This is a genomic window from Pedobacter sp. KBS0701, assembly GCF_005938645.2.
In the GTDB taxonomy this organism is placed as follows: domain Bacteria; phylum Bacteroidota; class Bacteroidia; order Sphingobacteriales; family Sphingobacteriaceae; genus Pedobacter.
Genome location: NZ_CP042171.1, coordinates 1,153,427 through 1,211,097, shown reverse-complemented (window position 1 = coordinate 1,211,097; position 57,671 = coordinate 1,153,427). Strand labels below are relative to the sequence as shown.

Annotated in this window: 45 protein-coding genes and 1 pseudogene (2 of these 46 running past the window's edge); 12 read left to right on the top strand and 34 right to left on the bottom strand. The window is 40.8% G+C overall.

All coding sequences use genetic code 11. From position 1 onward, the window contains the following. A protein-coding gene (locus tag FFJ24_RS04755) for a hypothetical protein (protein ID WP_138823038.1) crosses the window boundary here: on the top strand, positions 1–1,124 show its 3' portion. Its footprint begins 454 nt before the window's first position; only the last 1,124 of its 1,578 coding nucleotides appear in the window; its start codon lies off the left edge, out of view; its stop codon occupies positions 1,122–1,124. Continuing rightward, positions 1,124–1,642 carry a hypothetical protein gene (locus FFJ24_RS04750; protein WP_138823036.1) on the top strand — a complete coding sequence of 173 codons (519 nt, stop codon included), beginning with the start codon at positions 1,124–1,126 and terminating at the stop codon, positions 1,640–1,642. The genes FFJ24_RS04755 and FFJ24_RS04750 overlap by 1 nt, the downstream gene beginning before the upstream one ends. Before the next feature lie 278 nt (positions 1,643–1,920). Here FFJ24_RS04750 and FFJ24_RS04745 read toward each other — a convergent pair whose 3' ends face one another. The 4 genes from FFJ24_RS04745 to FFJ24_RS04730 form a co-directional block, all read right to left on the bottom strand. Beyond that, entirely contained in the window at positions 1,921–4,326 is a 2,406-nt protein-coding gene (locus FFJ24_RS04745; RefSeq protein WP_138823034.1) for a sugar-binding domain-containing protein, read from the bottom strand. A 602-nt stretch (positions 4,327–4,928) separates the two neighbouring features. Beyond that, positions 4,929–6,587: an SWIM zinc finger family protein gene (locus FFJ24_RS04740; RefSeq protein WP_138823032.1), complete on the bottom strand. Its 1,659-nt coding sequence runs from the start codon at positions 6,585–6,587 to the stop codon at positions 4,929–4,931. Beyond that, positions 6,571–9,915: a hypothetical protein gene (locus FFJ24_RS04735; protein WP_138823030.1), complete on the bottom strand. Its 3,345-nt coding sequence runs from the start codon at positions 9,913–9,915 to the stop codon at positions 6,571–6,573. Before FFJ24_RS04735 ends, FFJ24_RS04740 begins: the two co-directional genes overlap by 17 nt. Positions 9,916–9,926: 11 nt before the next feature. Beyond that, the gene (locus tag FFJ24_RS04730) at positions 9,927–11,456 is read right to left on the bottom strand and encodes a retron St85 family RNA-directed DNA polymerase (RefSeq protein ID WP_138823028.1); all 1,530 of its coding nucleotides are present in this window, start codon (positions 11,454–11,456) and stop codon (positions 9,927–9,929) included. 792 nt (positions 11,457–12,248) lie between these two features. Between FFJ24_RS04730 and FFJ24_RS04725 the strand changes: the two genes are divergently transcribed. Together FFJ24_RS04725 and FFJ24_RS26725 are read left to right on the top strand one after the other, a co-directional pair. After that, positions 12,249–12,887: a hypothetical protein gene (locus FFJ24_RS04725; protein ID WP_138823026.1), complete on the top strand. Its 639-nt coding sequence runs from the start codon at positions 12,249–12,251 to the stop codon at positions 12,885–12,887. A 265-nt stretch (positions 12,888–13,152) separates the two neighbouring features. Then, a pseudogene (locus FFJ24_RS26725) lies at positions 13,153–14,783 on the top strand (zinc-dependent metalloprotease). 627 nt (positions 14,784–15,410) lie between these two features. Here FFJ24_RS26725 and FFJ24_RS04715 read toward each other — a convergent pair. From FFJ24_RS04715 to fumC, 10 genes are all read right to left on the bottom strand, one after another. Next, positions 15,411–16,130, bottom strand: a complete 720-nt coding sequence (locus FFJ24_RS04715; RefSeq protein WP_138823024.1) for a hypothetical protein — start codon at positions 16,128–16,130, stop codon at positions 15,411–15,413. Positions 16,131–16,383: 253 nt separating this feature from the next. Continuing rightward, positions 16,384–17,772 (bottom strand): DUF6055 domain-containing protein, encoded by a 1,389-nt coding sequence (locus tag FFJ24_RS04710; RefSeq protein WP_138823023.1) that lies wholly within the window; start codon positions 17,770–17,772, stop codon positions 16,384–16,386. A gap of 430 nt (positions 17,773–18,202) precedes the next feature. Further along, positions 18,203–18,430 (bottom strand): hypothetical protein, encoded by a 228-nt coding sequence (locus FFJ24_RS04705; RefSeq protein WP_138823021.1) that lies wholly within the window; start codon positions 18,428–18,430, stop codon positions 18,203–18,205. A gap of 19 nt (positions 18,431–18,449) precedes the next feature. Continuing rightward, positions 18,450–19,196, bottom strand: a complete 747-nt coding sequence (locus FFJ24_RS04700) for a succinate dehydrogenase/fumarate reductase iron-sulfur subunit (protein ID WP_138823019.1) — start codon at positions 19,194–19,196, stop codon at positions 18,450–18,452. Positions 19,197–19,217: 21 nt separating this feature from the next. Next, a complete protein-coding gene (locus FFJ24_RS04695; RefSeq protein WP_210419461.1) occupies positions 19,218–21,128 on the bottom strand; it encodes a fumarate reductase/succinate dehydrogenase flavoprotein subunit in 1,911 nt (636 codons plus the stop codon). Continuing rightward, complete coding sequence (locus FFJ24_RS04690; protein WP_210419460.1) at positions 21,128–21,793, bottom strand: succinate dehydrogenase cytochrome b subunit; 666 nt, start codon at positions 21,791–21,793, stop codon at positions 21,128–21,130. The genes FFJ24_RS04695 and FFJ24_RS04690 overlap by 1 nt, the downstream gene beginning before the upstream one ends. Positions 21,794–21,827: 34 nt before the next feature. Next, the gene (locus FFJ24_RS04685) at positions 21,828–23,258 is read right to left on the bottom strand and encodes an anion permease (RefSeq protein WP_138823015.1); all 1,431 of its coding nucleotides are present in this window, start codon (positions 23,256–23,258) and stop codon (positions 21,828–21,830) included. Between the two features lie 10 nt (positions 23,259–23,268). Further along, the gene (locus FFJ24_RS04680) at positions 23,269–23,763 is read right to left on the bottom strand and encodes a hypothetical protein (protein WP_138823013.1); all 495 of its coding nucleotides are present in this window, start codon (positions 23,761–23,763) and stop codon (positions 23,269–23,271) included. Beyond that, complete coding sequence (locus tag FFJ24_RS04675) at positions 23,757–24,413, bottom strand: porin (protein WP_138823011.1); 657 nt, start codon at positions 24,411–24,413, stop codon at positions 23,757–23,759. The genes FFJ24_RS04680 and FFJ24_RS04675 overlap by 7 nt, the downstream gene beginning before the upstream one ends. A gap of 37 nt (positions 24,414–24,450) precedes the next feature. Further along, on the bottom strand, positions 24,451–25,878 hold the full coding sequence (fumC, locus tag FFJ24_RS04670) for a class II fumarate hydratase (protein WP_138823009.1): 1,428 nt from the start codon (positions 25,876–25,878) through the stop codon (positions 24,451–24,453). 461 nt (positions 25,879–26,339) lie between these two features. On the opposite strand from fumC, the gene FFJ24_RS04665 reads away from it, so the two are divergent. The 5 genes from FFJ24_RS04665 (at position 26,340) to FFJ24_RS04650 (ending at position 29,621) form a co-directional block, all read left to right on the top strand. Further along, positions 26,340–27,392, top strand: a complete 1,053-nt coding sequence (locus FFJ24_RS04665) for a response regulator (RefSeq protein WP_138823007.1) — start codon at positions 26,340–26,342, stop codon at positions 27,390–27,392. 354 nt (positions 27,393–27,746) lie between these two features. Then, positions 27,747–28,034 carry a DUF3667 domain-containing protein gene (locus FFJ24_RS26720; RefSeq protein WP_210419459.1) on the top strand — a complete coding sequence of 96 codons (288 nt, stop codon included), beginning with the start codon at positions 27,747–27,749 and terminating at the stop codon, positions 28,032–28,034. 36 nt (positions 28,035–28,070) lie between these two features. Beyond that, the gene (locus tag FFJ24_RS26280) at positions 28,071–28,436 is read left to right on the top strand and encodes a hypothetical protein (protein ID WP_210419458.1); all 366 of its coding nucleotides are present in this window, start codon (positions 28,071–28,073) and stop codon (positions 28,434–28,436) included. A 379-nt stretch (positions 28,437–28,815) separates the two neighbouring features. Next, positions 28,816–29,277, top strand: a complete 462-nt coding sequence (locus tag FFJ24_RS04655) for a helix-turn-helix transcriptional regulator (protein WP_138823005.1) — start codon at positions 28,816–28,818, stop codon at positions 29,275–29,277. A 116-nt stretch (positions 29,278–29,393) separates the two neighbouring features. Next, entirely contained in the window at positions 29,394–29,621 is a 228-nt protein-coding gene (locus tag FFJ24_RS04650) for a hypothetical protein (RefSeq protein ID WP_138823003.1), read from the top strand. 691 nt (positions 29,622–30,312) lie between these two features. Here FFJ24_RS04650 and FFJ24_RS04645 read toward each other — a convergent pair. From FFJ24_RS04645 to FFJ24_RS04565, 16 genes are all read right to left on the bottom strand, one after another. Then, complete coding sequence (locus tag FFJ24_RS04645) at positions 30,313–31,431, bottom strand: TlpA disulfide reductase family protein (protein ID WP_138823001.1); 1,119 nt, start codon at positions 31,429–31,431, stop codon at positions 30,313–30,315. 36 nt (positions 31,432–31,467) lie between these two features. Next, a complete protein-coding gene (locus tag FFJ24_RS04640; RefSeq protein ID WP_138822999.1) occupies positions 31,468–32,166 on the bottom strand; it encodes a DUF4369 domain-containing protein in 699 nt (232 codons plus the stop codon). 24 nt (positions 32,167–32,190) lie between these two features. Then, positions 32,191–32,730 carry a TlpA disulfide reductase family protein gene (locus FFJ24_RS04635; RefSeq protein WP_138822997.1) on the bottom strand — a complete coding sequence of 180 codons (540 nt, stop codon included), beginning with the start codon at positions 32,728–32,730 and terminating at the stop codon, positions 32,191–32,193. Positions 32,731–32,762: 32 nt separating this feature from the next. Then, a complete protein-coding gene (locus FFJ24_RS04630; protein ID WP_138822995.1) occupies positions 32,763–33,212 on the bottom strand; it encodes a protein-disulfide reductase DsbD domain-containing protein in 450 nt (149 codons plus the stop codon). Positions 33,213–33,352: 140 nt separating this feature from the next. After that, positions 33,353–34,807 (bottom strand): RagB/SusD family nutrient uptake outer membrane protein, encoded by a 1,455-nt coding sequence (locus FFJ24_RS04625; RefSeq protein ID WP_138822993.1) that lies wholly within the window; start codon positions 34,805–34,807, stop codon positions 33,353–33,355. Between the two features lie 19 nt (positions 34,808–34,826). Beyond that, the gene (locus FFJ24_RS04620) at positions 34,827–38,429 is read right to left on the bottom strand and encodes a SusC/RagA family TonB-linked outer membrane protein (protein WP_138822991.1); all 3,603 of its coding nucleotides are present in this window, start codon (positions 38,427–38,429) and stop codon (positions 34,827–34,829) included. A gap of 194 nt (positions 38,430–38,623) precedes the next feature. Further along, entirely contained in the window at positions 38,624–38,917 is a 294-nt protein-coding gene (locus FFJ24_RS04615; protein ID WP_138822989.1) for a hypothetical protein, read from the bottom strand. Positions 38,918–38,933: 16 nt separating this feature from the next. Beyond that, entirely contained in the window at positions 38,934–40,097 is a 1,164-nt protein-coding gene (locus FFJ24_RS04610; protein ID WP_138822987.1) for a FecR family protein, read from the bottom strand. Between the two features lie 198 nt (positions 40,098–40,295). Next, positions 40,296–40,889, bottom strand: coding sequence for an RNA polymerase sigma factor (locus FFJ24_RS04605; protein ID WP_138822985.1), 594 nt, complete (start codon positions 40,887–40,889; stop codon positions 40,296–40,298). A gap of 513 nt (positions 40,890–41,402) precedes the next feature. After that, positions 41,403–41,975, bottom strand: a complete 573-nt coding sequence (locus FFJ24_RS04600) for a Crp/Fnr family transcriptional regulator (protein WP_138822983.1) — start codon at positions 41,973–41,975, stop codon at positions 41,403–41,405. A gap of 95 nt (positions 41,976–42,070) precedes the next feature. Then, the gene (locus tag FFJ24_RS04595; protein WP_138822981.1) at positions 42,071–45,244 is read right to left on the bottom strand and encodes a bifunctional cytochrome P450/NADPH--P450 reductase; all 3,174 of its coding nucleotides are present in this window, start codon (positions 45,242–45,244) and stop codon (positions 42,071–42,073) included. A gap of 143 nt (positions 45,245–45,387) precedes the next feature. Further along, positions 45,388–45,549, bottom strand: a complete 162-nt coding sequence (locus FFJ24_RS04585) for a hypothetical protein (protein WP_246862737.1) — start codon at positions 45,547–45,549, stop codon at positions 45,388–45,390. A gap of 135 nt (positions 45,550–45,684) precedes the next feature. Next, positions 45,685–46,281: a TetR/AcrR family transcriptional regulator gene (locus FFJ24_RS04580; protein ID WP_138822979.1), complete on the bottom strand. Its 597-nt coding sequence runs from the start codon at positions 46,279–46,281 to the stop codon at positions 45,685–45,687. A gap of 59 nt (positions 46,282–46,340) precedes the next feature. Then, complete coding sequence (locus FFJ24_RS04575) at positions 46,341–47,633, bottom strand: TolC family protein (RefSeq protein WP_138822977.1); 1,293 nt, start codon at positions 47,631–47,633, stop codon at positions 46,341–46,343. A 9-nt stretch (positions 47,634–47,642) separates the two neighbouring features. Continuing rightward, a complete protein-coding gene (locus FFJ24_RS04570; protein WP_138822975.1) occupies positions 47,643–50,750 on the bottom strand; it encodes an efflux RND transporter permease subunit in 3,108 nt (1,035 codons plus the stop codon). An 8-nt stretch (positions 50,751–50,758) separates the two neighbouring features. Beyond that, positions 50,759–51,820, bottom strand: a complete 1,062-nt coding sequence (locus FFJ24_RS04565; protein ID WP_138822973.1) for an efflux RND transporter periplasmic adaptor subunit — start codon at positions 51,818–51,820, stop codon at positions 50,759–50,761. A gap of 246 nt (positions 51,821–52,066) precedes the next feature. Here FFJ24_RS04565 and FFJ24_RS04560 point away from each other — a divergent pair, with 246 nt between their 5' ends. Further along, positions 52,067–52,657, top strand: a complete 591-nt coding sequence (locus tag FFJ24_RS04560; protein WP_138822971.1) for a TetR/AcrR family transcriptional regulator — start codon at positions 52,067–52,069, stop codon at positions 52,655–52,657. A 633-nt stretch (positions 52,658–53,290) separates the two neighbouring features. On the opposite strand, the gene FFJ24_RS04555 is transcribed toward FFJ24_RS04560, so the two are convergent. Beyond that, positions 53,291–54,247, bottom strand: a complete 957-nt coding sequence (locus FFJ24_RS04555; protein WP_138822969.1) for an AraC family transcriptional regulator — start codon at positions 54,245–54,247, stop codon at positions 53,291–53,293. Between the two features lie 165 nt (positions 54,248–54,412). On the opposite strand from FFJ24_RS04555, the gene FFJ24_RS04550 reads away from it, so the two are divergent. Next, the gene (locus tag FFJ24_RS04550; RefSeq protein ID WP_210419457.1) at positions 54,413–55,207 is read left to right on the top strand and encodes an SDR family oxidoreductase; all 795 of its coding nucleotides are present in this window, start codon (positions 54,413–54,415) and stop codon (positions 55,205–55,207) included. A gap of 18 nt (positions 55,208–55,225) precedes the next feature. After that, entirely contained in the window at positions 55,226–55,549 is a 324-nt protein-coding gene (locus tag FFJ24_RS04545) for a nuclear transport factor 2 family protein (protein WP_138822967.1), read from the top strand. 1,190 nt (positions 55,550–56,739) lie between these two features. Here FFJ24_RS04545 and FFJ24_RS04540 read toward each other — a convergent pair. The 3 genes in view from FFJ24_RS04540 to FFJ24_RS04530 are tightly spaced (at most 44 nt apart) and all read right to left on the bottom strand, a layout consistent with a single transcriptional unit that may run on beyond the window. Continuing rightward, positions 56,740–57,060, bottom strand: coding sequence for a MazG-like protein (locus tag FFJ24_RS04540; protein ID WP_138822966.1), 321 nt, complete (start codon positions 57,058–57,060; stop codon positions 56,740–56,742). Positions 57,061–57,073: 13 nt separating this feature from the next. Then, complete coding sequence (locus tag FFJ24_RS04535) at positions 57,074–57,412, bottom strand: nuclear transport factor 2 family protein (protein WP_138822964.1); 339 nt, start codon at positions 57,410–57,412, stop codon at positions 57,074–57,076. A 44-nt stretch (positions 57,413–57,456) separates the two neighbouring features. Next, positions 57,457–57,671 carry the 3' end of an AraC family transcriptional regulator gene (locus FFJ24_RS04530; RefSeq protein ID WP_138822962.1) on the bottom strand. It continues 697 nt past the right edge of the window, so 215 of the gene's 912 nt are visible here — the last part of the coding sequence; the start codon falls outside the window, past its right edge; its stop codon occupies positions 57,457–57,459.

Here is a 57,671-nt window from a genome sequence, read left to right as displayed (position 1 = left end):
GCGGTAAGATCGTCTTTTTTGAAATGAACGGTACCCTGGCAAACGGCTGGGAATACAGTAAAGGATCTGCCACACAAAGAATAAGCGGTATAGAGCCAGGGTTCAGTAAGGATATCAAACTGATGTCACTGCCCGGTTTCAGGACAACTATACCGGATATAAATAATCATAAAGTAATGGTACCGCCCCCATTGGCCTGTCCAATATATTCACCTGTCTATGGCAGTACGTGCGTAGGTGTTGACGGCTATATGGAATGTACCCCCTATATCGCCTATTACGTCTGTGCAGATCCCGATAACCCTGTAGTTGGAGAATATGATGGATACGGTGCCACACATGGAGGGGGGTATGCCGGAGGAGGAGGTTCTACCAATTATTTAGCTCCAAGGATCATAGTGGATCCTCAGACAAGGACTTGTATTGCGACCATTGTAAACAATATAGTTTCGCAGGCAAAGCTCACCGGAGCGATGACTGCAGTGATCGGTGCGGCCAACTACGGCGACCCGAACAAAACACAGTCGGCTATCAGTTTCCTCGCCGGACTGAATACCCAGGATATTCGTATCAAAGAGGATGAAATACCGGATAAGGAAATAACCGATGCATCAGGTCAGGTTTTTACTACCAGAACCAATGGTAGTACATCACCCAGTAGATTGGAAATTACACTTAATACATTGATGCTAAATGAGGCTACAGATCTTGCGGTAGCGGCTACAACCATCCATGAACTAATGCATGCTTATCTCACCTACGGAATAAGTAGGGTGACAGATGAAGAGCAGAAGATTATTTTTCAGGATCTTAACCAACTCATATACGATAGAGATGGATCTGCTATAACCGATCTTGACAGACTGGAGCCTGCACAACACACTCAGATGGCAACAACATATGTTACATCAATGGCGAAATTATTGGAGGATTTTGCTAAAATCAAAGGTATCACCGAATCCCCTGACAAATCTATAACACTTAATCAATATTGTCAGGATCTATTCTGGGGCAATTTACAAAAGACAACCAAGGTGAAATACCAGAGACCCGCAAGATCGGAAAGTAACGCCGCAAGGGAATATAAGAATAAAAGTAACTCAACCAATAAAAAGAACTGCTAATGAAACATTTTTTTTTAATTCTATTTCTGTTCACGGCTACCCTGGCAAGCGGGCAATCCCTGGTTTCTGCGAAAGATAAAGAAATCTATCAGCTGGTATTAAAGAAATATTATTCAGATAACTTATATCCTAAATATATAACAATTTCAAAATCATTATTGCTATCACTTAAAAAAAATTCGGCTAAAAGGGAAGAGTCAGATTCTATTTTTAGAGAATCTAAATGGGATTTTTTATCTCAGATTGATACTTCGGTTTTCAGGCATAATGTTTTGCACCTCAAATCTAATAGTGTCTTTTCAAGGACAGAATATAGTAAGGCTAGCTGGCAGCATGGCTCAATACTTTCACCTGTTATTTATTCCCCAGATTCCAGTTTTGCATTGGTGGTTTTTGTAAATCTGACGCGCCAATCGAAAAAAGACCAAGGGGAACTGACTAATGAAGTGTATTTCTTTTTTGAGAAAAAAGATAGCAAGTGGATTATTTCAAAAACCGTGCTCACCGCAATATATTAATTCTTTGACAGAGAGACTATTTTGGCCAGACGATCTTTTGGTATATGAATAAGATTAAGCAGAGTTGATGAAATCTTTGGATAGGGGTAAATTAAGGAAAAAGAAAAAAAACGTCACTGCTTGTGTATTTCATTGAAAGTGGTTCTTCCGCAATTTTGGTGGTCAATTCGGTGCTGATACCAGACTTTTTCTGAGTAAATCGAAGCTTACCCTTCCATAGCAAAAATAAAAATTAATAGATTAAATCTTATCTCATTGCAATCAGCAATTAAGCTAAACTATTTCCTTGATTTCAAAATGATTTCCCCACCCGCTAAATCTTCTGAACTTACCTTAATTTTAATATTACCCGCTTTATTTGTGGTCCTAATCACCACTAAGGCCCGGCCTTTCCAGGCTTTGCGGGAATTGCTTGTATACGGATCTGTATCTTTTAGGTTTGCATTATCTACACCCACAATTGTTCCGGGGCCTTCAATTACAAAGTGCAACCTATTCTCTGCATTGGGTTGAAACAAACCTTTGCTATCAGTAAGTTCGACAGTTACAAAAGCAAGATCCTGCCCATTAGCCGTAATTATATTTCGATCTGAAAATACTTTTATAGCGCTGGTTTTCCCGGCAGTTCTTAAAATTCTGGTCTCTACCTCTTTACCACCCTGTACACCGGCAACACTTAATTCTCCCGTGGCGTAAGGCAGCGTAAAAATTGCTTTAAACTCCTGTTGTTCTGTTGTTTCTTTCTCACCGATCAGTTTTTTATTGAGATACAACCTCACTTTAGGATATTTGGAGTATACCTCAACCTGTATATTCTTCCCCTCGTAACCTGGCCAGGTCCAGCTTTCCCATGTTGGCCATACAGACCAATCCGTTTCTTTAATTTCCAGAGGCGCTGGATTTGGCTCCTTAACCGCTACGTAAAGTTTTTCGGTATCGTTATATAACATACTTCGGTAATGGGAAATAGGTTTACGGTGTCCAAGTAAATCAATATCACCACAATAAGCACCATGCCAGGGAAATAATTCTGCAGACGAATGAAAATTTGCAGGTTCGCCAGAATAATACCACCTGCCAATGCCAGATTCGCCTAAGTAATCAAGCGCAGTCCACACAAAATCTCCAAGAATATAACTGTTGTAATTAACCAGTTTCCAGTTTGCAAAAGCATCTCTGGGATAGGATTCTGTTTGAACAATAATCCTGGATGGTACTCTTTTATGATCATCTATCGCTCTGTGCAATTGATAATTATAGCCAGCTATATCATGTTCGGCCATTAAAGGATCAAAAATCTCCCAGTCTTTATCCCAGGTGGTCATGGCTGAAGTAATCAGACGTGTAGGATCGAGTTGACGTACCTTCCCGGCCAGCATTTTTGCGGTTTGTACGGCCTGCGCTTCTTTTCGCTCAATAATTTCATTTCCGATGCTCCAGATGATAATCGACGGATGGTTTCTGTCTCTTAATACCATGGCCTCTAAATCCTTTTCCCACCATTTATCGAAATACATGGCATAATCATACTTATTTTTGGGTGTTTTCCAGCCATCAAAGGCCTCATCAATCACCAGCATCCCTAAGCGGTCGCATGCGGCCAAAAATGCTTCTGATGGCAGGTTATGAGCTGTTCTTATCGCATTAAAACCGGCTGCCTTCAACAGTTCTACCCGTCGCTCTTCTGCCCGGTCAAATGCAGCTGCCCCTAAACAGCCATTATCATGATGTACACAACCTCCATTTAATTTTATGGTTTTACCATTAAGCTGGAAACCATTTGTGGTAGAAAATTTGATATCGCGAATTCCAAAATTCTCGCTATTTGAATCAATTATCTTCTGATCAGAAAATATTTCTGTTTTAGCCTGATATAAATGTGGTTGCTCTACCGACCATAATTTAGGTTTAGTTACAGCAATTTGTTGAATAAGTTCTTGTTGGCTATGAGGCGCTAATTTAACGGAAACCTGATGAGCAGCAGCTTCTCTGCTATCTGATCCAACAATACGGGTACGAATAACAACGGTCTTCATTACCGAAGCATCATTATTTACCTTTGTTTTTACCTGAACCAATGCCTGAGCAGGAGAAACTTGTGAGGTAATAATGCCTACACCATAATCTGGAACATGAATGGGATTTGTAATCTTGATCCAGACATGCCTGTAAATACCAGAACCACTATACCACCTGCTATTTTTCTGTTTAGCATTATCTACACGGACAGCAATCACGTTTTCCTGACCAAAATGAAGATAAGGCGTAAGATCGTATGTAAATGCAGAATATCCATAAGGATATACCCCTAGAGACATGCCGTTAATAAAAACCTCCGAATTCATATACACACCTTCAAAATTAATAGAGACCAATTTACCTTTCCAGCTAGTGGGTACATCAAATGTTTTACGGTACCAGGCAATTCCGGAAGGAAAAAAACCACCATCTCCCCCCATAGGATTTTTAGGATCGATCTTACCTTCAATACTCCAATCGTGTGGAAGATCTAACGTTCTCCAATCCTGATCATTAAAGTCTTTTGCAATGGCTTTGGGAGCATCACCCAATTTAAATTTCCAGTCAAAATCAAAAAGCTGCTTACGCTCCTGGGCCTTCATATTTAATGAAATGCCAAATAAAAATAAAGTATTAAGAAACAGTAGTTTGGTTAGCCTGGGCATAGCTGATTTAAGGTTTGGTTTAACCAAAAATAAGAAATAAACGTCATAACGACAATTATTTTATTCGTGAAGTATGTTGCTTAAATGGGATGAAATCTATCCTATTAGTAATCCTGCTCCGCACAACTTTAATTTTTCAATAATTTAACTGACAGTTTGCAGCAACTGGGATTTCATTTAATAATTAAGATTTTTCTTTCCAACCCACTAGCTTCGAAGGAAAACGGCGAAGCCTTCATGAATGCAGCTGAAAGTTATAGACAACAAATGAATAAATTTTCAGCCGTTGTTTTTGTTTTTTATGTGTCTTTATGTTTTTAATGGCATTCAAGCTAGCTTCGCTGGTCTTTTTGACATCAAAAAAGAAAGAGCCCTTCGGCGGCGGCGGACCTGTACCGATTTTTCATCGGTAGCCGGGGCAAGACCGCGCGTAGGATAAGAGAAGACGATTGTACTTCACTCCTATTGATTTTAAACAAAAAAATTAACCCTCAGACTGACATACGAAATAAATTTTATTTAATTTTAAACAGGCTCTTAGATTAGCGTAAGAAAAGCCTTTCTCAAATTCAGGTGTCAAAACTTTAGAAAGCTCTTTTAAATTAGTTAGCCGAAACTTTAGCAGCATTGTTTTGCAACATCATTCTCGTTGCCAAAATGTGTTCGCAAGGTCCTTTTTTAAGTTTATTGCTTAGATAAAAAGCGCATTCGCAAGTACCTTCAATTAAACGCTGGTCTTTATCAATCAAAGCCAACGTACTAAAAGTTTCATTTTTAGTTTTCACTTTGCCTTTTATTTCAAGTGTATCATTTTCTATTTTAGTGGCAATTTTCACAAGGTCTTTCGCTATAAATTCGTTCGCAATTTTTTCTTGTTCGCTACCAAAACGCAAAGCAGTAAAATCAAGCGGATCCTGACTGAGCTCTCTTACACGATAAACACCCTGTTTCAAATCGTAAATTACACGTCCAGCCTGTGTGTAAGCCGTTAATGCCGAAGAAACCACGGCAGAGCGGAGTCCGGTTTTTGTTGTTATTTCTGCTGTCGATGCAAACCACGTTTCTTTTAAAGTAGTAAAAACCCGTTGTTTGGTTAGTATATCTACATTACCACGGGGTGCCATTAAGTCGAAATTACCAGCCCTGCTCCAATCATTATTTGTCCAGCCAGACAATCCAAGCGTAAAGGTCATATCGCCCAAATCGGCCATAAAAAAAGAAGGCAGCCCAGATCCCAATAAAACTACTTTAAAGCTTTTCGCAATCGGAATTAAACGTTCTAAAATCATTAACCTTCTTCTGCCCCAGATTCTGATTGTCTTTTCCTCCGAACCCGTATAAATGGAGCGATGGAAAGTTAAGGTTTCATACCAGGGTTCAATAACCAAACGTACTGGTTTGCCCGGTTCTAAAATAAACCGTAAGGCCCGCGGGCCAGCAGTCTCTTTAAAACGGCGTAAGTATTGGCAAAGGCTAAAAACATCCATCGGATGCAATTCGAATGCAGTTGCTGGCAAAGTCATTGCTGCACTTACCTGCAAAAAGCCCCTCACCCACGAATCTGGTAAGTCTATTTTAATTTCCTTGTAAACCTCTTCGTTGGTGGTTTTCGCCTCAAATCCCGATGGATCAATTTTAAATGATGTATCCTTATAGCCTCTTATTTTTTGGAATTCGCCGTATAGTTCTGCCGAATAATCGATGTTGGTTGTACCGCATTTAAATTCATTAATCTCTGTAAACACATTATAGTTACAGCTTAGCTTGCCGTATGAAGATTCATCCTGACTAAAACATTCGAAAAACAACTCATCCGGATGAACCGTAATCACCGGGTCGAGAACAATCCAGGCATCACGGTCATTTTTATACAAATAATCGAAATACCTGCTCTTTGCTTTGTTAAATGGACCGAGTACCCGATCTTTTTCCCGATAAATCTGCTTTAAATCGTTTCTAATTTCTTCTATACGGTTTCTTACCTGCTCAATCTGGAAACCAGCCATGTATTCGCCCAGCCAAAGTTTTTCCTGTTCTTCTGCCCAGGCTTTATATTCGGCTTTATCTTTTGGTTTGTAGCGAAGATCAGAAACAACTACATCGTGTAATGTAGATATTGCTTCACGAAATGCAATTTTCTTATTTAATTTTCCAACAAAAAAAGTTGGATCACGCATCGCATCGGGCACAAAACTCATTGCTGTTTCATTCGCATCATTACTGATGGATGTATTTCCGCTATATTTATAATTGAATAACATGCCTTTCGTTTTTGATGATAAGATGCATATCCAGATCAGGATATTGCGTTTTAATTTTTGTTAAAATATCGATGCAGACAGCTTTATCCTGAATGGTAGATTGTGCTGAAACATCATCCAAAATACTTACTGCCCAAATTGCAGTTTCCAGGCTCTTCGTCGATTCCTCATGTAGGAATTTAAAAATACGGTCCTTGGCCACCCTGCCTTTGTTAACGCGGGTAAGTGCTGAACGGAAGTAGAACGTTAACTCTCGTAGCAAAACTGGCTTATCTTTAGCATACATCGATAAGTAACTACTTACAAAAGTCTGAACATTTACGCTTGGATGTTCACTTAATTTCGTTAAATAATCTAAAGCATGTTCTGCATTAAAAAACCTGGTAATCATTTCCTTGCCAAAGCTTTCAACATCTGGCCGAATTGAATCTACAATCCCGATTAAAGTATCCGGATCCCAATCTGCTTCGGTAAACCCGGTTTTAAAAAAATGAAAAGCATAGGCCCTGGTATCGTCCCATTTCGAATCCAAAAGGTAAAGTGATTGGGTTCTTTCTTCCCGAATTCGGGACACATTTTGCTTAAAATAATTCCAGCTCCATTGGCGAATGGCAAGAATTTCATGACTACCAAAAGAGATAATTTGTCGTAAAGAAAAACGATCCGGGTTACTGTAAACTTTCAGAATTTCATACCCAACCAACTGACTAATCCGGTATTGTGCGTGAATTAGTTTTGTAATCTCTTTTGGTTGTAAGCCACTGCTCCAGTATGGCTTTAGATTTTGCAGTAAAAATTCGCTTAAACTCGTGTGTGCGCCTTCAAACTTCTCTTTACGCATTAAAGCATAAGCAAAATGTGGCACAATAGCATTCCCAATTTCGGGTTGATGAGCAAATAGCTTCCCGATAATTTTAAATACAGCATCCAAAACTTTCTCATCGCCACTATCAATCAGGCTGAGTAATACTTGGATATTTTCAATAACAAAATGGTCAGGATATTGACTTAATAGCTCAATACCACCGTCGCGAACTTCAGGAAATTCGCTAAGCAATAACATTTTTGTTAAAGAGACCGGAATTTCCGTTGGAGAAACCTTTTTAACCTTATTCAGTAGTATTTTCGTCGCCAAAATTTTATTAGCATTCAATTCCGATGTTATTAACTGCTCTACAATATTCCAACTCAATTTTTCCATTTGCATTGCAGCAAACAAACCTAAACGATCAATAGCATTTTTAGCTTGAAGATTGTTGTCGTCTGTATTTTCAAAATGAAGTAGTTCGGTAATGGCTTTACCTAAAATAGCCTGTACCCTATCCTCAGAAAAAAGACATTTCTGCAAGGTTTCATTGATCCAGTTTTTGCTCTCCTCTTCAGCATTGAATAGCACAATCAACAAAAATTCAATATCACTAAAATACAATTCGATATTCCGGCTAACCAGGTCTTGCGCCCAAAGCCTGGCGTTTCTACTATTGCAAGCCAATATTTCGGCAACAAAAACAGGGTTTTGAGCCAGCTTGCTTTCTTCATTTTTCAGTATTTCGAAACCGAACTGATTTGGTAAATCGAACTTGCTATTTAGCAATTGCAAAATCGAACGCTCATCAAAACGCTGAATAATTTCGTTATATTGTGGATGAGCCATTAACCTTTCGTAGGCAAAAAGATGGATGCGACTCATCTCAGCCTGCATTAACAATTGAATGTAAGCCTGGGGCATGGCATCCCAAAGTTCAGGATACAACTCCAAACGAAGTGTACTGTTTACTACTGTTTTAGGAGCAGTATTTTGCTCAACCACGGGTAGAACTGGTGGTGGTGTTACATTTTTCTTACCAAATAAGCTTTTAAAAATATTTTTAGCTGCATCAATTACTGAAACACCGTTATCACTATTAAAACCGGTATTTGGTGTGGCAGCAACCGCTCTAACATTGGCCGCATTGTAATAGTAATCAGGACTAGTTACTGTTCTGCTATCAATTATAAACCTTAAATTAGCTTGCAATTGGCGCTTCGGATCATTCCCAAAAAGGATGGTAGAAAGCAGTAACGATTCCGAACATTCGGGATAATTGACAATTAAATAGGAGTATTGTTTCGTCTTATAATCATACCGTCCGTATTCGCTCAATGGCTTTTCTTCGGCAATAGAATAATCATTTTCCTTATACTGCAATAAAGTATTTACTGCAAGTTTTAAATAGGCTGAAGCATCTTTGCTTGCTCCGGTATTTTTAAGAAATTCGACAGCATTTTTCTGAAAATAGGTTTTGGTGTACTGGGAAAATGCCAGCTTACTATCTTTATTTTTAAGCTCTGCACCTACCCTAACGGTGAGGTCAATAGCGGTTAAATATTGCCTGTAATTAGAATCAAGTGAATATGTTCGCCTAAACATGGCAGGTTGTTTCTCGAAACCATAAAATAAAATAGCCAAAGTAGCTACATCGTTTCTTAATTGCGCTAACTTGTAAATTGCCCGGAGATGTTTAAAAAACGGTGGTTTATATGGGCAGGTTTTCAATACACTATTAAGTATCGGCAACAAGGTTGATTGCACTTTGCCTAATAAATAAAGTGTGGTAAAATAATCTACCTCTTTATCTTTTATATTTTGATCTAAAGTAGCCTTAAGCAAATCTAAATCGTTTATTTCTACAGCATATCTTATTTCTGCAGGTAACTTTTCTAATAACTGATTGCTAATCTTTTGCTGTTCAGCTCCGTTCGCAATAGTTAAAAGCCCCTCAAAAGCCAGGTTTACGATATGACTTTTTTGCTTAACATTATTAGCCAGAGCAGTAAACAGCGGCCCGGCTGTAACCGCATTTAATTTAGTTAACGCATACAGGGCTGCGTAAGTTTGCATTTCATTGCCTCTTGTTGCCAGCTTGATAATAAAAGGAATAGCCTCTTGCAGGTTTAACATGCCGGCCTTCCAAATTACACGACTGGTTTTCCATTCGGTTCTGAAACTGTTTCTACCCACTACAGCATCTTGTAAGCGCTGCAAAATTGCACCATTTAAAGTATCAGGTTCAACGGTATCTAAAGATGGGAGTTCAATAAACACTTCCGTTTCAGTTTGATAACCTTTTTTGCGTTTTTCGTTTTCCAATTCTGCAAAAAGCACTTCAGCATTGGCCAAAGGTAATGCAGCGGGTGTTTTGGTTCCTTCTTTAAGTGTACTTCCTCTCCTACCGTATCTAAAATTCACTAGGAATTCGTTTGCAGAAAGCTCACAAAAATCAATCTCATATACCTTATCAGATTTCCCTTCTTTAAAAAATAATTTACTTTGTTTAATGAGTTTCATATACAAAACATTTAAAGAATATTCCACCAATCGTACTGTTTGGCATCACTTGATGGTTTTATGGGATTTTCCAATTTAACTTCAGGTACTATTTCTGCCACAATAGTTTCGGTTTTAACTTCTACAACCTCTTCCACGATAACCGGATAACCATGTTTAGCAACAATATTTTCAAGCTGAGCTTTAAAAGCTGCAGCCTTACTCTTATTTACCATTTTCACAAAATTGATGTAACCCTCAACGGCATTAATCAGATTTTTGGCATTCCCCCATTTCTGGTCTTTCCATCCGTTCGATTCTATATTGTGGAGAAGTGCTCTAAATTTGCGCAGTCGATCTCGCTGAACATTTAATTTTTCATTTACAACAATGCCGGTAACCTTTTGCAGATTACCTTTTCGCATGATATGCGTTTTCTCGGGGTGCATGGTAAAACCTTCAGCTTCAATTATTTTTTTAAGGAAGAACAATAAACTGGCAATATTTTTTTCGTTTTCTTTCGATGTTGAAAAACTTAAATCATCGGCATATCGGGTATAAATAAAGTTGAATTTTGATGCTAATCCTTTGATTTTCTTATCAAGTTTAAAAGCTATTAAATTGCTAATGGCCGGACTAGCCGGAGAACCTTGTGGTAAAACACGATTTCCTTTTTGCACGTAATAAGATACGCCATCCATTTCTACATGTTCTGTTTCTGCGTAGGTACAAATTAGACCAAACACCGTAGCAAGTTGTTCTGAGTAACCCAATTTATTGAATAACCCCTTTACGCGTTTATAACTAATGCTTGGAAAGAAATCTTTTAGATCGACATTAATAACAATGTCTTTTTCGAGATGTGGTTGCGCATTGCTGATGATGGAGCGTTCTTTGATAAAGCCGTGAACATGGTCATTAATTTCAATATGGTTCAAAATATTCTCCAATACCCAGAGTTGTAAAGCTTTTAGTCTGGATTTTGGTGCCGATATCAGCCTTTTCCCACCTGTTTTTTTAGGAATTTCGAAAGTGTGGTAATGATTTATCCGGGAAACTTTTCTTTGATAGAGCAAATATCTTAAAGTGGATAAATCTACACCGATTGCCGATGCGAAATCAACAATTTGATTAAAAACCGGCAGATTAAATTTCTGCAAAGTTTCAACATCAGATTCTGTTTGGTTTAAGCCACCTGAAACGCCATCGCCCAAATAAATAATCTGCTGTTGTTGAATATTCGCCCAGTTTGCAGCCTGATCTTCTTTCTTTTGTTTGTTTTTTTGCCTGGTTTTTTCTCTTTTTTCTTTTGCCAGTTTCATGCGTGCTTTACGCATTTCCTTCAGCATGGCTTCTTGATTCTGGTATTTACGATCCTGCGCCAAAAGGTTATTCAGCTCCTGGTTTGCAACAAGTTCCCGATGAATTAAAACTTCTGGTAAACCTGGCGTATCAGAAGATTCCCAAAAACCAAGACGCTGCATTTCTTCAAGAATATAACTTTCTTTAGAGGTAGCCCGAATACGGTCGTAGATTTGTTGTCGGCTCAGTTTTTCTGACATTTGGAGCTTTTTTAGTTAAAAAGCCCTGTCTTTTTGATAAAACAGGGCCCGAATTTAAAATCCTTCGTATTTTCATAGGACTATATCAATCAACTCCAGAGAACACGTACCATACGTACGGTTAAACTCGCGGAGTATGGAACCGAAACCGTACGTATGGTACGTGTTCTCCCCATAAAGATTGCAGGTAGTGCCGAGTGTCAAATATTAGTTCATCGATGACGAAACATCACCATTTTCTTATTCAGAAAAAGCAAGGTATTTTTTTAATCCGAGGGCAATATAGAAATAAATATTTCGAATTTGAAACTAATTTTTAAGTTATCTTTAAATTTTATTTTTACAATAAGTAAGGGGTTTTAAAGGAAAGAAATATTAATCCAACAAGATAATTTCATGGTAACAACGAGTTACCTAATTTCACAATTGAGGTATAGAAAAAGCCTCCCCACTTATATTTCAAAGGCATTCATTGCAGTCCGGTTCGTCCTGCTGAACTTGTTTCAGCATCTTTAGTAAATAGATTCTCATCCCGATTTAAAAATCGGGAAAGGGTGACGCCCCTCTTTAATTTAATAATTAAGATTTTACTTTGTGATTTGAGCTATTTTTTCTAAATTGCCTATGCGAAATAATAATAAACAGAATTTTCAACTTAGACAGAGAAGCAATTAAATAAGCAAATCAATTTTTAACAATATTCCTGGGTGAGCGGTTTGGCACCGTATCTAAATTTTCTCTGAAAAGAGTTTATTGTTGTTTCGCAGCACCCAGGATCTTTTTAACAATGTTATGCGAAACAACAATTTTAAAAATCAAAACACACAGCTCCCTGCCCAGGTTGCAGCTGAATCAGCCAAAATGAATGTATTACCTGCCATTTGCGCAGTAAAGGCTACCTTACATCATATTGATGGGAATGTTTCTGAAATCATGATGACTTTGCCACGCTACACCGGATGGGCAGAATTTTTAGAGGATGGGCAAAACTCCATTCGGGAATATGTGTATCAGCTCACCCGGCATTGGATTCAAATCACCCATTTCTTTATAGAAACCGGAACCATCACCACCAACGGCACAATAGCCTCTTGCTTTTTACCACGCCGTTTCGATATCCCTTTAGGCAAATTTTATAAACCGATGGCACCCGGTTCCTGGGTATTAGCCGATCAACACCCGCACCATCCAAAATATACCCAAAAAGGATCGAGCAAAAATTTATCAGCATTAATCGCTATTGCAAACAACAGAAATGATGTTGTTTATCATCAAACAGAAGCTAATACCATTCTTTATGGTATTCCTTTCGAAAGCAAATCGGCCTACTTTGAAAAAGGCGATATTCCTATCGGGCATTTTCAAAAGAACGGAACCAAATATATGGTAATTTACAGCTACGTTACTGATGGAAAGCGAAGTTTTGAGTGAGGTAAACTAAATTTAAGCCCTTACAGATAGTGAGGGCTAACCTTTCCAATACCTGTATTTTAGGTACTCTGGCGTGTAATTAGGAGCCGCTACCGCTTAAAATTAGAAGGAATGCACCACCTATCAATAGATATCTCTTCATGTTAAAAATTGTTTTTTGGTTTTAGGGCATCAACCACTGTCAGAAGAATAGTGGGACGATAAGAAAAGTACGGCCGACTATGTCGATTTTGATGCCAATCCGATAGGGATCAAACGTGAGGTGATGATCACGCGCTGGCGCCTGGAACCCAAAGCTGCAGATGTAGAAAAATACAAAAGAGGAGAACTGGTAGAACCTGAAAAACAGATTATTTTCTACATTGATCCTGCCACCCTTAAAAAGTGGGTTCCTTATTTGATTGCAGGTGTGAACGATTGGCAGGTTGCCTTTGAAAAGGCAGGTTTCAAAAATGCCATCATTGCAAAGGAAGCGCCGAAAGATTCTACCTGGAGCATTGATGATGCCCGCCATAGTGCCATCGTTTATAAACCTTCGGTAATTGCAAATGCCAGCGGACCTAGTGTGCACGATCCGCGTAGTGGCGAGATCCTGGAAACCCATGTGAACTGGTACCATAACGTCATGAGCATTCTTAGTAAATGGTATTTTATCCAGGCCGCAGCGGTAGATCCAAGGGCTAGAAAGAAGTTTGACGATCAGCTCATGGGGGATCTTATTCGTTTTGTTTCCTCGCATGAAGTTGGCCATACTTTGGGCTTGATGCACAACTACGGTTCTTCCTCTACTGTTCCGGTTGAGCTGTTGCGCAACAAGAAATGGGTAGAAGCCAACGGACATACGCCATCAATTATGGATTATGCACGTTTTAACTACGTAGCACAGCCAGAAGATCACATTGGGAAAGCAGGGATTTATCCGAGGATTGGAGAGTACGACAAGTGGGCTATTGAATGGGGCTACAAATGGATGCCCCAGTATACCAAAGCTGAAGATGAACACGGGCCATTGAGTAAAATGATCAGTAAACGTGTGGCTGCAAATCCGAGACTATGGTTTGGAACAGAGGCAGACCCCTCCGATCCGCGTAGCCAGAACGAAGATTTGGGCGACAATGCCATGCTGGCCAGTGAGTATGGCATCAGAAACCTGAAACGCATTTGCCCAATTTGATAGAATGGACAAAAGAGGAAAATGAAGGTTATGGAAATGCAAAAGAAATGTATGCCGAAGTCGCCAGTCAGTACAGACGTTACCTGGGACACGTTGCAAAAAACATCGCCGGGGTTTATACGGATTTAAAGACTGTTGATGAGCCAGGTTTGGTGTATAAAAATGTACCGGCCCAGATTCAAAAGCAGGCCGTTTCCTTTTTGAACCAGCAGTTGTTCCACACACCAACCTGGTTAATTGAGGGTTCCTTATCAGGCAAAATCGCTACCGATCCGACCCGGTTGATATTAAATTATCAAAAAGATATGCTGGGCAGTGTTATGGGAGTCAGCTCATTAAATAAATTGCTCAATGCCACGCTAAGCAAAACCCCAACCTATACCATAGACGAACTTTTTTCTGATATGAAAAAAGGTGTGTGGTCTGAGCTTTATGATGGTCAGCAAATTGACCTTTACCGCCGTAACCTCCAGAAAGCTTATGTGGATAACCTGAAAAAAATGCTGACAGCAACAGCTGCAGGAGGCTACACCGCACAACAAATGCAGCAATACAATATCGTTGATGTGCAGGCGAATGACATTTCTACACTGGTAAAAATGCATTTAACAGAACTCAAAGGCGATATTGAAGCCGTGCTTCCGAAACGTGAGGGTTTGGAGAAATACCACCTGCAGGATATTGTACGGACGATAAACCAGGTGCTGGATCCAGAAAAATAAACAGCGATTTGGAAAGTAAAAAGGGGCAAAAATCTTTAAAAGAATTTTGCCTCTTTTTTGTTCAGGATTTAAATACCAACCTGAGTTCGATTAATGTTTTAAAATTAATGTACTTTATTAGGACGCCCTTGTATATCTGTCATCAACGCGCCGATGTATTCGAAAAATTCTAACCTCTACCATTGACGTTATTTTACAAGTCATTATTAATCAGCACTTAATTGCCTTAGTATTTCCACCCAGCTAGGCCATAGCACGATATCCGCGTTCTACCTAAATCCGGCCTAACAAATTTTTCGGGCTGTACTGCCCAAGCCAACCTACTAACTTCGAAAGAAAAATTTTCAGCCGGTGTTTTTTGTTTCTTTTTGACACCAAAAAGAAAGATCCCTTCGGCGGCGGCGGACCTGTACCGATTTTTCATCGGTAGCCGAGGCAAGACAGCGCCGCAGGACAAGAAAAAACGATTCTACGTCACTCATATTGATTTTATAAATAAATTCCCCCCTCAGGATAACAATTCTCTATTTATGAGGCAGCCTATTTTTTGTTTAGAATTTAAATACGATCATGCTAAGCTTAACACCACTACCGGTACCATCCTTTATTTTCGACCTCCTCAACATGCTAATTGGTTATGCCCAGTTCGGGAAAAAGGAACAAAATGCTTTCAGGAAAACTCCCATTCACTGATTTTACTTTACCTTTAAGCTCTGGATAAAAATCTCCGGTGTAATAAATGATCTCGGCATCGCCAACAGCTTTTAGTTTACCTTTAAGCTCTGGATAAAAGTCTCCTGTATAATAAGTAATATTCGTATCGCCAACAGCCTTAAGTTTACCTTTAATTTCTGGATAGAAGTCTCCGGTGTAATAGGTCACCCCAGTTTTACCTACTGATTTTAGCTTTCCCTTAAGCTCAGGATAAAAATCTCCGGTGTAGTAAATCAAATCTATTGTACCTATTGATTTTATCCTACCTTTAATTTCCGGGTAAAAGTCTCCGGTGTAATAGGTAATATTAGTTTTCCCAAAAGATTTTACATTACCTTTAATTTCCGGATAAAAATCTCCCGTGTAATAGGTGATATCAGTATTGCCAATAGATTTTATCTTACCTTTAATTTCCGGGTAAAAATCTCCGGTGTAATAGGTGACATCAGTATTACCAATAGGCCCTATTCTTCCATTAAGTATAGAAAAGATCCTGTTATAATACTCCTTTTCATTTCGATCTCCCGAAAATTGTGCATTTGCCGGCACTAGCCAGCTGGTGAGTAGTAAGCATATCATACTCCTTACGAAGGGCATCAGAAAATACCCCTTCTTTACTTGTAAACGTTTCATCTGTGTATTGTTTTTGTGTGTAATCAATAATAAGTATTACTAACGGGAAAAGCAAAAAAGGAATCGACCGGATGATGAATTAAATTGAGATTTTCAATATTAAATTCCGGTAATCTCCTGTCGTAATTGATCTGGCCAGGGTGACAGGCAAGCATTCTTAAAGAAGTTACCAGGCTAACGTAAAAAAAGCCGCCTCAACAAATTTGAGACGGCCTAACCTTAATTTACATAAAATGTATTATTTAGCGATGTCTTACAACACGGAGCTGTTCGTGAATTTCACCTTGTAAGGCCATTGGTCATCATTGGCTTCGTTTTCATCCCATGGGTGTGGTGCATAGGTAGTCGGCGCTCCGGTTACTACATACCATAATTTTACAGTACCAGCCGGCACAGTAAAGCTACTCGTTGCGTTGTTGGTCCACATGCCGCTATACCTGCGTTCTCCTGTATTTAAAAGTGCAACATATCCATGGCGCCAACCTGCTCTTGCCGGATTTGCCACCTGATTATACCCGGGCGCATTAACCATACCGGTAAACACGGTTGATACAACCGTACCTGCGGCAGGAACAGTTAAAGGGATAACATTGTAACCAGTAGTGCCTGGAGCACGATTATATGCTACCTGGTAGCTTCCGTCAGTCAGCCTTGTATAGTTCCACGTTTGAGCACCATGGTAATTGGTACCGTAAGTCCGGAGTGAAGGAATATCCCAGGTCACAAATCTTACGGCCTGATCGTAGATTTCTCCATTAAAAGTAGCCACATTAATACCATTAAGCCTCATATATGCCTGGATTGGATCTTCCGGTTGGCGAGACTCACGCCATAATTTTCCGACAAAATCGCGCCCTCTTTTAAATTCCCAATAGTAGAGAATAAAGTAACTGGCATAACGATACCATTCATGGTGAACATGTCGGTGGTAATTATCCTTGTAAACGGTGAAATCGTATGCGGTAAAAACCGTCGAAGGATAGCTCTGGAATCCCTGGAAATTAGCCGTTTGTTCCCAAAATCCGTTACCACCATTGCCACCAAACCCATAGCGGAACCCGCCAACACCCTGGTCAGCAAAAACCTGATATTGGAAACAATGTCCAATCTCATGACCGATGACATGACCAACCGGCTGCATGGTAGCCGGGCTAACCCAAAGGGCACCAATTACGTTATCATAGCCAGAACCAGTAGCCAGCCATTCCGTTTGATAATTGATAAAGATCATCATCTTGTATCTATTCAGCTTAGATGTAGCCAAATTAGCAAAACCTAATTGAGTTACATTTAATTGAAAAAAGCCTTCCGCTTTGCTCAGCAGGTCGGTAATGTTCACCCGATATGCTGCTGGTACAGCGGTCGAATTTGGATCGTTACTGCCATAGGGTTTAGCCCAGAAAACAATAAAGTGATCGGAAGAGCGGGATCTTGACCAACTCCATGTGCTGGCCGAATTATTAAAATCATTCGAACTGAGTTCCTGCGGAATATAGACTTCGGGAGCAGCAGCAGCTGCAACCGCTGCTATTCTGGCCTGATTTTGCGGCTTAGTTAGCGGGGTGGGCTGAATGGAGTTAAATTCCTCTTTACAGCCTGATAACAATACAATGATCAGGAATAATAAAATTTGTTTTTTCATTTTGGTTTTTGGTTGATTAGGTTTATAGATTGATGAAATTTCATCACACAGCGTACTCATCTTTAGAGGGGTGATTCCTTCAGAAGATCAGCAGGCTTTTCGTGAAAAATATTTTTATGATGGGTTAATACTTAAAATAAAAGATTTTACAATACACCTCCACATTCAGAATAAATTGGTAAGGCGTGGGCCCACTTTAATCCGGGGATTATTACAGTGTTGTATAAAAAATATGTAATATTTAATATACACCACAAAAGGCATCCATTCTGATCGGATATTAGCAAAAAGCGGCAAAATATTGATATTAAGCATCCAAATTGTGGCACTTTACAAGCGATCAGGCAGTTTCTCGTTTTTATATGAACCGATTCACATGCTAAACAATTAAGTCAGTCAGGCCGTTTTTAGCCTATGTTTACTTCGAATACTACATTAAATCTTCTTTAACATGCTGATGAATATCACGCAATTGTTTCCGAAACGATTCAGTAGCATCTATATCATATAATTCCGGGTCGGGATAAAGGGTTACTTCCAGGTTTTGAGGCAAGAAAGTAATGCAAGAGTTGAAAATTATAAATGCTTCCGCATTCACAGCGTGAAGCCGTTTTCGGGTTTCCAACTCTATTCTGTGAGCTAACGCTAACTTATACATGATGCTGATTATTAACTGTCTATTTTCTTAAAAGCAATGATTTACCATACTCATAATTCATACGTGCGATGTGCAATACAGAAATCTCCTGTGGGCATTCTACCTCGCATGCTTCGGTGTTGGAACAGTGACCGAAGCCTTCCGAATCCATCTGGTTAACCATATCAACTACCCGGCCTGCTGATTCCGGTTTGCCTTGGGGCAAAAGTACCAAATGGGAAATCTTGGCTGAAGTAAACAGCGCTGCACTCGAATTTTTACAGGTTGCCACACATGCACCACATCCTATGCAGGCAGCTGCATCGAATGCTGCCTCCGCAATTCCATGTGCAACCGGAATGCTGTTTGATTCCGGGGCCTGACCGGTGGAGGCAGAAATATATCCACCCGCCTGGATAATGTGATCAAAGGCGGAACGGTCAATTTTCAGGTCCCTCAATACAGGAAAAGATGCTGCCCTGAAAGGCTCTATATAAACGGTCTGTCCATCTTTAAAACTTCTCATGTGCAACTGACAGGTAGTTGTTCCTTTCAGCGGCCCATGTGCACGGCCGTTGATCATCATGCCACAGGCGCCACAGATACCTTCCCTGCAGTCATGGTCAAATTCAATAACCCGTTCTCCTTTTTGGATTAAACTTTCGTTTAACAGATCCAGCATTTCCAGAAAGGACATGTCCCGGGAGATATTATCAACTTCGTAAGCAACCATATCTCCCTTAGCCAACCTGTGCTCCTGACGCCAGATTTTCAAATGTAATTTCATAACAGACATTTTAACAATTAACTATTTATAACTTCTAACGGTAAGCTTTACGGTTTCAAAAATGAGGGGTTCTTTATGCAATTCCTGTTTCACGCCCTCCCCTTTCCATTCCCAGGCAGAAACGTAACAAAAATCCTCATCGTTGCGCACAGCTTCCCCATCGGCAGTCTGATATTCCTCCCTGAAATGGGCTCCGCATGATTCTTCCCTTTGAAGGGCGTCATAACACATTAGTTCGCCCAGTTCCAGAAAATCGGCAACACGGCCTGCTTTTTCCAACTCTGAATTCACCCGATCATCTCCTGTGATTTTCAGTTCGTGATCGAAGGATTTTTTGAGTGCCCGAAGATCTAGAATAGCCTCTTCCAAACTCTGCCTGGTCCGGGATAGCCCGCATTTATCGTAAAGCAGCTTACCAAGTGTTTTGTGAAAGTGATCGGCGGAAAGATGTCCTTTGAGGTTTAAAAACCTGGAAAGCTGTTCTCTAACCAACTGTTCAGCTGCTGCAAATGCCTGATGATCGGTTGTAATTATTTCAGACTTAAGTTCTCCCGAAAGGTAATTTGGAATGGTGTATGGGGCAATAAAATAGCCATCAACGCAGGACTGAAGCAAAGAATTGGCACCCAGCCTGTTAGCACCATGATCGGAAAAATTGGCCTCACCCAGGGCAAATAGTCCGGGAATAGTGGTCATAAGATCATAATCTACCCAGAGCCCGCCCATAGTGAAGTGTGCAGCGGGCGAAATCAGCATAGGTTCTTTATAGGCATCTACCCCGTTGATCTTATCGTACATCCTGAAAAGATTGCCGTATTTTTCCTCAATCTTATCTCTGCCCTGTTCCTTTATTGCTTTTGAAAAATCAAGGCAAACGGCATTTTTCATTGGCCCAACGCCACAACCGGCATCAATGCGCTCTTTCGCCGCCCTGGAGGAAATATCCCTTGGTGAAAGGTTACCAAAAGCTGGATAACGGCGTTCTAGATAATAATCACGTTCGTCTTCCGGAATATCGTTCAGTACCCGATCATCACCAGCCTTTTTTGGTACCCAGATTCTGCCATCGTTCCGTAGCGATTCTGACATCAGCGTCAACTTAGACTGGGTTTCTCCAATCTGGGGCAAACAGGTTGGATGAAACTGGATCCAGCTCACTCCCGACATATAAGCACCCTTTTTATGGGCCCTCCAGATGGCAGAACTGTTGCAGCCCATCGCCAGTGTAGAAAGATAATATACCTTTCCGTAGCCACCCGTAGCTAAAACTACAGCGTGGGCAGCATGGCGTTCGATCTCCCCGGTTCCGAGGTTGCGGGCAATAATTCCTCTGGCTTTTCCATCGATGAGAACAAGGTCAAGCATTTCATGGCGGGTATACGTTTTCACTTTCCCCTCAGCTACCTGCCTCATCAGGGCCTGATAGGCCCCAATCATGAGTTGTTGCCCCGTCTGCCCGCGCGCATAAAAAGTTCGTGAAACCTGTACGCCTCCAAAAGACCTGTTGCCCAGGTAACCGCCGTACTCCCTGGCGAAAGGCACACCCTGTGCTACAGCCTGATCGATCAGGGCAAGTGAACATTCAGCGAGGCGGTAAACATTGGCTTCCCGCGAGCGGAAATCACCACCTTTAATCGTATCATAGAACATGCGGTAAACGCTGTCGCCATCATTTTTATAATTCTTCGCCGCATTTACCCCGCCCTGTGCAGCAACAGAATGTGCTCTTCGGGCCGAATCCTGGAAGCAAAAAGATTTTACATTGTAGCCCTGCTCGGCAAGCGTAGCTGCACAGGAGGAACCCGCAAGCCCCGTTCCAACAACAATGATGTCGAGTTTTTTGCGGTTTGCAGGATTGATCAGTTTAGAACTGTCTTTATAATTTTTCCATTTATCAGCCAGATTGCCTGCAGGAATTTTAGAATCCATCATCAGAAATTGAAATTAAAATAAATGTAAATTGGAATCTGCATGAAGCCAAAAGTGATTGCGAACGTATATATCCAGCCGAAAACGCGAACTGCTTTTGCATATTTAGGATGATAAAGCCCCACGGTACGAGTGGCACTAAAGAAACCGTGCAACAAATGAAAGCCGAGCGCCAGAAAGGAGATTTCATAGATCAGTACATACCATCCTTGCTGAAACGAACTGACCACAATGGCATATAAATCCTTATTCCCTTTTGCATCCAATGGCAGGTTGCCAAACTTGTATATATACCAATAGTCCTTAAAATGGATGATCAGAAAAACGAGAATTATGGTGCCAAGTACGCCCATATTCCGGCTGTTCCATGAACTTACCTTACTCCGCTTATCATAAACATATTTTGTACCGTTAGCCTTGATGTTTTTTCTCGTGATGACCAGCGCATAAACAGCGTGTCCGATCAGGGAAAGATAAAGTACATAAGATATAAATTTAATCAGGATGTTCCCGGATAACAGGTGTGAATACCAGTTGAACTGTTCTCTGGCCTGCGATTCGGGCAATAACAGCTGTAGGTTTCCCAGCAGATGAATCACCAGAAAGAAGCACAGGAAAAGTCCTGTTGTGGCCATGATCAGTTTGTATATTAAAGTCGTTTGTTTCATATCTTTTATAAAATAATTTTGCTCCGAACCATCGCTACCAAAGACCTATAACCTTCCACCATACCCCGCCAACCAGAAACCAGACCAACAAAAACAGCACACTCATAAAAAAGCCCTGTTTCCACCAGTCCTTAAGATCGACATAGGTACTTCCAAAAAATATCGGTGCAGGACCATGGCCATAATGTGTCAGCGAACCCATCAACGATGCACAGGCGCCTAAAAATATAGCCAGCATAGTTCCAGGTACACCCACGGCAATTCCAACGGCAAGAAATACCGAGTACATAGCCGCTACCTGTGCGGTAGCGCTGGCAAACATATAGTGACAGTAAGAGTATACCAGTATGATGACCGGAAAAGCCAGTTGCCAGCTCAAATGTGCCATTTGCCCGCCCACCAGGTGGCCGAACCAGCCGATGAAGCCAAGTGAATTCAGAAATGAGCCCATCATTACCAGAGAAGAAAACCAGACAATGGTATCCCATGCGCCTTTTTCAGATTTGACATCTTCCCAGGTGAGTACCCCGCACAACAGCAGAATACAGAGACCAATCAGCGCACCGGTTGTGGCATCTATTGCAAACAGGTTTCCAAATATCCAGAGCACCAGAAGAATAATAAAGGTTGCGACCATTAACCATTCCTTTATCGTAATTGGCCCCATCTCCTTTAGCTGTTTGGCTGCTATGGCCGGCGCTTCTTTGGTTTCCTTAAGTTCTGGTGGAAATACTTTATAAAGAAAAAGCGGAACCAAAAGGAAACAGACCAATCCGGGAACCAGTGCTGCAATTGCCCAGCTTCCCCAGGTGATGGTGACACCGAGATCTTTTGCAAACTTTTGCGCCATCGGGTTACTGGCAGTAGCAGTCAGAAACATAACCGAGGTAATCATATTTGCATTGTAACTGCTTAAAGTTAAAAATGCACCGATCTTGCGATGTGTTTCAGGTTTTTCTGGTACTGAGCCCATATTTACCGCAATAGATTTCATGATCGGAAAAATCACACCTCCTGCTCTTGCGGTATTACTGGGAATGGCCGGAGCCAATATCAGATCGGCCGTGTTCAGACCATAAGCCAACCCTAATGGACTTTTACCAAAAATCCTGATAAAACTATAGGCGATCCTGGTACCAAGGCCCGTCTTGATAAAACCTCTTGCAATAAAAAAGGCAAGACCGATGAGCCATATCGTAGAATTACCAAAACCGCTTAATGCATTCTGGATAGATTTAACCGGATCGCCCGGCGCCAATACCTGGGTTCCTGCACAAAGGGTAATGCCAATTATGGCCATTGTACCCATGGATGCAGCTTTAGAAATGATCCCCACAATGGTGGCGACAAAAATAGCCAGCAAATGCCAGGCATTGGGCTTAACCCCATCGGGCACAGGAATAAACCAGATGGCCACGCCAACCACAAGGGTAATAATAAGCGATTTAAAATTGATCTCTTTCATAATATTTTCTTTAAAAGCGTATCTGTAACTGAACATAGCCAAGGCTGTGGTTGTAGGCTGTACTTAAGGGTACTTCTTTTTTAAACTTGTCTATAGCTAGCCCAAGCTGAAGGGCCGCATAAAAGTCATCGGCAAAAATCAGTGACACATTTGGAATGAGGGTCTTGCGGGGATTGCTGGCCAGTTTGTAATTTTCATCAAAATATTCGTACCTGCAGGAAAATTCCACCGCCCGCAATCTTCTGCTTTCATGGTTGTAACGGAGCGTTGGAAAAAAATAAAACCCCTGCATCTGGTATTCATCCAGATCAGGGCGGGCAATCTGTTTGTCGGCATTGTAGGCCATAAAGTTTGCTCCTTCCTTATATTCAGCCATTAAAAGCAGGTCGAATTTTTTCGAAAGCGGGATCTTGGCGGTAGCATCGGCTCCATAAGCTTTGCCAATACCACTGGAAGCTAAACTTCCCGAGCCTGCGTTAATGCCAATGGTAAAGTCTTTCAGCAAATCAGCTTCCAGCCTGCCATATAAGTTCTTGGTGTTATTGTCATCGGCGGGCTGGTTTTTATTGTTTCCATTGTAAACCCCGGCAAATACCTGAGTTTTCCTCCAGGAATCACGTTACCCAATACAGAAAGTCCGGTTTGAAAACTCTGCCAGCCGTTTTTTCCGAAAGCATAATATTGGTTGGAAAAGTCAAGTGTTCGGATAATATCTACTGCCATGGCATCTTCGATTCCGAAAAAAGGGCGGAACTGCCCCGCCTGAATGTGGAAATATTCATTAAGAGAATATTTGATGTAAGCATTTTCCAACACCTTGTTGGTCGGATCGCTATTAAACTCAGCCAGATTGGCCAGTATATTGGCCGAAAAATGATCATTAATATCACCCTTAACCATTACCCTGGCCCGCTTGATCATAAAGGTATTAGATATTGCCTTAGACATTGCGGGATCATAGTTTTTGCCGTTAATGTCTACGTTTTTATCCATAGAAAGCACATAACGCGTTTGCAACACGCCCGCAAAGCTGAGTTTACGTTTGTATGCAGAATAATTTTTCAGGGTGTCACTTAACCGGGTTTGGTCTTTTTGCTGTGCGGAAGCGAAAAGCATACTGCAGGCGAGTAACAGGATGATATAAAATTGTTTCATGATTACTGTTTTGAGATTTTTATCAATGCGCTTACGGTTAGCTAATTGCGCCAATCATATCTTCCGGCCTTACCCATTCATCAAATTGTTCGCTGGTGACTAACCCAAGACTGATTGCGGCTTCCTTCAGTGACTTGTTTTCCTTTAATGCGGACTTTGCAATTTTTGCAGCATTGTCATATCCGATATGCGGATTCAAAGCTGTTACAAGCATGAGAGAGGTTTCCAGGTGTTTTTTAATGCCGTCATAATTCGGGCTGATGCCCATTGCACAGTTTTCATTAAATGAACAGCAGGCATCGCCGATAAGCCGTGCAGACTGCAGAAAATTTGCGGCCATTACTGGCTTAAATACATTGAGCTGAAACTGTCCGTTGGATCCCGCAACGGTGATGGCTACATCATTGCCCATTACCTGTGCCGCAACCATCGTTACTGCCTCATTCTGCGTAGGGTTTACCTTACCGGGCATAATAGAGGAGCCGGGTTCATTTTCAGGGAGATGCAACTCGCCGATACCACACCTTGGTCCGGAGGCCAGCATCCGAATGTTATTGGCAATATGCATCAGCGATACTGCGATCTGCTTCAATGCGCCATGACTTTCTACCAGGGCATCATGAGCAGATAAAGCCTCAAATTTATTATCTGCCGTGCGGAAGGGGAAACCGGTAAATTTTGATATATATGCGGCAACGGCAACATCATACCCACCCGGCGTATTCATGCCGGTACCTACTGCGGTGCCCCCGAGTGCGATTTCGGAAAGGTGGTCTAAGGTATGGTTAAGCGCCTTAAGCCCATGATCAAGCTGGGAAACATAACCGGAGATTTCCTGGCCCAGTGTCAGGGGTGTCGCATCCATCAGGTGGGTACGGCCAATTTTCACGACATCTTTGAACTCCTCAGATTTAACATGAAGTGTATCCCTTAACTTTTCAATGCCGGGTATGGTCACATCGACCAGTATTTTATAGGCAGCAATGTGCATTGCCGTTGGGAAAGTATCGTTAGAAGACTGGGATTTATTTACATCATCATTTGGGTGAACAAACAGCTCACCTTTGCCCATTTCGTTTCCCTGCAATACATGGATTCGGTTGGAGATTACCTCATTGGCATTCATATTGGACTGAGTTCCGGAACCAGTTTGCCAGATCACAAGCGGAAATTCTCCGTAAAGCTTACCATCAGTAATCTCATCGCACACCTTTGCAATCAGATCTCGTTTTTCAGTTGAAAGTACATTTAAATCTTTATTGGCGTATGCCGCAGCTTTTTTCAGATAACCAAAAGCTTCAATAATCTCTTCGGGCATAGATGCTTCCGGACCAATCTTAAAATTATTTCGTGAACGTTCGGTCTGGGCTCCCCAGTAGCGGTTCAGAGGAACCTGAACATCGCCCATACTGTCATGCGCTGTTCTTAATGCTGGAATTTGATTTATTACTGGTTGGGTAGGCATATTGCTTGATTTAAGATATGCTGTAAAAGTGACCAGGATAATATGAGCCTGCCATGATGGCAGTCACCGGGAAAAGTGATGTGAATCAACGAAATAGCAGAAGAAATATAGCTATCACTAAATCTTCCCGGTTCACCATCTCCATTCCAGAGGACATCACGTACATAAAACATTACTAAACGGGTTATAATTAGATAATTGCCATACGAGCCGACTGTTTTTGCCGCAACCTGTTTACAATAAATTCTATAAAAAACAGCTTACCTAAAGAGGCTGAGCTAAATGACCAGGTACCGAAGTAAAGATGATGTTCATCATCCCCTTAGATAATTATCAGTACCTTGCCCTTTATGTGACGTAGGTGCGCCCATCTTGCAGGACGAAAAGAATTGCAATGCACCTGTTTGCCAAAGGGTATTATTTTATCTGTATTCACTTATCTTTCCCCAATAATCATCAAAATGAGCAAGAAAATACTGATTATTGAAGATCATAATGCGATTCGCGAAAGTATAGCAGAGATACTTAAGATGGCAAATTACACCGTTTTTGAGGCCAAAAATGGTAAGACAGGGGTCGATATGGCCCTTAGTGAACTCCCGGATATTATTTTGTGTGACATTATGATGCCTGAACTGGATGGATACGGGGTGCTTTATATACTGAATAAACATGCCGAAACTTTGGGAATCCCTTTTATTTTTCTCACCGCCAAGGCTGAATACACGGATCTGCGAAAGGGAATGGAACTGGGCGCAGATGATTATCTTATCAAACCCTTTGATGACATGGAACTCCTGAATGCAATTGATATTAGAATAAGAAAAAAGGAAGCGCAGGATAAGGTACTCCATACCGTTTCTGATGAATTCAGGATATTGGTAGCTCATACCGATGGACTCTCGGAATTTCACAAATTAATCGAAGGCAAAACAAAAAGGCGATTCAAAAAAGGACAGGTAATTTATTATGAGGGAGATTTTGGAAAAGGTCTTTATCTGGTACATAGCGGAAAGGTAAAGACGATAAAACTCGCGCAAGACGGACGGGAGCTGATGACAGGGATGCATGTTTCAGGCTCTTACATTGGGATAAATGCCATTTTGAGCGGTACGGCTTATACCGATACCTCAACTGCTGTAGAAGATAGCGAGATCTGCTTCATCCCCTTAGATCAGATGGAACTTTTACTCCTTCAATACCCGAAAGTGGCCAGGGAATTTATCAACCTCCTATCGAGTGATAACCAGGAAAAAGAGGAACAGCTACTCCAGCTGGCTTATCAATCGGTACGTAAAAAAATGGCTGGTGCCATCTTAAGATTATATCACCAGAATATACCAGAGCAAAACCCGTTTATCATTTCCAGGGAAGACCTTGCCGCTATGGCCTGTATGGCCACAGAAACAGTCAGCAGAACCCTCTCTGATTTTAAGGAAGAGAAACTAATCGATCGGATTGGAGCAAATATAACCGTACTAAATCCTGAAGGGTTATTGAAAATGAAAAATTAAAACCTAAGGGAAAAAGTTGCCCGGATATTAAATAATGGTTCTGGTGAGAAAAATGAATTTCATATCAGTAATGCTTTATATTACAACCTTGATCCTGTTGCAAACTTACCAGGTGGTGATCAAATTCATTATTTTTTTCATCACTTCAGCAAAAGCGTAAAACCGAAATCCTCGTGCATCATTGTTTTATCTTAAAAATCCAATAACGGCAATTTAAACATGCATACAAATATCACGAATATGTGATATATTTGTCGTATGGCTGAGGGTTGAGGAGCTCGTTTAAGAACGATCAGCAGCCATCTATAAACGATTGGAGGAGGGCCTCAATTCATAAAAATATAAAACTGACTAATGACAAATAACTGTTTAGACTGCAATGAAGAAACTACCGGGAAGTTTTGCAGTAATTGTAGCCAGGCAACATCAACACATAGATTTTCGTTATCACACGTTTTTAAACATGATTTTATCCACGGCATATTTCACTTCGACAAAGGCTTTTTCTACACCATAAAAGAATTATTTACCAGACCAGGCCACAGCATAATAGAATATGTACAAAGGAAAAGAGTAAAACACTTTAATTATTTTGCCACTATACTTTTATTGCTGACAATAGGCTATTTTATAAAAAAGTAGACCATCATTGAAGCAGCAGATTTATATGATAAAACAATGGTTACAGGCCTTTTTAAAGTATTAAAAAACTATTCAAAAATTACAGTTTTCCTGCACATTCCAATTATTGCTTTTGCCAGTTATTTATTCTTTAGAAGAAGCAAACAAAATTATGCAGAGAACATCGTCCTCAATATGTACCTTTTATGCGGGGTTTTTACCATTAGCCTTATTTTACCAGTCATTATGATTTTTAATGGCAACAAAGCGTTTTTGCTATCGGTAAACTATTTTCTTACGGTACTCACCTTTTTGTACATCATCATTTTTTACTATCAATATTTCTCTGTTTTTGGTTTAAAAAAGTATAAACTAATTATCCGGGTTATCCTTATTGTCGTCCTGTATCTGGCAAACAAATAACAAACAATCTTTTAAATATTATCGGACTTAAATATTTTAATCATTAACAAAAATGATACTTTCTGCCCGTAAGACTTTGCAACAGAAGAGATTGTGTATTTCAAAAGTTTGTAAACTTTCTAAGTGAACTAATCCATAGGTTATCATTTGTTGGGAAAGCTATTGCCGCTTTTAATAACTTCATTTTAAGGCATTACTTAATAGGATTGAGCATGAATACTTTCACAGTCGTTCTTTGAAGCATAATAAACAGATATTCGTCATATCTTGATCATTTGCTTTTATTCTACACAATGACAAACGTATTCAGACCTGGTAAAAACCAATACGCTCACCATTTGTTAGGTACAAACTAAAATCATAAAACAACAAAAAACAAATGGAGACGATAAAGGGAGCAGAAAAGCTAAAACAATATTTAAGTGAGGAACAGCTTAACAAGCTCCAAAAAGCCGGACAACGTTATATAGAGCAATATAATACTACGTTTACTATACAATCGGTTACCGATCAGGAAATAACGATCGAAACAACCCAAACTGAAAATACATCGGGCAAATATGCAACTGAAGCAACGCTAATCAAACGCGGACAAGACCTGTTAATAAAACTATTGCCAAATCATAAGATCATGGTCGATGCCCAACCCATTTTTCCGTCACCAACGAGCGTTGTAGACGCCAAATGGATAGACCAGCAGATGCAACAAAAGGGGATCCGCATCAAACAGATTGCCTTTGAGACAGGAATCGACCGTGATGATATTTCTAACTGGGTAACAGGTAAGCGTTCAATGGGACAGATCGTAAAGGCGATGTTTTTCTTTTACTTTTCTAGATAGATCTGGGATGTTAATATGATTTATTAACTGTAATATCTGTTTTTAAGCTTCGCGATTAATGCCTTCCATTGGTGTAGCATCAAGCCCCATGCTTACAAGCACTTAAAAATAGCCTAATGAAAGATAAACCTGATAGTTCCATCCACGATTTTACCGCAGCATTGCCATTCGATTTTATCTTTTTCTGGCGAATCGCCACACTTTTTTCACTTTTTAATGCCTTCAACTTTGAATCAAACGCTGGTTCTTCACCTTGTTACGTCATCATGCTTAAGGAACAGAGCATCAAAATAGCTAGAATAATTTTTTTCATCTTATTTCTGTTATTCAATATCGTTTTTTAAAAAATTTTCCCAGCACACACAGGCATAATGATACTTGAAGTCCTTCCTCTGTTGGCGATGTTAACCCGCAAAATTGTCCATCGATATCCAACACGGCGCTACCAGGTTCATTACCTGAATAGCCGCATGCATCATGAACGGGCACATTTCTAAAGCCGTCAGAACGAGGGCTTCGTTCCCCGGGATAGTAAAATGAAACGTGTCTTATCGTAGGCTGTGCTTCAAGGTATAAGCTAAATTGCTTCGGATGTCCCGCTCTGATAATATCCACCGAAAATAAAATCACCTGCTATATACCGGCCAGATTCATTGTCGTAATCCAACGCCGTATTCACAGTTAATCCTTAATTTTGATCACCTGAGCCCTTTCCTTCAGCAAAGATCCCAATGCACTATTCCTTTCAATTTTGCTAATTGTTATTTTACATCCTGATAGGTTACTCCCTTCCAGATATATCCTCTACTCATATTCAATGGCCTATCGGTATAAGTGGCGCTCAGTACACCGCCTTCCCTGTAATCCTTACCTAATGCAGAAACCAGGTTCTTACCCAGATCCTTTTGCCTGAGTTCAGGATTTTCAGTACTGGACTTTAGCTTAATGCTCCGTCCAGTTTACCAATCAATTCAACAAAACCAGATCATTGCCCCTTTCTCTTTTCAGTCCGGGTTACTCATTAATTATTGTACATTACTTCCCCTTGCTTTGGTTTATTAATTTTTCGATTTGCCGGGCAAGATCTTCACCCCTTAGGTTGATACCCAGCACAATACCATTTGGATCGATCAACCAATTTTGAGGTATGGCATCAACTCCGTACAGGAGCGCTGCTGCATTTTTTTTTGCTTTAAGATCAGTAACTTGTACCCATGGCATTCCGTCATCCTTGATGGCTTTAATCCAGGCATTTTTGTCGCTATCAATTGAGACCCCTAAAACCTCAAATCCTTTGGATTTTAGTGAATTATAGGCACGCAGAACATTTTTGTTTTCTGCCCGGCATGGAAAACACCAACTTGCCCAAAAATCAATTAAAACATATTTTCCCTTAAATGAAGAGAGTCTTACTACTTTTCCGGCCTGGTCATATTGCGTAAAGTCCGGTGCTTGCTTCCCAACGCCAGCACGCTGAGCTTTCTCCAGAATTTTCCCCCAACGCTGACCTTCGGCGCTGCCCTTAACTTCCTTTGTCAATACGTTATATAAAGGCTCCAATTTTTGCGCATCAACTACACCACCAAAATATTCGTCCAGCATACTTAAGGCGATCGAAGAGTTAGGATTATTTTTGATATAGTTCGGGTAGACGTCCTCGATCATACGGTGGTATATATCCGTTCCATCTGCCTGAAACCTCTTTAACATCGCGGTATCACGTAGCCTTCTGGCAGAATCCAATTTCACATCAATTTCATGCATCTTTTTAAGATAAACAGCCAATGCAGCGCGGACTTGATTATATTCCAGATTCGCTTTAGATCCTGAAACAGTTACGTCCTTAAAAGACTTACTGTGAATGAGCTGAATATGCTCTGACGGACCAACAAAGATTTTGACATCACTACCATATCGCCGGGTGCTTATTGACATCATAACCGTTTGGTCAAGATCACCCGCAAATGAATACTTACCGTTCTGGACTTTAACCGAATCTATTACCACATCCTCATTTTTCTGATAGAAACTGTAAATGTATTTGCCCTCTTTAACAAGGTCTTGCACATTTCCAAGCACCGTATATGGTTTCTTCTGTGCGTACACACCTGAACATAACAGGACTAACGCAACCAGCATTTTTAATTTTCTCATGACTTTTTAAAACTATTAGCTTCTATTGTTCCGGGTTTAATGAACTCTGGAAAGCAAGATTTTTCCGATTAATGACTTGCGAGCGGCTAGGTTAAGTTGAGCGATAGCCCTCTTCAATTCTTCATCAGTAAGCTTCCACCGCAGGTATTTATAGATGATATAAGCGTTAATATCAGAATCAGGATTTTGGACAAGCCAGGCTTTTGCCAGCTCGGTTTTTTTAGCATCCGCTAACGGAAAAGTTTCAGATGATCTTCTGACAAAACCTGTATCAGCCATAGCGCCGTCGTAAGAACCAGTTTTACCGGCAAGTATAATAAGTGTATCGGTTTGCCGGTTTTGCAAGGCCAGGATAGGGTCGTTTTGTATGATACGGTCGAATTTTAACCAATCTTTCATGTAATTCGTCTGTCCCGTCAATTCAGCTGCTTTTAAATTTCCACGTTTACCTGCTAACTTCACCGTGCCCGAGTCAAGATATAAAACGCGGTGCTCGGGGCTTTTACCTACCAAGCCTACTCTAAGTACATATAGCCCTGCGCCTGGCAGTTTGGTATCGAGTATAAACCGATCTGTACTAACTGAAGCCGTATCATTGAATTTTACGTTCATCATATCGGATAAAATAACTTTGGTATCCCCAGTTAATCCAGCAAGTGTGCCTTCAAACTTCAGGTTCTGCGCTGAAGCGTATAGTGAAACCGACATCGCAATTGCAAATAATGAATATTTCATAATTGAAAAAATAATTTAAATAGGTTATTTACGGGCATACTTAGAAATGATATCATTAAGCATCGCTTCTGTTAGTAGAAAACCATTGCCGCTATACCGCACAATTCCATCCGGATCCATAAGTAACATTTGAGGTATGCCCTGAATTTTATAATCTTTCCAGGCTTTAGGTTTCTGCATCATACTGTAAAATTCAATTGGAACCCCCGCTTGCAAAGTATAAACCTCACCCGGCGCCTCATCTGTTGTTGCGGCGATAAATACCACCTGGTCTTTATATTTTCTGTGTAATTCATTGATGTGCGGAAAACCTGCGATGCATGGTTTACAACTCGGACCCCAAAAATCCAAAGCAACGAACTTACCCTTCATGTCCGGCACTTCGGACAACCATTCCTCTACTTTTAATAAAGGGGCTTTCATGCCTACTGCCATCGTGTCTATAGCAATAGATGAGGCCGTAGTTTGTTTTTTCGTTCCAGCGGCAACCTTTTTAGTTTGCCCAAATGTATATCCTGAAATAAGTAAGATAGCCATTGTAAAAATTACTTTTGTTTTCATCATAATAGATTTAGATTATTATTTCTTAGGGTATTTTATTTGACAGGAATACTGAATTCAACCTCTCCGGGGGGCAGGCATTGTTTGTCGTTACAAACCATAAACTCGACCTTGCCGCTTACTATGGGCTTCCTGGATTTCAATTTTACTTTTTGCTGGAAAATTGCAGAACTCTCAAAATAACTGACCTCCATCATAAAAACAGGTTCAAACTTTTTCACTGGTTTTGGTTCCGCGGTTCTGCCAAGCAATGCATATGATGATGCTGAAGCAAAATGGAACGAGGTGGCCACCGGCCCTCCTTCCCCAACTGTTTGAGAATAAAGATGCCAGCCCTGTTGAAGATTTGCCTTAATGTAAATTATAGCTTCAGTACTGCTTATGCGTTTGGACGAATAACTCCAGGTAATGGGTTTTAAAATCTGGGTGTATGCGCTCAGGCAAGATGACCAGATCAGCGCAAATAATAAAATGTATTTTTTCATTCTTTATAAATAGTGTAGAGTTAATAAATATTATGCTCCGGATAGCTGTTTCAAACTAATGGTAATGAAACAGACTAAAAACTCCGTCTGAAAGCGGAAAAAATTCCGCTGCCAGACGAAGTTAGGTCTCCGGGTATTTGTTAGTCGTTTTCTATTAATTGCGGATGCTGGTCCATCAATTTTTTTCCAAATTTTAACACCAGATTTTTAGGAGCAAAAGTTAAGGTCTCAACTGCGTTGCCACTTGCGTCATAAATTTTATGCGAATAGGAAACTGAATTCCGATAGGCCTCCACTTGGTCAGTAGATAACCTCCGCATATCATACCAGCGCATCCCTTTCAACGCGAATTCCCTGATCCGCTCCTGCAAAATAAACAGCACAAGATTTTGCTGTGAGGCAGCAACAACTGATGGGACTTCAACTTCATCCTCTGGCATGCGGTTTTTACGCAGTATTTCAAGGTCTGACTTTGCACCCGCTAAATCATTCGCCCGTGCTTTAAGTTCAGCCCTCATCAGGTACATATCTGGCAGGCTGATTCCTACCTCTGCCTCAAATCTTGGATATCGTCTCACTCCTTCAGAAAATACAACGTCACCAAACAATTCCTGGTTTGAATATATTTTCAGTCTATAGTCGTTTTTGCTGTAGAGCGCCCCGGTTTCCGGAGTGGTCACAAATGTATTAGCAGAGCCAATGTTAAAAGAGTTCATACTCACATTATATATGCTCTCCAGATCTTCATTAAGAGTAGCTAATGGCATAAGTTCCGGACCAAAACCGTCAGGTCCCAACGGTAACCAGCTTCCATTGGTACCCAAGGTCTCGTTATAGTTATATAACATAGGAACCCTTGTTGAATTGCTTAAAGCACTGAATGAATTATCGAGGTGTACCCTCGCCTGCTGGTAATTGTGCATATACAGGTATGTCCGTGCCAAAAGTGCTTCCGCAGCTGCTTTAGACATTTTTCCAGTGTGGGCAAAGGGCTTGGTTAGATTCGGGATGGCTTCAGTCAGATCCTTAATAATAAAGTCATAGACTTCCTGGACTGTAGCCCTTTTGTACGAAGTATTTGTCACATCAGCATCTGTAATAATCGGAACCCCCAAATCAGTCACAGCGCTCCCATTATTATAGGGTTTTCCGAATTCATTTACAAAAAGCAGGTGACAGAGCGCTCTTCCCCCTTTTGCCTCGGCCATGATTTGCAGCTTTTGTTGATCCGTGCCACCTTTCGACTGCATCACCTCTGCAATAATCTTATTGAAAACATAATTTTGTGTAAGATAATCCATTTCAGGTAGTTGATCGGGTAGTAAAGCGCTACTGCTATACTCAAATAACCGTTGCCTGTAGACATCAGCTCCATTGAAATAATCATTTTGTGCGGCCACTTCGTCGCCGAGAAATGAGATGGCACTTGAAGCGCTGATCCTGGCAGTATTAAGCAAGGATTCGTAATCTTTTGTATCTTGTGCAACGATCGCCCCTTTGGGCTCCACTTCTAAAAACTCTTTCTTACACGCGGTCAGTGTTACCGATAGCGCAGCAAGAAAAAAGAAAATATATTGTCTGCTAAAATTATACATAGTTAAACTTCTTTAAAATCTAAAATGAAACATGTGCACCCAAAGTAAACGTACCCTGACCTGTGCGTACCGTTCTGCCTGACCCGTAAATGCCGGCGTTCTGGAATTCCGGATCTATTCCAAATTTGTTTGCTTTCCAGAGCATTAAATTCGAAAGCTGCGCACGGAATGTAATTCCCCGCACCTTCAGGTGATCAGCTATATGTTGAGAAAGGCGATAGGCAAGTGTAATGTCTCTGACCTTTACAAATGAAGCATCAAAAACGTTGGTATTGGCAGCTGTATAGTATTGAAGATTTCTTAATCTATTGTTCCTGCTAGAAGCAGTATAACGTGGGATATCTGTTTTCGCTTCATCACCAGGGACCTTCCATCTGTTGGCGAAATCACTGTGCACATTGTTGTACATCGGCCCGCTCCAAAATCCATTTACATCTTTCAGCATCACATGGCCGAGGTTGTAAACCAGATTGACCTTAAGCGACAAACCTTTATAGCTGAAAGTATTTGAAAGACCCCCGGCCCAAACCGGCTGAGTGGTACCCATATATTTTACATCTGCCGCGGTATTGATTTCCGGATTGCTTGTAATAGTACCATCGGCAAGTCTGATCTGTGGATTACCCTGGTTATTGAGCCCAACATAATCAAACGCAAATTGCGCGAAAGCCGGGTAACCTTCTACATAACGCTGGCTGATCATCCCTGTGCCGGTTGTGATATTTCCTAACAGGGAAAGACGTTTCACTTTGCTCTTGTTATATCCAAGGGTAAAGCCCGCATTCCAGGAAAAATCCTTTGTCACCACATTTACAGATGTTAAACTAATTTCAAATCCTTTATTATCAATGGCTCCGAGGTTCCCGATTACAGTTTTGTAACCGGAAAACGGACTTACCGGTAAATTGCCCAATAAATCTGTCGTATTTTTTATGTATCCGTCAACCGAGCCGAATAATATTCCTTCAAACAGTGCAAAATCAACGCCCACATTCTTGATAACTGTACTTTCCCAGCTGAGTTTGTCATTACCAGGCGTACCGATAAGTAAACCTCTACCAGTAACATAGTATGGGCCGGAGGCAGGATTTAAGATGTCGTAGGAAGCAGCGGTTCCCGGCTGTGGAGCATTTCCTGCAATACCATATGTTGCTCTCAGGTCTAAACGTGACAACCACGTAATGTCCTTCATAAAGGTTTCCTCACTAAGCAGCCACTTACCCCCAACACTCCATACAGGTCTATTCTGTGCTGATTTGTCGGTACCGAAGAGGTTACTTTGATCATTTCTCCAGCTACCGTTCAAGGTATAGCGGCCGAGATAACTGTAACTAAGGTTGGCGTAATAGGAACTTGTTCTGATCGTTGCGGATTGCCCTCCCGTAAAATTTTCAGCTAAAAAAGTCGAGGCATTGGTTATCGTATTTTCTTCAAGGCCCTCGTTCAACGTTTTATAATCGATTGGCTGGCCCGTCTGTAATTTATCGTCCCATCCCCTGACAATAGTTTGGCTCGATCGCCCAAACTGTGAGGTTGCCTCCTGACCTGCAAGTACTGTAAGCTGGTGTTTGTTCCAGTTTTGATCAAAAACAAACTGGTTACGAAGGGAGTAATTCTTTTGGTACAGGTTACTTTCTGTTAGCCTGCCACCAGAGGAAGGAAGGTAATAAACCGGTGCTTCGCCTGGCAAGGCAACAGTAAAGTCCAGCAATTCCCTGCGCACCGCATAGGCTCCCGCATCCAGAAAATTAGTGCTGTTACCAGATAAGATGTTATAGCCATAATTACCTTCAAACCTTAGGTTTTTAAGTATCTTTACGGTTCCTCCTCCAACAATTCTACTGTATATCTGGTCGCTTTTATTGTAGCCCATATCGCGTTCATTCAGGGGATTGTACTCCAGATTGATCCCGCTCCGGTTTTGATAATCAAGGCGTCTGGCATCGCTGTATCCGAGACCTTCGTATTCACCCATATGGTTAATGGTAAGCGGATTGCCATTTGCATCTTGAAACAACTGGTAGGGCACCAGGCTATTGCTTAATCCAATGTCGTTCGGTGAAGATTTAAGGTTATTACTGATGTCAGTTATTAAAAAAAGTGAAACTCTTTTGTTAAGCTCAAGATCCTGGCGAAGGTTAATTTTGTACAAATCATCTTTTTGACCGGGTTGATTTGACCTTGTTCCCGTGTAGCTTGCTGATCCGTAAAAAGAATATGCTTTACCTCCACCGGATGCTGACAGGGTCTGATTGGTTAGCATGCCGTTACGGTAAAATAAATCTTTGACCTGTGAGCGGTTGTCTATTGAGGCCAGGCTATCCAGGCTTTTACTCCTTTGTGCAGGAGAAAGCAGGTTATTATACTGAATGACCTGATGCGGCCTCAGGGCATTCAGTATTGAGGCTTGACTAAAAGGATAGCTGACTTTGCTTTCCTCAAATACCTCGTTAGCTGCCTGAATGAACTGTCTGCTGTTCAAGCGCTGCAAGTAATCGAGATCAGGTTTACCCTGGAAATTGACAAAGCCATCGTACTCAAATTTCAAAGGTTGTCCGGCTTTACCTTTTTTTGTAGTGATTACTATAACACCGTTTGCTGCACGGGTTCCCCATATAGAAGCCGAGGTAGCATCTTTTAAGACAGTTACATCTTCAACATCCTGCGTATTGATTGCTGAAATGTTATCCTGCGGTACACCATCTACAACAATTAGAGGCCCGCGGCTTGCTCCGCCTGAAGTTGGGTTGCCAAAAGAATCGTAAAGGCCAATTGTCGCTAAGCCACGGATCAGAAATGGGTTCTGAGTTGAACCTGGGGAATTATTCACCACCAGTCCGGGTACGAGTCCGTCGAGCCTTGAAAGGATGTTGGCGCTTCCTGAGCGGTTTTTCATAATATCAAGGTCAGGCTTGGAAAACGAACCCGCGCTCCTCTCCCTTGAAACTTGCTGATATCCTGTATTAAATTTTATTTCGACGTCCTCCAGTTTTCCTGTTGAAGGTTGCATTTTTATAGTCCCTAGGTCCTTGGCTGCATTACGTTTTATCGGCTCATAGCCGATAAAAGCAATAAATATCGTGGCATTGTCACTTACGTCTTGCAAATAAAACTCTCCCTTATCATTGGTGGTTGTCCTGGTTTTTGAATCTTCAATAAATATTGTTGCTCCTGCCAAAGGTTTTCCATTTTCATCTACAACCTTTCCACGGACATCGATACGCTCAAGTACAGCAATCATCTTATCTATCAGGGTAGGTTCGTCTTGCTTTTTTATGGTTATAATTTTACCATCAATCGTATAAGTTAATGATGAGCCGGCAAGCACTCTTTTCAGCGCTTCATTGATGTCTGCGTTTTTTAAACTTATATCAATCGATTTTTTTTGGGGAATAATTTTTCCCTCATAAAAGAAATCATATTGGCTTTGCTTCCTGATATCTTTCAGGAGCGACTCCAAAGAAGCATTTTTTCGGTTGATGGTAATTTGCTGGCCAAAGGAAGCTGCGCTAACCTGCAAAATGGATGCTATTAATATTACGGTGGTTAAGCGCATAATCAGCATGAGTTTTGGATAGGGAGATGCGTACGTTCTCCCGTATCTGTTAGAAATTTTATACATTTGTTTAGTTTGGTTTATGTACAGCACACCTAACTTTCGACGGGGAGGTTGCTGTAGTTGATATATAGTTATTCCAAGCTTTTCCAGTTCCAACAATGTTGGGGCTGGTTTCTTTTTTGAGTTATTATAGTAGATTTTTGTGCATGTTGGTTGGTTTAGGTGAATACTTAGGTTTATTATATCATCTTTTAGTTCTAAAAGGATAATTGCGCTTCATCTTTTTGTTCATCACCCCTTTCCCGCATCTCAACAACAAATTCAACATTTTCTTTTTGATCGAAGAAAAACGCTGCAGGCAGTTCAATACCGCAGGCCGAAGCCTGATGATAAATATGATACGGTTCTTTTAGCGTGTCATGTAGTTTGATCTGATAGCTTAAAGGTGCAATCTTTTCACTGCGGAAATTGCAGAAAGCGGGGTGATTATCCTGTGCAAATGCTGAAAATGCCAATTGGCGAATGATTATAAAGAAAATGTATCTTTTCATATTTTTCAGTTTTTAACTATTTACTTACATAGATTTTTCGCCCTTCTACCTTAAACTTAACCAGGCCAGAAGCTTCTATAGATTTGAGTACTGTTGATAAGGGCTTATCTCTTGATATCCAGCCCCCAGATTCCATATTATCGGGAACATTTTCATCATAAACAATTTCCATATTGTACCATCTGGCAATTTTTCTCATGGCTATTTTAAAATCTATATGGTTTAGATAAAAATCACCATTTTTCCAATCCACCACATCGTCCAAATCAACTTTCCGTACTTCCATAGTACCGGATTTATTTATTGCCTGCTCACCCGGCTTAATTATTTTTAACGAGCCGCCAGCTGTCACCTTAACCGAACCTTCCAGTAAGGTTGTCGCAATTCCAGGTTCGTCTTTATAGCTATTCACGTTAAAATGTGTTCCTAATACCTCTACTTCCTGATTAGCTGTTTGTACAATAAAAGGATGGACTTTGTCCTTAAAAATTTCAAAATAAGCTTCGCCTTCAAGCTTTACCCTTCGCTTCCCATGCTCGTTCAGGCTGGCAGAGTAGGTTAAGCTTGAGGCCGCGTTAAGCCAGACTTTACTTTTATCAGGTAATGTTAAGATGTAGGTTTCTCCTTTGGCGGTGCTTAATGTATTAATCTGATCTGGATTGTTAATTGTTTCTTTGATTTCATAAACAAGCTGTCCGTCTGCTGTTTTAGTTATACTAATACCAGCCTCTTTAGCAATTTCACCATTGGTAGCATCAGAAAGTTTAATCTTTTTACCATTTGCTAAAGTCAGGGTCGCACCAAAAGATCCGGGATTTCTATCCTGTGCCGCAAAAACATCATTTTGAGTATGCTTATCATTTTTGTAATTAAAGAAGTAAAGACCTAAAACCATTAAAGCAATGGCGGCGGCAATACCAGTCATACGCGGCCATAGTTTTATAAATCTCGCGGTAACAGGTTTTTCTTTAGCATATATTAAATCCAGAAAATTTCGTTGCTCGGATTCGCTAAGCTCTTCTCCTTTAATCTGCTGTTCAAAGGCCTGACCAATTAAATTTTTGATTTCGGCATCATAAAAAGGATCATTAACATAGTCCCATAATTCTGACTGTTCTAAATCTGAAGCAGAATTATCAAGATAAAGTTTAAGTAATTCCCGAAGCCGTATATTATTCATTGCATATCAATATTATCACCATGTTAAGACAACTTAACATATTAATAACATTGACCCGTAACTCAATTGTTACGGGGTATCAGGGGAAAAAAAATTATGCAAAAGATTGATTTTCAGGTTATTTAATTTAAAATAAAAACAACCCACGCATTTGATGCCCTTATCCAGCTCTTCTTGCGAACGGAGTAAAAGCATAACTTATGATCTGAAAAGACTGACAATGAAAACGGTATATGCAACTGCATGTTTTTTGAAATGTGCCCTGATCTTTTTTAGCGCATCCTTCATATAAGAATGAACGGTTTGGGGAGAAATACCCATTTTAACTGCCGCCTCGTCGTATTTCATACCTTCCTGATGACAAAGTACATATACCATCCTTTGCTGGGGAGACAATGTTTCAATCGCCTTATTCAGTATATTTTCCGCCTCCCGGTAATCCAGCTCATTGTCTGTAGAATCACTTGTGTTACTAGTCTTCAACCTATAGACTTCATTAGATTTGATTTCCTGAGAAAGCCGACGAAGCGCATTAAAACACTGATGACGTACTATTGTGTTTAAATAAGCACCAAAGGTCTCCAGAGCCTGTAGCTTTTCTCTACCTAACCATATTTTCAAAAAAACGTCCTGAACAATTTCTTTAGCCAAATCATCAGAACGAGTTATCTTTTTACTGAACGCGAGAACGTACTTATGGTAGTTTTTGAACAGGATTTCAAAAGCATGTTTATCACCCCCAGCTATTTCAGCAAGTATTTCAGCTTCGTTATCCAGAGGTTTGACCGACATATAATAGTTATTATGATGTAAATTTACCGCTTTTTAAGCGCAATAATACTCAATTTCATAATAAAGACTATAATTAATTCTGATTTCCATCTGTTAAAATGTAATTTTCAAAGATACCCCTAATTAAAAGTAATTTTGAGATTTTTAAACGGTACAGCCTGATCTTAAAGCTTTTTAAGTGAAATAATATTCCAATTTATAATACAGATTATAATTGGTTCTGATTTCTATCCTTCAAAATGATTAGGAACAATTTAGCTTCTGACGCTCGATAGAATAACAAATTATTACCTATCAAATAATTATCTGTGGAATCGTTAAGGGTTAAACATACCATTCCGTGGGGTATAAAACACCGATTTGTGTGACTAATTGTTATAAAAATTATTTTACATCAGTAAGTTAGTTTAGTCAAAAAGTGTCGTAAAATTCATACTTCTATTACCCGGACTCATTGGTCAGGAGCCAGTAATATCCTATAAAAGACAGGAGACAAAGGTGGTCCGGATCGGGTCAGGATGACTTACTATATTCTGCCCTGATTACACTAAGGGTTTGCTGGGTGATGCCCAGGTAGGAAGCAATATGACCTAAGGGCGCACGCAGCAGTATATTGGGATAGGTTTCAAGCAGGTTCTGATATCTTTCCTGAGCCGTCTGGAATTTTATAGCATGCAACTGGTTGGCTAGTTCCTTGATGGTCAACACCGCTAAAAAGCGGGAAAAACGCTGAAGCCTTACATCGGTATCCAGGTAATTTTCCACCAGCGAGAAATCAACGCTGCGTATGGTACAGTTTTCAAGCGAAACGAGGTTGTACTGGTAATATTGGTTTAAAAATACATTTTCAATAGGTGTATAGACGGAAGATTCCTGCAGGAACAGTTGGGTAATATCCTTTCCGTCCCTGAAATAGTAAAGTCTCATTAAACCGCTTTCGAGATAAAAGAACTTTTTTGATCGGCTTCCTTCCCTGAGCAGTTCGCGCCCCTTCGGTAACTCTTCAGTATCAAACAGCTTATCTAATAGCTCTATTGTGTCACCCGGCAGTCCTGCCTCTTCCCTTAAATATTCGACAAGCTTCATATATTTTTTTTGCCAATAATAGTAAAAATCCCTGGCCACTTCAAATAGCCCGGACGTTAACTACCCTATTCTAATTCATGGTACTTTTTATTTAGTTATTCGAAGATGTCAGTAACAAATCTATCTTTATTCTCCACCTCTTCTTCCCAAAGCCTTGATGAAGTTTCGAAATCCAATCCGATGATCTCCTGGTAGATCTTTACCAGTGTTTCCCGCATGGCAGGTCCCATATACCTTCCATCACCACAGAGATAGATCTTTGCCCCATTTTCAAACAGCCTTTTTACTTCTTGCCGGTGTTTCCATAAGCTATGCTGTACATAAGCTATATCATTATCCAAAGCGGCAGAAAATGCGGGATGAACATTCACAATACCTTCGTTTTCCCAGTTTTGCAATTGCTCCTTGTAAAGAAAGTCCACGTTTTCCGCACGGCAGCCGAAAAAGAGCAGCATTTCTCCTATGGTTTTACCGTTCGCTTTTTCAAGGGCACGTTCCTGGATGAAGCCCCTGAATGGTGCTATGCCACTTCCGGCCGCGATCATGATGACAGGTGTACTTAGCTCCTTAGGCAAATGAAACGCTTCCGGCGATTTTCTAACCTGCACCGTAACGTTTGCACCAACTGGTAGCGCGGACAAATAATGCGATGCAGTTCCCCGGTAATTTCCTATACCTGAAAGGGCCGGCGCATCGACAACGGCTACGGTTATGGTGCAATGCTTGTCGTTCCATAATGGAGAGGACGAGATGGAATACCTGCGGCTTTTCATGGCGGGCAGCATTTCAAGCAGCACTTCAAATGGAAGTTCGCAGGCGGGGTTCAGCTTCAGGATCGTTGCAAGGCTTAATCTTTTTCCCAGCACCTCGGCTTTATAAATGTCATCCGCAGCATATTGTTCCAGTCGCATTTTTTCCGGCGGGCAAATCGTATAGTCCGCCAGTTTTCTGATTTGTTTCTGGGTGGCTACCTGGTTGAGTTCTACGTATTGGCTCAAAAGTTCGCCTACTGCAACGGGGTACCCTTTGGGCAGATGGGTATAAGCGCTTTCGGTATGGATGATCACTTGGGTATGATAATCAAAATGAAACCTTTTGAGTAGTTCATCAACCTTTTCTTTTGCATTCAGCGGCAATATCGCCAGATAATCGCCTGCACGGTAACCCATGCCTTCAGGCAGCGCTATTTCGATGTGTTTTTTAGAGCGGGCATTGGGTGAGGACATATTGACCAGTTCTTCGTTGACGATGACGATGCCCTGCTTCATTTCCTTTTCGTTTAACATTACAGCAGGCATGTCCCTGGCCAGTTCAACCCTGTATTTATTTATATCAGCCTGTTCGTTTACCTCCAATGAAAAAAGACCAGCAAGACCGGGCCAGAACTGCTCATACCATCTGTCAAAATCCCCGAAAAGATCATTTTTTGCGTCTGCTTCGCCACGGGGCAGCACGCGTATAGCTCCAAGTTCACTCAAACGGTTGTCTATATAGGTTGGTACAGCCTGATAGGTTCTCGTCCAATCTTTATTGCCACATCCGAACACTGCATACTGAACGCCCCGTAAACTGTCATCAGCTTGTTCCGTTTTTAACCAGGCGACGAATTTCCTGGCATTGTCCGGTGGAAGTCCTTCGTAAGAAGCGGTCACAATAATGACAGCACCGCTGGCCGGCAGGTTCGCTGAGAAGCTGTCCAGTGAAGCAATCCTTGCATCATAGCCCTGCTCCGTGGCATCGGTGGATATCCTGTAAGCGAAATCCTGGCATGTACCGCTGTTGGAACCAAAGAGCACCAACAATGGTGTATGATGAGGCGGAACAGAAGCTTTCCCTGTCGGTTGTTCTGCTTTTCCACCGCCCTCAGCCGGCGAATGATTGGCAGTTGCAGCTTTTGGCGTTCGCTTTTTTGCTTTGATAAAGAATCCGTCCGGTTTAAGCGTGAGGGTTTCTTTTACCTTGAGCTGATAGTTCGGGTCGGCCTGGGACAGTTCAAAGTTTTGAAGGATCATGGAAAGCACCAGGGTGGCTTCCTGCATAGCAAAAGGTCTGCCGATGCAGGCACGCTGGCCGTTGCCAAAAGGTTTATATACATTGGCCGGCAGTTTGTTGAAATTATCAGTTTCAAATCTTTCTGGCTCAAAGGCTTCCACGTCTCCTTCCCAGACTTTGCTGTTTCGGTGCAGCGACGGCAGCAGCACCAGGACGGAATGTTCTTTCCTGATCTCATAGGTATTACCGATAATGGTATTTTCATAAGGATAAAGGCCGAACAATGGTGCGGTGGGCCACAGGCGGAGGCTTTCTTTCAAAACCTGGTCAATGTAGTCCAATTGTTTCAGCTGTTCAAAACGGGGCGTCTCATTTCCTAAAACCTGATCCACCTGCTCCTGCGCCTTCCTCAATTTTTCCGGATTTTTCAGCAGCAGATAGATAGCGAACGACAACAGACCGCTGGTCGTTTCATGGCCGGCAATAAGGAAGGTAATCATCTGGTTAGTGATGTTAGCATCATCAAGGCCTTCTCCGGTTACCGGGTCTTTCCCCGTCAACATTTGGGTCAGCAGGTCTTTGGGCCATTGCTGAGGTGCAAGTGCCCTGCGGTCTTTGATGATATCGGCAGCAACGTATGTTAGCAGTTCAATCTCCCTTTCGTATTCTCTTTTAGTAATGACCTTAAGTTTGTTAACAATCGGAAGCCTTCTGACATGCAGGCTGGCTTCATGCAGGGTATTCACCATTGCATCAACAAACGGATGCATCTCAATGCTGTAAAAGCTGTTAAACCGATAGTCGAATGCGCAGAGTGCAATAGTATCCAGGGTAAGCCTTGTCATATTATCGGGCACATCAAACAAGGTTTGTGTGCCCATCCTTTCCCACTTTTGTACCAGTTGCTGGGCTACATCCAGCATCTGGGGGAACATGGTCTTAATTGCACCCGGGCCAAAGGCCGGAACAAGGATTCTGTGCGCTTTTTCCCAGTTGCTTTCGTGGGTGTAAGCAGTAAATAGCCCGTCTCCCCCTATGTCACGGAGCTTATGGAGTGGTTTATGTACTTTTTTGTCAAATCTTGATTCGTCACAGACTTCGTTTACCAGATCGGGATCACTCAGGATGATCACGGTTTGGTCTCCCAGTTGCATTTTATAGATCCCGCCATATTCTTTGGCCAGGCGCATCATGCTTTGGATCGGTGCTTCGGTGTCAAGTTCCGGGAGGTTCTTCAACACCGGATATAGTTTTGGCTGGGGAATGGGCTTAATCATATTCAATTTCTTTATTACCTTGCAAAGGTCCGGACAAGAAGCAGTAGAATTTTTAAGATATCTTAAAAAACATTAGTGACTCTACAAATCCTTGCCACCATTTTTGGAGGAGTTTTAGCTCCATTCGTTTCTTTCGAATATGGTCACCTATAGATACTGGCTCTTTGGGATAGGAAAAAGGTATTGGTTTTTTCAAGCGTCTTTGTATCCTGGCTATTCAGCACTACATCGTAATCTTTTAGAATGGTTTCAAAATCATCCTTTCTGTAATCGATCAGTACATCTGCTCCAAGATCTTTGAGCATGTTCTATTCATAATTATAAATTTTATATTTTATACTTTTTAGTATATTTTTAAACAAAAAAAGTTACCATTTTTCATAAGTAGCCAATTCTGCTTTCAAAATATACAAAAGGTTCAGATTAGAAACCGGCCTATATCAACGCATGAGTCCTTTTATAAAAATAGAGGAGAATGCCCTCGCATTCTTATATAGAAGAAGATGTTCCTGATGACTGGCAGGAGTTAATGCTTGTTTATGAAATAAGTAATTTAACAATATCCCTTGCATGCAACTAAAATAGAGTCTTACTACTTTGTTTATATTTGTTTTTTTAATTTCCATACTTCTTTCAGCGGCTTGAAATACTCTATTCAAAAAATCCATATGAATCGACTTAACTTCTTCAAATCTGCCTTGTAAAATTTTATCCTTAGGCTTAAAAAAAAGATCAATTGTGTACCCAAGCAATTCATAGCGCCTAAACAGCTTGCCCTGCATCTGTATCACTTCATCTAAAATCCGTTCTAATGACTGGTTTTGAGATATGGTATGCAACAGATGAAAATATTCAGTGAAAATTTGCTCAAGGACCGCCCTGACCAAATGATTCTTGTTATTAAAATAGTAATATAACGTCGGCTTAGTGAGGGCTAAATCCTCCGCTATATCTTCCATTGTGGTCTTCGCGATTCCATAGCGCATGAAACGTTTAGTCGCCGCCAAAACTATTTCCTGACTTTTTTCTTTGTTCATTTTCAGCCTATGAGGTTTCCTAATCCCAAAAACCTATGCTTTTGGAACCAGGATGCCACTTACTTTGAGGGAACTATCTTCGAGGTGATGTAATTGTAAACAGCTACCTTAACATAAAAATCAGAAAAGGCAGTAGCAACAGTACTCGAAGCCTGCTGGTAGGCTGCTTGCGCATCCAATACATCAGAAATTGTAGCCAGCCCTGATTTATAATTATCCTGATTTACCTTCAAGTTCTCCGTTGCAAGTTCAAGATTATCTTTGGCAAAGGAAATCTGAACCAGCTGATCTTTCACGTCATACCAATAGCGAGTAATTCCTATTTTTATCTGATTCTGACCATCCAGAAAATCGTTTTTAGCAATTTGCTCACTGATCTTACGCTGCGCAACTTTTTGCTTCCCCCTGCCCCAAAGACCGCTGGATATAGGAACACTGAAAGTAACCAACCCTGCCGGTGCGAAATTGCTTCCCAGGCCACTGTTAATGGAGCCAATCTGTGAAGCACTAACGCCAAGGGCCAAAGTAGGACGGTTATCTCCTCTGGTCAGCCGGGTCTGTAATACCTCAGCCTTTATTCTTTTATCAAGCAGAACGTAATTTGGATTTTGAGAGATATTGGTATCCGGACAAAGTGCCAGCATCGTTGGCATGGTTTTATTATCCAGATTATCCTGCATGACCAATAATGAATCAAATACAAGGCCGGTATACATAGAGAAATCCAGCAAAGCAACCCGTCTGCCATTTTCAAGCTTGCTTTTATTTACCAATAATTCGCTGAGCTGAACTTTAACTTTAAGCAGATCATTTCGGGCGATTAATCCGGCGTTGAGCATATCTTTTTGCATTTTTAGTACTGCGTTCAGTAAAGTTTCGTTAACAGAAAGCGTTTTCTGCTGTTCCTGAATGTTTACCAGGTTCCAGTATTTTTGCTCAGTTAACAGGATTACAGAATCGAGTGATTGTTTTTTTCTGATTCGGCTTACTTCGAGTTGCAGCGCAGCAAGCTCGTTTCCTGTTTTGATCTTTCCACCGGCATACAGGATTTCTGTTCCCGTTACACCAACCAGGTAAACATTGCTTATGCTTTGATTTAGCAAAGGAGGCATAGCAGCTACTAAATCCTTGAAGCCATATAAGCCAAGGCCTGTACCGCTAACAGAAGGGAGGTAATCAGACTTTGCTGCAGCAACATCTGTTTTGGAAGAATTTATTCTCAGTTCACTGTTTTTAAGTGAATAACTGTAAGCTATTGCAGCTTGCTTACTTTGTTCCAGAGAAACAGTGTGGGTCTGGGCAGTTGCGCTCAGAAATCCGACAAAGGTGATATAATATAATAAAAATTTCATGGTATTATCTTAAGCATGTACAGGTTCAAGTGTTTGATTTTCAGGCTGCTTCTGATCCTCTTTACGGAAAAACAGCCAATAAAGAGTTGGGAGAATAAACAGTGTTAAAAGCATGGAAACAATTAATCCAAAGCAGATAACTGTACCCAGGGGACCCCAGAGTGACGATCTGCTGATGACCATTGGGATCACGCCCACTGCCGCGGCAGAAGAGGTAAGAAAAATCGGACGCATCCTGCGCTCAGCAGAAAGCCTGGCCGCCTCAAATGCTGATTTTCCCTCATGCAGTCTTAATTCTTCGGCATGGTCAATCAATATAATCCCGTTCCGGACCACAATACCACATAAAGCCAGCAGGCCAAGGAAAGAGGTAAAACCAAAAGGATATCCGGCAACCAGTAACCCGAAAGAAGCACCCAATATACTTAGTGGCATTGTGGTAATACTTAAAATCGCATGTTTGAGATGTTTGAAATGCCATAACAGGATCAGAAAAATCAGGATGATACTTACCCCAAGGGCAATACCCATTGGTCCTTGATTTTCTCCCTGCAATTCCAGTTCCCCTCCATAAGTTACGGCTAAATCCTTTGGTAATTTGATCTTTTCTATCTCAGGCATAAAATCCGTCAGCACCGCATTGGCTACAGCATCCTGCGTCACATCCATTCTTACCGTTAGCGTCCGTACACCGTTCCGGCGTGCAATCTGACCATCATTCCAATCTAAATTAACATTGGCGACCTGTCTTAAAGGGATGATTGAATGTGTTTGGGGAGATACAACATTCAGATTCTTTAGATCATCAAGATTACTTCTGGAGGCTTTTGGCGATTTTATCTTTACATCCACGGCGTAGGTGTCTTCCCAAATCTGGGTAGCAGCTATTCCTTCTGAATGCATTAAAACCGTATTTGCAATATCATTTTTACCTAATCCTAATCTTGCCGCTTCACCGCTCTTAATATCCAGTGTGAGTGTAGGCTGTGGCTCATTAAAATCTGTCCGCACCCAGTTTACCTTTGGATGCTTTTTACCGATTACAGATACCTGCTCAGCTACTTTTTTTAGCTCAGCCAGATTATTTCCACTGATCCTGACTTCGATTGGTGCGAGCGCATTGATCATATTCAATTGTTTCATGCGAATAAAGGCAGATGGAAAAAGATTAGCGTATTTCCGCTGATAATCAAGAATCACCTCTTCGGTTGCTTCTTCTGATTCGGTTTTGATCAAAATCTGCGCATAATTTTTAGCTGGAAGATTCGGTGCATAAACAGAGTGAAAACGTGGCGAACTGCTTCCAATAAAACTGGTATAACTTAAAATACGTTTATCGTTTTTCAGCACCTGCTCCATACCTTTAACTACACGGTCAGTCTGAGACAGCCTGTACCCGGATGGCAGATAAATTTCCATGGCAAACTGGTTACGCTCTACCTTGGGAAACAATTGTTGTGGCAAAACGCCCATAATTCCAATACCAGCAACTATAGCCAGCGCCCCTAAAAAGACGGTAATCTTATAGTGCTTCATAGAATTTCCAATGTGATTATTGAAAAAATCCTGCAGTCTGTCCAAAAATGATCTTTTCGACTGGATCTTGCTGTGCAAAAGACCTTTTTTAATAAATAAGGTATTGAAGAATGGCACGAGCAACATCGATATCAGTAAAGAAAGCGTTAGTGCAATAACGATTGTTACCGGGAAAAGCTGGATGAAATCTTTTGAAACACCAACCATAAAAAATGCTAAAGGAATAAAGGTTGCCGAAATAGCCAATGTGGCTGTAAATACCGAAGGAAATAACTCTTTGGCACTTTCTCTTGCTGCAGCCCATACCGATAAACCGTGATCGAGTTTTTCTACATGGCTGTCGATAACTACAATCGGGTCATCTACCACAATGCCCAGTACAACAATTAAGGCTGCAAGGGTTACGGTATCCAGCTCTATACCGAACATATACATGATGGCAAGCGTTGCCGCTATTGTGATTGGGATAGTTGCTGCTGCGACTGCTGCAACCCTCAATGGCAATAATAACACCGCAACAAAAATAACCCCGATCAGCGCAAAGGCAAACTCTTTCATAAAATGACTAATAGAGTCATCTACAACTTCCGGTTGATCTGCCAGTTTTACCAGCTTAACATCCGGCGGTAAATGGCTTTTAACCTTTTCAATATGTGCTTCAAGCTCTTTACCAAAACTTACTATATTTTTCCCGGTTATCATTTCAAGCGAAATGATAATCGATTTGGTTCCGTTTGAGGTAACATAGCTTTCCGGTTCATCATACTCACGTTTCAAAGTCGCCACATCACGCAGACGTATTGCATTCCCATTGGCATCCTGCCTGATAATCTGGTCGGAAAGTTCAGCTTCAGATTTATAAAAGGTATTAATATGTATGGGCTGATCAACTACTGCACCCTCTTCTTTGCCTGTTGCGTTTATAGCACCCTCATTTTGAAGCACCTGCATGATATTAGCTACTGTTATACCTTTCTGAAGCAATTTATTATTGTCTACATAAATGGTAATTTGCTCATTAAGATTTCCTGTATGTGAGATTTTGGCCACATCCTGGACCTGCCTCAATTCAGCCTCAATATCCTCCACATTTCTCAGCAATTCTTTATAAGGCCTGGTTTTGGATTCTACCGACATCAATAAGGCCGAGGTATTGCCAAAATCACTATCAATATAAAACCCTTTGACTTCTTTGGGCAGCTGACTTTGCAACACGAGCATACCATTTTTAATCTTGTTCCAGAAAGCTTTGGTTTGCATAGTATTGAGGTTATCCGCCACCTCCACAAAGATGAACATCTGTCCATCCCTTGAAAAAGAATAGGTTTTCTTCTTGTTCACTTCGTTATTACTAAAAAGGTATTCTTCAACTTTTTTGGTCAGCTGTTCTTCAACCTGCTTAGAAGAGGCACCCGGATAAGAACTCGCAATAAGCCCTTGCCTGATGGTGAAGTCTGGAAACTCATTTCTGGGCATGTTGAAAAGCGCAACAATTCCGAGTACTACTAAAATAGCGGATAGTGAAAGCGGAAGCACATGGTGTTCCATGGCCCATTCTATCAAATTTGATTTCTTTTTCATTTCTACGCTTAATTAATTACAGTTACCGGGCTTTGATCTGCTAGTTTTTGATAACCCGAGGTAATCACGTGCTCGTTACCGGAAAGCCCGGAGAGAATAGAAACACCATTGGAGTATATCTGTCCAACAACCACATTTTTCCGGATCGCCTTATTTTGATTATTGAGAATGTATACAAACCTGTTACCCTTTTCGTCTATCTGCACAGATTGAACCGGAACAGTGACTTTAACCGAATCAGCAGTGGAGGTTGCATTTTGAGCGGGCTTTTCGAAGGTTACTTTACAAAGCATTCCTGGTTTTAGTTTCCCGTCGGTATTGTCTATCGCAATGGTAACACTGTAATTTGCGCTTCCGTTTAAAGCTAAAACACCAACCTGGGTTACTTTGCCCTTTAAGGACTGAGTGCCCAAAGCATCGATTTTAACACTGGCATGAGTTCCTGCCTTGTACTGATTGACTTCATTTTCCGGTACGGCTACGATAACTTTAAGTGTTCTGGTGTCTAGTAGCTGTAGTACAGATTGCCCGGGAACCGCAACCGCCCCGGCTTCTGCCTTTTTTTCACCCACATAACCGTTTTGAGGAGAATATAAGCGGGCATGAGCAATATTTTGATAGGTTGCCCTTGCCGCGGCATTCAACTGTTCGAAATTTGACTTTGCCTCCAGCATTTTAATTTCGGCAACACTGCCTTTTTTAAAAACCTCGTTGATACGTATAAAGTTCTCTTTGGCAAGTCTAACCTGTGCAAGCTGGGCATTATACTGGTTACGGTAAACCGTTTCATCTATTGTAGCTACCAACTGCCCTTTTTTGATATGGTCTCCGGTACGTGCCGGAAAATTTAAGATCGTGCCGGAAACCTGAAAACTAAGTTCTATGGTTTTATCAGCCTCGAGAGTTCCGTCATAAACGATCTGGTGATTGGATTTGTCACCTCCATTTCTTAGATCCATTACGCTTACAGCCAATGTATCCTGAACAGGTTTGTGCTTTGCTTGATTAGCACAACCGGTTAAACCGAGCGCCGCGAAAGCAATTCCGGCTAAAGTTGTTGTTTTCTTCATTGTAATTTAAACAAATAATGTTTTTTTGTCGACTTATTTAACCAAAGCTTGCAGGTGAGGTATGCTGGTCTAATTCAAAAGCAGCACTCACCGTCATACAAGCATTTCAGTTTTCGACAAATATACACTTTTTGTATTTATATATTTATTAATCTGGTTGTCATAAAACAACAATGCAAGCTCATCAGGAATAAAACACCGCTACACTACCACAATTAACAAACATTAATTGTATTTTTGTCGACTATGAAAAAGCTGGAAAACGATTCAATAAGAGAAGAGATTATCCGTGCATCCCAGGCTGTCTTTCAACGATATGGATATGTGAGGGTTTCCATGCAAGATATTTCAAAGGAATGCAGGAAGGGCCGCAGTACTTTATACCACTATTTCAAAAACAAAGAGGAAGTACTGGATGCTGTCTGCTATAAAATATTTTCCAAATGTTTACAGGAGAGTGAGCAGGCAATCAGCAAAAGAAAATCCTTTTCTGCCAATATTGAAGCTTTTAACGATGCGAAGCTGAAGCATTTGCGTGAAATGGTAAGGGAAAACAAACTTGCAATTGATGATTTGAGGCAGAATCCCTCCTCATTTTTAATAAAATTGAGGGCATTTGCAGAGGAAGAAATTGCTGTTATTAAGAGAATCATTGACTGGGGGATGGAAAACAGGGACATTTCAGAACTTCCCGATGAGGACAGTCAGTTTTTGGCCGAAACGCTACATGCCGCCTTCAAAAGCTTTGAGCAGGAAATTATTATTTTCGGAAGATTCACAAATTATGAGAACAAAGTAGCCTGGCTGGCTCAAATGTTCCATAAAGGTCTTCTTTGATGAATTTAGCACTTCATTTTCTAAATAACCGACTAATATCTATTTTGGGACAAGGACAATTCATTCTTGTTCATGCATCTGCAGACTTCATATCACTTAAATATTTTAAAGGATATTTTGAATTATGAAAAATAATCAACAATCAACCCGGTAACCTGTCTAGGTTGTGCCTGTTGCCGTAAATGTCTGCCAGATATTCTTTTAAGGGTGTCGATTTTCTTACAAATAGTTTTTCAAGATCCCTTTCCTGGTGCAAGTCTTAACGGTTGGGGGCTGTTGCGGCTGACTTGTGCTTTCCAAAACTTAATAAATTAATTATTCTTAATAATCATTTTACTAAAGCGCAAATCAATAGGAAATAAAAAAAACGGAACTCCGGTGAAGTACCAATTAGCAGGAATAATTGAACATTTAAATCGCTTATTGAGCCAATAATTGAAGATTTGGAGAGAAAAAAAACTCATTTAAGAATGAGTTAAAATCGTACCCAAAAAACCCTATATACAAGTGCAAGAGTAAGTTCTTTGATGATTTTACCGTACACCATCCCAGGCAGGGCTGTAGTTAAAGATAATTCTTGAACCCCGCCAATAAATTTTTGTGCCCATCGCCCATCTGATCTATTGATTGTGCTCAGGCAGTACGACGATAGCTGCTTGGATTTTGGCCACAATGTTTCTTAAAAAATTTACTGAATACGAACTGGTCACTGAAGTTCAATGATTCAGCGATATGTGCGATCGGCAACCCGGATTCATTTAATAATACCTTTGCCTCGACAATGAGCATTTCATCAATTAGTTCTCCCGCGGTTTTACCTGTAAGCCCTCGTGTAGCAGTGGTCAGGTATTTTGGGGTGATATTTAGCATGTCAGCATAAGCCTGTACACTTCTTTCCACTTTAAATTTCTTCATAACAAGTTTAAGGAATTGATGAACCACATATTCCTTCCGGCTGCCAGGTACTACGTATGGCTGGACTTCTGATTGATACAATGCACCAACCTCGAAAATAAGCGCTGAAAAAAGGTGCCGCAAGATATCCTCCGCATAAAACCTGTTCGCTCGAGTGTCCTTCATCTTTAGCGCCAGTACGGAGAGTTGAGCCTTGAACAAGTCGACCTGATCTTCGCTGAGCCTGGACACCGGGCTAATGATACCAGTCAGGTAATCATAAGCCTCTGCGGTCTTCGATGGGATGGCTGAGTTTAATAAGTAGTCATTTGAGAATAGTAGATTGGTCGCTTTACAATCTGGGGTAACCTTACCAAAGTGACGGATAGTATTGGTCGTAAACAATACAAGATCATTTTTTCTCAGCGTGTATTCCAGCAGATTGATCTTTACATTCACCTCTCCATCAGTGATCAGGTGAATCGAATTATGATCGGCACGATATGGCGACATAAAGGATGTATCCATTTCCTGCGAATCGGTATCAAAAACGTACAGGCCCTTAAATTTGGTATTGATATCCAGCCGGGACTTTAGAAAATCAAGCGTCAGTTCCTCAATACGTTTTTTCTTATTTTTCATTATACCGATAAAACTATAACCCAGGCGTTTTTCCTGTTTGTTGCAGGTTGACATAAGATAACAATATTAATCATATCATCTAAAATACTACATCAATATGGCAAGGAAATCTGAACATATTTCGGCCGCATCTGGCCATGTTTCTAAGCATTCACAGTCCCTAGATTTGTATTGTAAACAAAAACAAAAGCCATTTAGTCAAAAATAACAATTAAAATTATGACACAGCAAATCAATTACAGCAATGAACTTTCCGGAAAGATCGCCCTTGTAACAGGTGGAACCAAAGGTGCCGGCAAAGCAATTGCAGAACGTTTAAAGGCCGCTGGCGCCACAGTGATCATTACGGCGAGGAACAAAGCCGAACAACCAGATCCGGAACTTAATTTTGTTTCTGCTGACCTGAGCAGACCAGAAGATGCGCAAAAAATAATCAGCGAGGTACTGTCAACCTATGGCAGGCTGGATATCCTGGTAAACAACCTTGGCAGTTCAACAACACCAGCCGGTGGGTTTTCAGCATTGAGTAATGAAGATTGGATATCGACCCTGCAAGCTAATCTACTTGCGCCAGTCAGACTTGACAAGGGATTTTTACCACAGATGATCGATCGTAAAGATGGTGTTATCATTCACATCGCTTCCATCCAGGGCAAATTGCCCTTATACGATTCTACATTGCCCTATGCAGCTTCAAAAGCAGCACTGATCAATTACAGTAAAAGTTTATCAAATGAGGTTACGCCAAAAGGTGTACGTGTGCTAACCGTTTCGCCGGGATGGATAAATACTACAGCATCGGAAGCCTGGTTGGGTGAGATTGCCAGAAATTCCAATAGCACTATAGAGCAGGCTCAGCAAAGTGTTATGGATGCATTGGGAGGGATACCTTTCGGCAGGCCGGCCCAACCAGAGGAAGTGGCCGAATTGGTCGGCTTTCTGGTCTCGCCAAGAGCCAGTTACCTAACAGGCACAAACTTCGTCATCGATGGCGGAACGGTACCAACTATTTAACCACTTAAACATATCATCATGGAATTACCACAAGTAGTATCGCGTTTCATAGAAACGCAGCACAATTACGATAGCAAGGCTTTCGCGGATTGTTTCACCGAATCTGCCACCGTTCATGACGAAGGGAAAACCCATAATGGCAAACAAGAAATTCACCAATGGATCCGGCATGCAATGGATGCGTACAAATCTGAGCTGGAACCACTCAACTATGAGCAGACTGGCTCAAGCGGTGTACTGACAGCAAATGTTTCGGGCACCTTTCCGGGAAGTCCGGTAAAGTTGAATTTCAATTTTGGCTTTAAGGACAACCTTATCGATTCCCTAAATGTGACCGAATAATATTATATAGCACGGTGACACCGAACATCAGAAAACCGCCTATCTTAGATAGGGCGGTTTTGTTTCCCTATGCTATTATCGGGTAATGTTGTAATGATTAACTATCCAAATTATTTTTAACAAAATATGAAAGAGGCAGGCTTTTGGCTGATTTAGAGCCTGTTTAAATTTCTATAACAAATATAAATAGCCTTTTGCTGTCACACTGAGGGATAATTTATTGTATAAAATCAATATAAATGACAGATTTTTAGTGAATTATAGGCTGCGAGGAATCGTCATTCCCAACCTGATTGGGAACCACGGAGTGATCATGAATGCCTTTGAAACGAGGTAAACTCATGAATAATAGTAATGCAAGTGGTTTAAGATTAGCTTCGCTGAGCACTGCGTGGTTCCCGCCTGCGCCTATCGTGTGGACACATCTTTTTTGAGTTAGTTTAGGCGTTTTGCTAACCAACTTTAATAAAGCACGGATTTAACTAAGGACGCTGTCAATCCCAAGAGCCGGGGAAATCAAAAAAACAGGTGCACTACAGTAAAAATAGCAATAACAAACCTGAAACGCAGTGGTTTTGTGTTCATAACCGATGATTTAATTTTAAAAAAAATATTGAACACAAACCCCGCAGGGCTCAATCAGACCAAAGAAAACACACACAACACCTGATTAAACGAAGTGCCGCTGTTTTTTTGATGCGCTTGGGATTGTGCAAAAGGCTCATTGCTGGATTGACAAAGCGCTTTGGGTACTTTGGCGCTCCAAAATGCATAGCATTCTTGAGCACAAAAGAAAACAACATCGTCTGCGAAAAACTACCATGCCCCGCGGCATAGAGCGATAGAAGATGTTATAATTAATTGTGTCTACACTATAGGCCTGCGCGGGAATGACGGCCGTGCTAATGGATTCTGTCAATTGTAGCGTAGTCGATTGTTTTATTAATGCGTTGAAATAGTCATCGACTACGCTCAGACTGACATACGAATTAAATTTTATTTAATTTTAAACAGGCTCTTAGATATTTAAATAAAGGTTTAACACTACTATTGAGTATATTAATCTGTATCGAGCGAAATACTATAGTCTCCGCAATATATCTTCTGGTCAAAAGCGTTCAAACAATCTGCTAATCCTCCCTTAATTGCAAAAGCCCTTAGATTATGCTATCCTCATTTTCTCACGGTTTCTACTTTAACGCAACATCCATTTTGGTCAAAAATTTATCAACCGCCTCTTTTATGTCAATTCCAGACCCTTCGGCCAACACAATTAACCACCAGATATTTTCAGCAAGTTTATGTTCCAGTTCTGTCTCAGAACCGGCTTTAGGCCAGCGCTGCTGTTGCGACATAATGTTGCGTCCAACCAGTCCGGCATCAGTAAGGTAAGCCAAAGCATCTTCTTCCACTGTCCACTCACTTCCGTGATGCAGCAGCTCTAGCTCATGGTACTTTTTTCTTATTTCCAGCGATCTGTGGATAATCTCGTCAAAATTTTCTTTACTCATTGACATATATTGTTTAGTGGATTAAATTGGCTTTAACAAAAGAGATTTTACCATTTTCAAATTTGAATTCAAATGTTCCTCCAATTTTACCTTCCGGAAAATCACCAGAAAATTGAACTTCCAAATATGCATTTTGTTGATCTGTTATCTTGAGCGCTACCTGATCTGTATGGGTATTGTACCCTATAAAGTAGTCATCAAAATATTGCTGAATTCCTTTATGCCCTTTAAACTTTCTACCTACCGATGGATCGTCTAAAATAGCAGCAGGTAAATAAAAACTTAAATATTTTTCTGTGTCGAATGTATTGCTGGCTGCAATCCATTCCGTGATAAAAGTTTGTATGTCCATTTTTTCTTTTTTACCATATCACTATGGTTGTTTACTCTTTCAATCTAATTCAGCAAACTCTTTTTATAATCTGACGGAGAAAAGGAGGTCTTATTTTTAAATAATTTATTGAACGACTGCGGGTGCTCAAAGCCTAAATGATATGCGATCTCGGCAATGCTAAGTTCATTTTTTGCAAGATATTCCTTTGCTTTTTCTACCACCTTTTCGTGTATGAATTGCCGGGTATTTAATCCGACAAGATTTCGCAACAGATCGC

Excerpts from the sequence above, each read along its gene's own strand:
- FFJ24_RS04750 (WP_138823036.1), top strand. The coding sequence starts at position 1,124 with ATGAAACATTTTTTTTTAATTCTATTTCTGTTCACGGCTACCCTGGCA.
- FFJ24_RS04745 (WP_138823034.1), bottom strand. The coding sequence starts at position 4,326 with ATGCCCAGGCTAACCAAACTACTGTTTCTTAATACTTTATTTTTATTT.
- FFJ24_RS04740 (WP_138823032.1), bottom strand. The coding sequence starts at position 6,587 with ATGTTATTCAATTATAAATATAGCGGAAATACATCCATCAGTAATGAT.
- FFJ24_RS04735 (WP_138823030.1), bottom strand. The coding sequence starts at position 9,915 with ATGAAACTCATTAAACAAAGTAAATTATTTTTTAAAGAAGGGAAATCT.
- FFJ24_RS04730 (WP_138823028.1), bottom strand. The coding sequence starts at position 11,456 with ATGTCAGAAAAACTGAGCCGACAACAAATCTACGACCGTATTCGGGCT.
- FFJ24_RS04725 (WP_138823026.1), top strand. The coding sequence starts at position 12,249 with ATGCGAAACAACAATTTTAAAAATCAAAACACACAGCTCCCTGCCCAG.
- FFJ24_RS04715 (WP_138823024.1), bottom strand. The coding sequence starts at position 16,130 with ATGAAACGTTTACAAGTAAAGAAGGGGTATTTTCTGATGCCCTTCGTA.
- FFJ24_RS04710 (WP_138823023.1), bottom strand. The coding sequence starts at position 17,772 with ATGAAAAAACAAATTTTATTATTCCTGATCATTGTATTGTTATCAGGC.
- FFJ24_RS04705 (WP_138823021.1), bottom strand. The coding sequence starts at position 18,430 with ATGTATAAGTTAGCGTTAGCTCACAGAATAGAGTTGGAAACCCGAAAA.
- FFJ24_RS04700 (WP_138823019.1), bottom strand. The coding sequence starts at position 19,196 with ATGAAATTACATTTGAAAATCTGGCGTCAGGAGCACAGGTTGGCTAAG.
- FFJ24_RS04695 (WP_210419461.1), bottom strand. The coding sequence starts at position 21,128 with ATGATGGATTCTAAAATTCCTGCAGGCAATCTGGCTGATAAATGGAAA.
- FFJ24_RS04690 (WP_210419460.1), bottom strand. The coding sequence starts at position 21,793 with ATGAAACAAACGACTTTAATATACAAACTGATCATGGCCACAACAGGA.
- FFJ24_RS04685 (WP_138823015.1), bottom strand. The coding sequence starts at position 23,258 with ATGAAAGAGATCAATTTTAAATCGCTTATTATTACCCTTGTGGTTGGC.
- FFJ24_RS04675 (WP_138823011.1), bottom strand. The coding sequence starts at position 24,413 with ATGAAACAATTTTATATCATCCTGTTACTCGCCTGCAGTATGCTTTTC.
- fumC (WP_138823009.1), bottom strand. The coding sequence starts at position 25,878 with ATGCCTACCCAACCAGTAATAAATCAAATTCCAGCATTAAGAACAGCG.
- FFJ24_RS04665 (WP_138823007.1), top strand. The coding sequence starts at position 26,340 with ATGAGCAAGAAAATACTGATTATTGAAGATCATAATGCGATTCGCGAA.
- FFJ24_RS26720 (WP_210419459.1), top strand. The coding sequence starts at position 27,747 with ATGACAAATAACTGTTTAGACTGCAATGAAGAAACTACCGGGAAGTTT.
- FFJ24_RS26280 (WP_210419458.1), top strand. The coding sequence starts at position 28,071 with ATGGTTACAGGCCTTTTTAAAGTATTAAAAAACTATTCAAAAATTACA.
- FFJ24_RS04655 (WP_138823005.1), top strand. The coding sequence starts at position 28,816 with ATGGAGACGATAAAGGGAGCAGAAAAGCTAAAACAATATTTAAGTGAG.
- FFJ24_RS04650 (WP_138823003.1), top strand. The coding sequence starts at position 29,394 with ATGAAAGATAAACCTGATAGTTCCATCCACGATTTTACCGCAGCATTG.
- FFJ24_RS04645 (WP_138823001.1), bottom strand. The coding sequence starts at position 31,431 with ATGAGAAAATTAAAAATGCTGGTTGCGTTAGTCCTGTTATGTTCAGGT.
- FFJ24_RS04640 (WP_138822999.1), bottom strand. The coding sequence starts at position 32,166 with ATGAAATATTCATTATTTGCAATTGCGATGTCGGTTTCACTATACGCT.
- FFJ24_RS04635 (WP_138822997.1), bottom strand. The coding sequence starts at position 32,730 with ATGATGAAAACAAAAGTAATTTTTACAATGGCTATCTTACTTATTTCA.
- FFJ24_RS04630 (WP_138822995.1), bottom strand. The coding sequence starts at position 33,212 with ATGAAAAAATACATTTTATTATTTGCGCTGATCTGGTCATCTTGCCTG.
- FFJ24_RS04625 (WP_138822993.1), bottom strand. The coding sequence starts at position 34,807 with ATGTATAATTTTAGCAGACAATATATTTTCTTTTTTCTTGCTGCGCTA.
- FFJ24_RS04620 (WP_138822991.1), bottom strand. The coding sequence starts at position 38,429 with ATGTATAAAATTTCTAACAGATACGGGAGAACGTACGCATCTCCCTAT.
- FFJ24_RS04615 (WP_138822989.1), bottom strand. The coding sequence starts at position 38,917 with ATGAAAAGATACATTTTCTTTATAATCATTCGCCAATTGGCATTTTCA.
- FFJ24_RS04610 (WP_138822987.1), bottom strand. The coding sequence starts at position 40,097 with ATGAATAATATACGGCTTCGGGAATTACTTAAACTTTATCTTGATAAT.
- FFJ24_RS04605 (WP_138822985.1), bottom strand. The coding sequence starts at position 40,889 with ATGTCGGTCAAACCTCTGGATAACGAAGCTGAAATACTTGCTGAAATA.
- FFJ24_RS04600 (WP_138822983.1), bottom strand. The coding sequence starts at position 41,975 with ATGAAGCTTGTCGAATATTTAAGGGAAGAGGCAGGACTGCCGGGTGAC.
- FFJ24_RS04595 (WP_138822981.1), bottom strand. The coding sequence starts at position 45,244 with ATGATTAAGCCCATTCCCCAGCCAAAACTATATCCGGTGTTGAAGAAC.
- FFJ24_RS04585 (WP_246862737.1), bottom strand. The coding sequence starts at position 45,549 with ATGCTCAAAGATCTTGGAGCAGATGTACTGATCGATTACAGAAAGGAT.
- FFJ24_RS04580 (WP_138822979.1), bottom strand. The coding sequence starts at position 46,281 with ATGAACAAAGAAAAAAGTCAGGAAATAGTTTTGGCGGCGACTAAACGT.
- FFJ24_RS04575 (WP_138822977.1), bottom strand. The coding sequence starts at position 47,633 with ATGAAATTTTTATTATATTATATCACCTTTGTCGGATTTCTGAGCGCA.
- FFJ24_RS04570 (WP_138822975.1), bottom strand. The coding sequence starts at position 50,750 with ATGAAAAAGAAATCAAATTTGATAGAATGGGCCATGGAACACCATGTG.
- FFJ24_RS04565 (WP_138822973.1), bottom strand. The coding sequence starts at position 51,820 with ATGAAGAAAACAACAACTTTAGCCGGAATTGCTTTCGCGGCGCTCGGT.
- FFJ24_RS04560 (WP_138822971.1), top strand. The coding sequence starts at position 52,067 with ATGAAAAAGCTGGAAAACGATTCAATAAGAGAAGAGATTATCCGTGCA.
- FFJ24_RS04555 (WP_138822969.1), bottom strand. The coding sequence starts at position 54,247 with ATGTCAACCTGCAACAAACAGGAAAAACGCCTGGGTTATAGTTTTATC.
- FFJ24_RS04550 (WP_210419457.1), top strand. The coding sequence starts at position 54,413 with ATGACACAGCAAATCAATTACAGCAATGAACTTTCCGGAAAGATCGCC.
- FFJ24_RS04545 (WP_138822967.1), top strand. The coding sequence starts at position 55,226 with ATGGAATTACCACAAGTAGTATCGCGTTTCATAGAAACGCAGCACAAT.
- FFJ24_RS04540 (WP_138822966.1), bottom strand. The coding sequence starts at position 57,060 with ATGAGTAAAGAAAATTTTGACGAGATTATCCACAGATCGCTGGAAATA.
- FFJ24_RS04535 (WP_138822964.1), bottom strand. The coding sequence starts at position 57,412 with ATGGACATACAAACTTTTATCACGGAATGGATTGCAGCCAGCAATACA.